This window comes from Arthrobacter tecti, from assembly GCF_054511355.1.
In genome coordinates this window covers 55,665-110,122 of the sequence record NZ_JBTNCT010000008.1, presented here as the reverse complement: position 1 = coordinate 110,122, position 54,458 = coordinate 55,665, and the positions used below count along the sequence as shown (strand labels likewise).

Annotated in this window: 59 protein-coding genes and 2 pseudogenes (2 of these 61 cut by a window edge); 21 read left to right on the top strand and 40 right to left on the bottom strand. The window is 64.4% G+C overall.

Annotated features, from left to right (window positions below; all coding sequences use genetic code 11):
• The 3 genes in view from ACX80C_RS11100 to ACX80C_RS11090 are tightly spaced (each overlapping or abutting the next) and all read left to right on the top strand, a layout consistent with a single transcriptional unit that may run on beyond the window.
• Positions 1-584 carry the 3' portion of a type III polyketide synthase gene (locus ACX80C_RS11100; protein WP_459326523.1) on the top strand. The gene continues 553 nt to the left of window position 1, outside the view, so the window shows 584 of its 1,137 coding nt (coding positions 554-1,137); its start codon lies beyond the left edge, outside the window; its stop codon occupies positions 582-584.
• Positions 575-1,267: a class I SAM-dependent methyltransferase gene (locus tag ACX80C_RS11095; protein ID WP_459326522.1), complete on the top strand. Its 693-nt coding sequence runs from the start codon at positions 575-577 to the stop codon at positions 1,265-1,267. Before ACX80C_RS11100 ends, ACX80C_RS11095 begins: the two co-directional genes overlap by 10 nt.
• Positions 1,260-2,381, top strand: coding sequence for an FAD-dependent oxidoreductase (locus ACX80C_RS11090; protein WP_459326521.1), 1,122 nt, complete (start codon positions 1,260-1,262; stop codon positions 2,379-2,381). The genes ACX80C_RS11095 and ACX80C_RS11090 overlap by 8 nt, the downstream gene beginning before the upstream one ends.
• A gap of 30 nt (positions 2,382-2,411) precedes the next feature.
• Here ACX80C_RS11090 and ACX80C_RS11085 read toward each other — a convergent pair whose 3' ends face one another.
• Together ACX80C_RS11085 and ACX80C_RS11080 are read right to left on the bottom strand one after the other, a co-directional pair.
• On the bottom strand, positions 2,412-3,038 hold the full coding sequence (locus ACX80C_RS11085) for an FMN reductase (protein WP_459326520.1): 627 nt from the start codon (positions 3,036-3,038) through the stop codon (positions 2,412-2,414).
• A 73-nt stretch (positions 3,039-3,111) separates the two neighbouring features.
• On the bottom strand, positions 3,112-3,315 hold the full coding sequence (locus tag ACX80C_RS11080) for a hypervirulence associated TUDOR domain-containing protein (RefSeq protein WP_459326519.1): 204 nt from the start codon (positions 3,313-3,315) through the stop codon (positions 3,112-3,114).
• 217 nt (positions 3,316-3,532) lie between these two features.
• Between ACX80C_RS11080 and ACX80C_RS11075 the strand changes: the two genes are divergently transcribed.
• The gene (locus tag ACX80C_RS11075) at positions 3,533-3,958 is read left to right on the top strand and encodes a nucleotidyltransferase family protein (RefSeq protein ID WP_459326518.1); all 426 of its coding nucleotides are present in this window, start codon (positions 3,533-3,535) and stop codon (positions 3,956-3,958) included.
• A 77-nt stretch (positions 3,959-4,035) separates the two neighbouring features.
• Here ACX80C_RS11075 and ACX80C_RS11070 read toward each other — a convergent pair whose 3' ends face one another.
• The 3 genes from ACX80C_RS11070 to speB form a co-directional block, all read right to left on the bottom strand.
• Positions 4,036-5,043, bottom strand: coding sequence for a nitronate monooxygenase (locus ACX80C_RS11070; protein ID WP_459326517.1), 1,008 nt, complete (start codon positions 5,041-5,043; stop codon positions 4,036-4,038).
• 127 nt (positions 5,044-5,170) lie between these two features.
• Positions 5,171-6,853 (bottom strand): thiamine pyrophosphate-binding protein, encoded by a 1,683-nt coding sequence (locus ACX80C_RS11065; RefSeq protein WP_459326516.1) that lies wholly within the window; start codon positions 6,851-6,853, stop codon positions 5,171-5,173.
• Complete coding sequence (speB, locus tag ACX80C_RS11060) at positions 6,853-7,836, bottom strand: agmatinase (RefSeq protein ID WP_459326515.1); 984 nt, start codon at positions 7,834-7,836, stop codon at positions 6,853-6,855. Before speB ends, ACX80C_RS11065 begins: the two co-directional genes overlap by 1 nt.
• 186 nt (positions 7,837-8,022) lie before the next feature.
• Between speB and ACX80C_RS11055 the strand changes: the two genes are divergently transcribed.
• Entirely contained in the window at positions 8,023-8,421 is a 399-nt protein-coding gene (locus ACX80C_RS11055) for a DUF1801 domain-containing protein (protein ID WP_459326514.1), read from the top strand.
• Here ACX80C_RS11055 and ACX80C_RS11050 read toward each other — a convergent pair.
• Positions 8,418-8,846 (bottom strand): VOC family protein, encoded by a 429-nt coding sequence (locus tag ACX80C_RS11050; RefSeq protein ID WP_459326513.1) that lies wholly within the window; start codon positions 8,844-8,846, stop codon positions 8,418-8,420. The genes ACX80C_RS11055 and ACX80C_RS11050 overlap by 4 nt on opposite strands.
• Positions 8,847-9,006: 160 nt before the next feature.
• Between ACX80C_RS11050 and ACX80C_RS11045 the strand changes: the two genes are divergently transcribed.
• From ACX80C_RS11045 to ACX80C_RS11035, 3 genes are read left to right on the top strand one after another with little or no spacing between them, the layout of a single operon-like run.
• Positions 9,007-9,966, top strand: a complete 960-nt coding sequence (locus ACX80C_RS11045; protein WP_459326512.1) for a carbohydrate ABC transporter permease — start codon at positions 9,007-9,009, stop codon at positions 9,964-9,966.
• Entirely contained in the window at positions 9,966-10,907 is a 942-nt protein-coding gene (locus ACX80C_RS11040) for a carbohydrate ABC transporter permease (protein ID WP_459326511.1), read from the top strand. Before ACX80C_RS11045 ends, ACX80C_RS11040 begins: the two co-directional genes overlap by 1 nt.
• Before the next feature lie 60 nt (positions 10,908-10,967).
• Positions 10,968-11,195 carry a hypothetical protein gene (locus tag ACX80C_RS11035; protein ID WP_459326510.1) on the top strand — a complete coding sequence of 76 codons (228 nt, stop codon included), beginning with the start codon at positions 10,968-10,970 and terminating at the stop codon, positions 11,193-11,195.
• A gap of 86 nt (positions 11,196-11,281) precedes the next feature.
• On the opposite strand, the gene ACX80C_RS11030 is transcribed toward ACX80C_RS11035, so the two are convergent.
• Both ACX80C_RS11030 and ACX80C_RS11025 read right to left on the bottom strand, forming a co-directional pair.
• Positions 11,282-12,667, bottom strand: coding sequence for an ABC transporter substrate-binding protein (locus ACX80C_RS11030; RefSeq protein WP_459326509.1), 1,386 nt, complete (start codon positions 12,665-12,667; stop codon positions 11,282-11,284).
• Between the two features lie 200 nt (positions 12,668-12,867).
• The gene (locus ACX80C_RS11025) at positions 12,868-13,446 is read right to left on the bottom strand and encodes a helix-turn-helix domain-containing protein (protein ID WP_459326508.1); all 579 of its coding nucleotides are present in this window, start codon (positions 13,444-13,446) and stop codon (positions 12,868-12,870) included.
• 149 nt (positions 13,447-13,595) lie between these two features.
• On the opposite strand from ACX80C_RS11025, the gene ACX80C_RS11020 reads away from it, so the two are divergent.
• Positions 13,596-15,128 (top strand): sodium:solute symporter family protein, encoded by a 1,533-nt coding sequence (locus ACX80C_RS11020; protein WP_459326507.1) that lies wholly within the window; start codon positions 13,596-13,598, stop codon positions 15,126-15,128.
• Positions 15,129-15,204: 76 nt separating this feature from the next.
• Here ACX80C_RS11020 and ACX80C_RS11015 read toward each other — a convergent pair whose 3' ends face one another.
• Genes ACX80C_RS11015 through ACX80C_RS11005 form a run of 3 tightly spaced genes read right to left on the bottom strand, consistent with a single transcriptional unit; the run spans position 15,205 to position 17,173 of the window.
• Positions 15,205-16,389, bottom strand: a complete 1,185-nt coding sequence (locus ACX80C_RS11015; protein WP_459326506.1) for an AI-2E family transporter — start codon at positions 16,387-16,389, stop codon at positions 15,205-15,207.
• Positions 16,390-16,446: 57 nt separating this feature from the next.
• Positions 16,447-16,773 (bottom strand): DUF202 domain-containing protein, encoded by a 327-nt coding sequence (locus ACX80C_RS11010; RefSeq protein WP_459326505.1) that lies wholly within the window; start codon positions 16,771-16,773, stop codon positions 16,447-16,449.
• A gap of 1 nt (position 16,774) precedes the next feature.
• Positions 16,775-17,173 (bottom strand): YidH family protein, encoded by a 399-nt coding sequence (locus ACX80C_RS11005; protein WP_459326504.1) that lies wholly within the window; start codon positions 17,171-17,173, stop codon positions 16,775-16,777.
• A gap of 218 nt (positions 17,174-17,391) precedes the next feature.
• On the opposite strand from ACX80C_RS11005, the gene ACX80C_RS11000 reads away from it, so the two are divergent.
• Complete coding sequence (locus ACX80C_RS11000; RefSeq protein WP_459326503.1) at positions 17,392-18,507, top strand: VIT1/CCC1 transporter family protein; 1,116 nt, start codon at positions 17,392-17,394, stop codon at positions 18,505-18,507.
• A gap of 1 nt (position 18,508) precedes the next feature.
• Here the strand turns inward: ACX80C_RS11000 and ACX80C_RS10995 are convergent, their stop codons facing one another.
• Positions 18,509-20,968, bottom strand: coding sequence for a beta-glucosidase family protein (locus ACX80C_RS10995; protein WP_459326502.1), 2,460 nt, complete (start codon positions 20,966-20,968; stop codon positions 18,509-18,511).
• Complete coding sequence (locus ACX80C_RS10990; protein WP_459326501.1) at positions 20,968-22,215, bottom strand: MFS transporter; 1,248 nt, start codon at positions 22,213-22,215, stop codon at positions 20,968-20,970. The genes ACX80C_RS10995 and ACX80C_RS10990 overlap by 1 nt, the downstream gene beginning before the upstream one ends.
• 109 nt (positions 22,216-22,324) lie before the next feature.
• Here ACX80C_RS10990 and ACX80C_RS10985 point away from each other — a divergent pair, with 109 nt between their 5' ends.
• The gene (locus tag ACX80C_RS10985) at positions 22,325-22,903 is read left to right on the top strand and encodes a TetR/AcrR family transcriptional regulator (protein ID WP_459326500.1); all 579 of its coding nucleotides are present in this window, start codon (positions 22,325-22,327) and stop codon (positions 22,901-22,903) included.
• A gap of 109 nt (positions 22,904-23,012) precedes the next feature.
• Here the strand turns inward: ACX80C_RS10985 and ACX80C_RS10980 are convergent, their stop codons facing one another.
• The 5 genes from ACX80C_RS10980 to ACX80C_RS10960 all read right to left on the bottom strand — a co-directional run bounded on the left by ACX80C_RS10980 (position 23,013) and on the right by ACX80C_RS10960 (position 28,110).
• Positions 23,013-23,879, bottom strand: a complete 867-nt coding sequence (locus ACX80C_RS10980; protein WP_459326499.1) for a glycosyltransferase family 2 protein — start codon at positions 23,877-23,879, stop codon at positions 23,013-23,015.
• On the bottom strand, positions 23,876-25,363 hold the full coding sequence (rfaE2, locus tag ACX80C_RS10975) for a D-glycero-beta-D-manno-heptose 1-phosphate adenylyltransferase (RefSeq protein ID WP_459326498.1): 1,488 nt from the start codon (positions 25,361-25,363) through the stop codon (positions 23,876-23,878). The genes ACX80C_RS10980 and rfaE2 overlap by 4 nt, the downstream gene beginning before the upstream one ends.
• Positions 25,360-26,763, bottom strand: a complete 1,404-nt coding sequence (locus ACX80C_RS10970; protein WP_459326497.1) for an aldehyde dehydrogenase family protein — start codon at positions 26,761-26,763, stop codon at positions 25,360-25,362. Before ACX80C_RS10970 ends, rfaE2 begins: the two co-directional genes overlap by 4 nt.
• Positions 26,764-26,931: 168 nt before the next feature.
• On the bottom strand, positions 26,932-27,849 hold the full coding sequence (locus ACX80C_RS10965; RefSeq protein WP_459326496.1) for a Rieske (2Fe-2S) protein: 918 nt from the start codon (positions 27,847-27,849) through the stop codon (positions 26,932-26,934).
• 30 nt (positions 27,850-27,879) lie between these two features.
• Entirely contained in the window at positions 27,880-28,110 is a 231-nt protein-coding gene (locus tag ACX80C_RS10960) for a hypothetical protein (RefSeq protein ID WP_459326495.1), read from the bottom strand.
• Positions 28,111-28,235: 125 nt separating this feature from the next.
• Here ACX80C_RS10960 and ACX80C_RS10955 point away from each other — a divergent pair, with 125 nt between their 5' ends.
• Both ACX80C_RS10955 and ACX80C_RS10950 read left to right on the top strand, forming a co-directional pair.
• Positions 28,236-28,442: a YegP family protein gene (locus ACX80C_RS10955; protein WP_459326494.1), complete on the top strand. Its 207-nt coding sequence runs from the start codon at positions 28,236-28,238 to the stop codon at positions 28,440-28,442.
• Between the two features lie 59 nt (positions 28,443-28,501).
• Positions 28,502-29,614 (top strand): glycosyltransferase family 9 protein, encoded by a 1,113-nt coding sequence (locus ACX80C_RS10950; protein WP_459326493.1) that lies wholly within the window; start codon positions 28,502-28,504, stop codon positions 29,612-29,614.
• 829 nt (positions 29,615-30,443) lie between these two features.
• Here the strand turns inward: ACX80C_RS10950 and ACX80C_RS10945 are convergent.
• Positions 30,444-31,043: a DJ-1/PfpI family protein gene (locus tag ACX80C_RS10945; RefSeq protein WP_459326492.1), complete on the bottom strand. Its 600-nt coding sequence runs from the start codon at positions 31,041-31,043 to the stop codon at positions 30,444-30,446.
• A 126-nt stretch (positions 31,044-31,169) separates the two neighbouring features.
• On the opposite strand from ACX80C_RS10945, the gene ACX80C_RS10940 reads away from it, so the two are divergent.
• Positions 31,170-31,529, top strand: coding sequence for a hypothetical protein (locus ACX80C_RS10940; protein WP_459326491.1), 360 nt, complete (start codon positions 31,170-31,172; stop codon positions 31,527-31,529).
• A 143-nt stretch (positions 31,530-31,672) separates the two neighbouring features.
• Here the strand turns inward: ACX80C_RS10940 and ACX80C_RS10935 are convergent, their stop codons facing one another.
• The 5 genes and pseudogenes from ACX80C_RS10935 to ACX80C_RS10915 form a co-directional block, all read right to left on the bottom strand.
• Positions 31,673-31,927: a hypothetical protein gene (locus ACX80C_RS10935; protein WP_459326490.1), complete on the bottom strand. Its 255-nt coding sequence runs from the start codon at positions 31,925-31,927 to the stop codon at positions 31,673-31,675.
• Between the two features lie 495 nt (positions 31,928-32,422).
• Positions 32,423-33,667, bottom strand: coding sequence for a type II toxin-antitoxin system HipA family toxin (locus ACX80C_RS10930; RefSeq protein ID WP_459326489.1), 1,245 nt, complete (start codon positions 33,665-33,667; stop codon positions 32,423-32,425).
• Entirely contained in the window at positions 33,651-33,995 is a 345-nt protein-coding gene (locus ACX80C_RS10925) for a helix-turn-helix transcriptional regulator (protein WP_459326488.1), read from the bottom strand. The genes ACX80C_RS10930 and ACX80C_RS10925 overlap by 17 nt, the downstream gene beginning before the upstream one ends.
• A gap of 349 nt (positions 33,996-34,344) precedes the next feature.
• On the bottom strand, positions 34,345-34,893 hold the full coding sequence (locus ACX80C_RS10920; protein WP_459326487.1) for a GNAT family N-acetyltransferase: 549 nt from the start codon (positions 34,891-34,893) through the stop codon (positions 34,345-34,347).
• Positions 34,894-35,440: 547 nt separating this feature from the next.
• Positions 35,441-35,562: pseudogene (locus ACX80C_RS10915) on the bottom strand (short-chain dehydrogenase); the annotation flags it as partial.
• Between the two features lie 32 nt (positions 35,563-35,594).
• Here ACX80C_RS10915 and ACX80C_RS10910 point away from each other — a divergent pair.
• Both ACX80C_RS10910 and ACX80C_RS10905 read left to right on the top strand, forming a co-directional pair.
• Positions 35,595-35,873, top strand: coding sequence for a hypothetical protein (locus ACX80C_RS10910; protein WP_459326486.1), 279 nt, complete (start codon positions 35,595-35,597; stop codon positions 35,871-35,873).
• A gap of 44 nt (positions 35,874-35,917) precedes the next feature.
• Positions 35,918-36,169, top strand: a pseudogene (locus ACX80C_RS10905) (glycosyltransferase family 9 protein); the annotation flags it as partial.
• 18 nt (positions 36,170-36,187) lie between these two features.
• Here the strand turns inward: ACX80C_RS10905 and ACX80C_RS10900 are convergent.
• Positions 36,188-36,658 carry an AAA family ATPase gene (locus ACX80C_RS10900; RefSeq protein WP_459326485.1) on the bottom strand — a complete coding sequence of 157 codons (471 nt, stop codon included), beginning with the start codon at positions 36,656-36,658 and terminating at the stop codon, positions 36,188-36,190.
• A gap of 80 nt (positions 36,659-36,738) precedes the next feature.
• Between ACX80C_RS10900 and ACX80C_RS10895 the strand changes: the two genes are divergently transcribed.
• From ACX80C_RS10895 to ACX80C_RS10885, 3 genes are read left to right on the top strand one after another with little or no spacing between them, the layout of a single operon-like run.
• On the top strand, positions 36,739-37,371 hold the full coding sequence (locus ACX80C_RS10895) for a nucleotidyltransferase domain-containing protein (protein WP_459326484.1): 633 nt from the start codon (positions 36,739-36,741) through the stop codon (positions 37,369-37,371).
• A 50-nt stretch (positions 37,372-37,421) separates the two neighbouring features.
• The gene (locus ACX80C_RS10890) at positions 37,422-37,619 is read left to right on the top strand and encodes a hypothetical protein (RefSeq protein WP_459326563.1); all 198 of its coding nucleotides are present in this window, start codon (positions 37,422-37,424) and stop codon (positions 37,617-37,619) included.
• Positions 37,541-37,975: an NUDIX domain-containing protein gene (locus tag ACX80C_RS10885; RefSeq protein WP_459326560.1), complete on the top strand. Its 435-nt coding sequence runs from the start codon at positions 37,541-37,543 to the stop codon at positions 37,973-37,975. Before ACX80C_RS10890 ends, ACX80C_RS10885 begins: the two co-directional genes overlap by 79 nt.
• Positions 37,976-38,124: 149 nt before the next feature.
• Here the strand turns inward: ACX80C_RS10885 and ACX80C_RS10880 are convergent, their stop codons facing one another.
• The 7 genes from ACX80C_RS10880 to ACX80C_RS10850 all read right to left on the bottom strand — a co-directional run bounded on the left by ACX80C_RS10880 (position 38,125) and on the right by ACX80C_RS10850 (position 44,856).
• A complete protein-coding gene (locus ACX80C_RS10880; protein WP_459326483.1) occupies positions 38,125-38,820 on the bottom strand; it encodes an SDR family oxidoreductase in 696 nt (231 codons plus the stop codon).
• 19 nt (positions 38,821-38,839) lie between these two features.
• Positions 38,840-40,267: a PfkB family carbohydrate kinase gene (locus ACX80C_RS10875; RefSeq protein WP_459326482.1), complete on the bottom strand. Its 1,428-nt coding sequence runs from the start codon at positions 40,265-40,267 to the stop codon at positions 38,840-38,842.
• Entirely contained in the window at positions 40,268-40,876 is a 609-nt protein-coding gene (locus ACX80C_RS10870; protein ID WP_459326559.1) for a D-sedoheptulose-7-phosphate isomerase, read from the bottom strand.
• A 77-nt stretch (positions 40,877-40,953) separates the two neighbouring features.
• Positions 40,954-42,264 (bottom strand): glycosyltransferase, encoded by a 1,311-nt coding sequence (locus tag ACX80C_RS10865; RefSeq protein WP_459326481.1) that lies wholly within the window; start codon positions 42,262-42,264, stop codon positions 40,954-40,956.
• The gene (locus ACX80C_RS10860) at positions 42,261-43,262 is read right to left on the bottom strand and encodes a glycosyltransferase (RefSeq protein WP_459326480.1); all 1,002 of its coding nucleotides are present in this window, start codon (positions 43,260-43,262) and stop codon (positions 42,261-42,263) included. Before ACX80C_RS10860 ends, ACX80C_RS10865 begins: the two co-directional genes overlap by 4 nt.
• Positions 43,259-44,329, bottom strand: coding sequence for a glycosyltransferase family 9 protein (locus ACX80C_RS10855; RefSeq protein WP_459326479.1), 1,071 nt, complete (start codon positions 44,327-44,329; stop codon positions 43,259-43,261). The genes ACX80C_RS10860 and ACX80C_RS10855 overlap by 4 nt, the downstream gene beginning before the upstream one ends.
• Positions 44,326-44,856, bottom strand: a complete 531-nt coding sequence (locus tag ACX80C_RS10850; RefSeq protein ID WP_459326478.1) for a D-glycero-alpha-D-manno-heptose-1,7-bisphosphate 7-phosphatase — start codon at positions 44,854-44,856, stop codon at positions 44,326-44,328. The genes ACX80C_RS10855 and ACX80C_RS10850 overlap by 4 nt, the downstream gene beginning before the upstream one ends.
• Before the next feature lie 75 nt (positions 44,857-44,931).
• Here ACX80C_RS10850 and ACX80C_RS10845 point away from each other — a divergent pair, with 75 nt between their 5' ends.
• Together ACX80C_RS10845 and mraY are read left to right on the top strand one after the other, a co-directional pair.
• Positions 44,932-45,894 (top strand): glycosyltransferase family 9 protein, encoded by a 963-nt coding sequence (locus tag ACX80C_RS10845; protein WP_459326477.1) that lies wholly within the window; start codon positions 44,932-44,934, stop codon positions 45,892-45,894.
• Positions 45,895-46,036: 142 nt separating this feature from the next.
• A complete protein-coding gene (gene mraY, locus ACX80C_RS10840) occupies positions 46,037-47,140 on the top strand; it encodes a phospho-N-acetylmuramoyl-pentapeptide-transferase (protein WP_459326476.1) in 1,104 nt (367 codons plus the stop codon).
• On the opposite strand, the gene ACX80C_RS10835 is transcribed toward mraY, so the two are convergent.
• From ACX80C_RS10835 to ACX80C_RS10800, 8 genes are all read right to left on the bottom strand, one after another.
• Complete coding sequence (locus ACX80C_RS10835; RefSeq protein ID WP_459326475.1) at positions 47,113-47,901, bottom strand: sigma-70 family RNA polymerase sigma factor; 789 nt, start codon at positions 47,899-47,901, stop codon at positions 47,113-47,115. The genes mraY and ACX80C_RS10835 overlap by 28 nt on opposite strands.
• 229 nt (positions 47,902-48,130) lie before the next feature.
• Entirely contained in the window at positions 48,131-48,571 is a 441-nt protein-coding gene (locus ACX80C_RS10830) for an SRPBCC family protein (RefSeq protein ID WP_459326474.1), read from the bottom strand.
• Positions 48,572-48,671: 100 nt separating this feature from the next.
• Entirely contained in the window at positions 48,672-50,240 is a 1,569-nt protein-coding gene (locus ACX80C_RS10825) for an MDR family MFS transporter (RefSeq protein WP_459326473.1), read from the bottom strand.
• Positions 50,237-50,860 (bottom strand): TetR/AcrR family transcriptional regulator, encoded by a 624-nt coding sequence (locus tag ACX80C_RS10820; protein WP_459326472.1) that lies wholly within the window; start codon positions 50,858-50,860, stop codon positions 50,237-50,239. The genes ACX80C_RS10825 and ACX80C_RS10820 overlap by 4 nt, the downstream gene beginning before the upstream one ends.
• Before the next feature lie 134 nt (positions 50,861-50,994).
• Entirely contained in the window at positions 50,995-51,969 is a 975-nt protein-coding gene (locus tag ACX80C_RS10815) for an acyl-CoA thioesterase (protein WP_459326471.1), read from the bottom strand.
• A gap of 186 nt (positions 51,970-52,155) precedes the next feature.
• Entirely contained in the window at positions 52,156-53,058 is a 903-nt protein-coding gene (sucD, locus tag ACX80C_RS10810; RefSeq protein ID WP_459326470.1) for a succinate--CoA ligase subunit alpha, read from the bottom strand.
• A gap of 32 nt (positions 53,059-53,090) precedes the next feature.
• A complete protein-coding gene (gene sucC / locus ACX80C_RS10805) occupies positions 53,091-54,260 on the bottom strand; it encodes an ADP-forming succinate--CoA ligase subunit beta (RefSeq protein WP_459326469.1) in 1,170 nt (389 codons plus the stop codon).
• Between the two features lie 136 nt (positions 54,261-54,396).
• Positions 54,397-54,458, bottom strand: partial view of a hypothetical protein gene (locus tag ACX80C_RS10800; RefSeq protein WP_459326468.1) — the end only. 670 nt of this gene lie beyond the right edge of the window; 62 of the gene's 732 nt are visible here — the last part of the coding sequence; its start codon lies off the right edge, out of view; its stop codon occupies positions 54,397-54,399.

Genomic DNA, 54,458 nt, shown 5'->3' with positions numbered 1-54,458 from the left:
AGCTGTGTTCGCTGCACGTGCGGTCCTCCAACAATCCGGACACCATTGTGGGTACGTCGCTCTTCGCCGACGGCGCCGCCGCCGCGATCATCAGCGCCCGCACAGACATTCCGCGTCCCGAGGGCAGCCTGCTGAGCCTGGACTTCTTCGAGACCACGCTCACACCGGTCGGCGAAGAGTCCATGGCGTGGAACATCGGCGACGAGGGTTTCGAGATGGTGCTCGGGACATACGTGCCGCACATCATCGACGAGCACATCGTCGAAGCCCTTCGCCCCCTGCTGGAGCGGGACGAGTCGCTGATCGGAAAGGAATACCGCGACATCGAGCACTGGGCCATCCACCCCGGCGGCCGCAGCATCCTCGACAAGGTACAGGCCAAACTGAAACTCAGCGACGACCAGTTGATCCCCGCCCGCGAAACCCTCCGCAACTACGGCAACATGAGCAGCGCCACCGTGATGTTCGTTCTGAAGCACATCCTCGAGCAGCCAACAGTGCAGGTCAACGAGCGTATCTGCTCCATGGCCTTCGGGCCGGGCCTCACCGTCGAAACCGCCCTGCTCACCAAGACATGTTCCTGAGCCACCGGGACCTTGACGCCGTCGAGGAGATGGACAAACCCGGCTGCGATCCCGCCGCGCTCGACCGCACGTACGCGCAGTTCAGCCTCGTCAACCGCTTCGTTGCAGGCTGGCGCCGCACGTGGGAACGAAAGGTGCGTCCGGTGCTCTCAACCACGCGCACCAACACACTGCTGGACATCGGCTCCGGGGGCGGCGACGTTCCGCGGGCCTTTGCCCGCTGGGCGTTGCGCGACGGCATCCGGCTCACCATCACGGCCATCGACCCGGACGAGCGAGCCTTCGCCTTCGCCAAACGTCGGCACGACAATGAGCCAGCGCCGGGACTCACCTTCCGGCGCGCGTTCAGTTCGGAGCTGGTGGCGAAGGGGGAACAGTACGACGTCGTCACCTCCAACCATGTGCTGCATCACCTCAGCCCCGACGAGCTGGGCGGCCTGCTTCGCGACTCCGAGCTGCTCAGCACACGACTTGCCCTGCACAGCGATATCGAGCGGACAAGGATCGGATACCCGCTCTTCTCACTCGCCACGCTTCCGTTTCTCGGATCCTATATCCGCGAAGACGGGCTGACGTCGATCCGGCGTAGCTACCTCGCGAGGGAACTGCGCGGCGTCGCACCGGAGGGTTGGCGCGTGGAACGGCAGTTCCCGTTCCGGAACCTGCTGGTGCGCCGTGCCTGACGTCGTCGTCGTTGGTGGTGGGCCCGTTGGGCTTTTCGCCGGGATCCTGCTGGCGCAGGCCGGGGTGGACGTGCAGGTACTGGAACGCCGGCTTTCACGGAGCAATCACTCCCGTGCGATCGGCATTCATCCGCCCGCACTGGGTGTGCTGGAAGCGGCCGGAGTTGCGGAGCAGCTGATCGCTGAAGGTGTCCGGATTCCGGGTGGCGTGGCGCGCAGCAGGGGACGGAAGATCGCGGAGTTGTCCTTCGACTGTGTTCCGGGAAGGCACCGCTATGTACTGGCAATTCCACAGGAGCAAACCGAACGGATCCTCGCCGGGCGGCTTGCCCAGCTCGCGCCGGATGCGCTGCAGCGCGGAGCGGGCGTGGAATCCGTGCACGACCTCGGGGGCGAAGCACTCACGCTCACTTCCGCCGGGACATACCGTTCACAGCTGGTGATCGGAGCCGACGGCGCGCGCAGCACCGTCCGCGGCGCCGCGGGGATCGGGGCACCCGTGCGGCCATACGCGGATGCCTATGTGATGGGTGATTTCGCGGACGCCACCTGCGACGGCAGCACCGCGGCGCTTTACCTTGAGCCGGACGGGATTGTGGAGTCGTTTCCGCTGCCCGGTTCGGTACGGCGCTGGGTAGTGCGGATGCCGGCGCTCGTGGACTCCCCCACCGCGGCTACCGTCGCTGACCTGGTGGCTCAACGGACAGGCGTTTCCGTGGATCCGGACGGCAACACGATGCTGAGCTCCTTCGAAGTGCGGCGCCGCATCGCGGACCGGTTCGTGCGGGGGCGCATCGCGTTGATCGGCGATGCCGCCCATGAGGTCTCACCGATCGGCGGCCAGGGCATGAATCTCGGCTGGCTCGACGCCGCACACCTGGTTCCGCTGATGGTCGCCTCGCTTGCCGGTCGCGACGTGGGCCTGGAGCTGCGCCGCTTCAACAGCGAACGACGCCGGGCAGCCGTTGTCGCGTCTCGCCAGGCCCACGTCAACATGCTGCTGGGACGGCCGATGCCGCCGTCGTTATTGTCCGCCCGCAACCGGATCCTGAGCCAGGTGGCAGGAATTCCGGCAGTACACGACGCCGTGGCACGCACGTTCACGATGCACTGAGGGGTTGTGCCCGGCTCCTCGACCGCCGACCTAGCGTCCCTGGACTTGCGCGAGCAGGTCCTCGAACGGGGCCGACGCCTGCAGACCGTCCGGGCGACGCGCCGTCGTCGTGCCCGCCACCATGCCGGCGAGCTCCGATGCGGCGCGGGTTACGCGCTGGTCGAGCGCCGGCGCGCCCTGCGTGCCGGATCCCCAGTCCTCCGGAGCGGCGTAGACGGCTGTCGGCGCCACGCGTGCGCGCAGGTAGCTGAAGAGGGGACGCATTGCGTGGTCGAGCATGAGCGAGTGGCGGATGCTGCCGCCGGTCGCGCCGATGAGGACGGGCATGCCTTCGAGGACGGTGTTGTCGAGGACGTCGAAGAAGGATTTGAGCAGCCCGCTGTAGGAGCCGGAAAAGACAGGACTGACCACAATGAGGGCGTCCGCATCCTTCACGGACTGCAGCGCGTCTGCGAGTGCGGGCGGGGCGAAACCGGTCACCATGTTGTTGGCGATGTCGACGGCCAGTTCGCGCAGTTCGATAGTGGTCACGTCTGCCCGCAGGTCCAGCCCGTCGAGCTCGCGGCGGGTTGCTTCCGCAAGCTGGTCAGCCAGCATCCTGCTCGACGACGGGGTGCCCATGCCACCGGACACCACTACTACTCGGCGCGTTTCCATTGCCGGTCCTCCAGTCCACTTTGTTCATGCGTTTGCATCTAGTTGAACCGTCGCGGTCCGGGAAACATTCCCGTTAGTGCTCCGACAGCGCGCTTTCCTTGTGAGCGGCCTGCTTGCCCGTCTTCTCACTTTCCACAACGTAGTAGGGCTCATCCTTGGAAGCATTGAACTTCTGCCCGTCGAAGGTGAACTCCTTGTCCTTCTTCTCGACCACCTTGCCGTGCGTTTTGCCCTGCGAGGTGTTCCAGCTGACCTTGGTTCCTTTGCTGAATGACATGGGTCCAGCCTTGCACCCCGGGGTGGCACGCGCCACCCCCAGTACTCACCGCTGAGTGTTGAGATAATGACGTTTTGCCAAGTGTGGACCCTGGGCCGGCTTGACCACGTCGTCCATGTAGGGGTAGATGGGGACCACTCCGGCATCGGTCGCGCCAGCTGCCTCAAGGCGATGACAAGACCGGCGTCGATCCCCTACGCCTGTTACCCTCCTAGCCATGACACCCAGGTTGAAGGGGCGACGGCGAGCTGTCGCGCAACTGCTGAAGGAAGTCGCTGCGTGGGCAAGCCGCAACGACGATGTGAAAGCTGTTGCGCTGGTTGGGTCGTATGCAAGAGGAGCTGAGCGTATGGCAAGTGACGTAGACATCGTCGTGCTTGGAGACGCTCCGAGCCTCCTCGATGATCCGTCGTGGTTCCAGCAGTTACGTCCGGGATCACGCCTTATTCGCACGGAGATCTGGGGGCCCGTTCGCGAACGTCGGTTCCGTCTGTCATCGGGGCTCATTGTGGAGCTGGGCATCGCCCCTTCGAGCTGGGCAGATGTCCCCCTGGATTCAGGTACGCGTCGCGTTCTCCACGACGGGCATCAGATTGTCTACGACACGGGCCTCCTGAAAGTAGCCTCGGCCGCTGTCCTGTAGGTGAGCGCTTCGATTTCATGCACCACCCTGTGCGTGGATCGACTCTCCAATAGGTGACCGTTAGAGCGGCGAAACGGTCACCTATTGGAGAGTCGATCGATGATCCTGGCCGCAGGCCCCGACTGAGCAGACGCAAACCCGGTACCCGCCCAGAAATGCGCTACATCGGCGTTCCCCTGCGCGACGGCGGCCTTCCGCAGCGGTGCTGTGACATGGTGCAGGTGCGGGTATCCAACCGGGGCATCCGGGTGGTCCAGAATGAACCTGTTCGTCAGGCCGCGGGCAACCCGCCCGGTGTACGCGCGCGTCAACGTGGTGGAGGAGAAGTCGGTCAGCGCCGCCCGGTGCAGCGGATTGGTGCCGGCCTCATCCGCCAGCAGCAGGGCGGTGCCGATCTGCACGGCGTCGGCTCCGAGACCAAGCAAGCGTACGACGTCGTCGGGCCCGCACACTCCCCCGCCCACCGCGAGCGGGACCCGGGTTACGGCCCGGATCGCGGCGAGGGTGTCTTCGAGCTTTTGCGTGGTTGGTTCATCCCGCTGGTCGAGCGTGCCGCGATGACCGCCGGCGTTCGGTCCCTGGACCGCCAGCGTCCACGTGCCGCGGGCGAGCGCTAACTCCGCCTCGGCCGCGGTGGTCACCGTCACGATTGGCAGGATTCCGGCGTCAGCGAAGGTGCCCAGGACCGCGGCATCCGGACAGCCGAACGTGAACGATACCGCAGCTGGCCGCAGGTCCAGAACGGCTTCGAGCTTCACGTGCCAATCGTCGTCGTCGCCCTTTGGCAGTGCGGGCTCCACCCCGAGCGCCGAAGCAACACCCGCCAGCGAGGAACGGTACGCGTCAAGCTCATCGGCAGCCGGCCGGAAGTCGTCCGGGACAAACAGGTTCACGCCCAGCGGCCCATTCGTCAGCTGCTGCGCCTGCTCAAACTGGCCCTCCAGGTCCTCCGCTGTGCGGTACCCGGCGGCGAGGAACCCGAGCCCGCCGGCGTTTGTGACGGCAGCTGCGAGTTCAGGCGTGGACGGCCCTCCCGCCATCGGTGCACCGACAATCGGGCGGTCGAGATCTCGCAGGTCAAACACGGCGCTCCTTCGGTTGGTCCTGTACGCGCCTCTCCCTGCTGAGTGCGGAGATAATGACCGTATAAGGCCGCTATTCCGTCATTATCTACTCAGTCAGCGTGTCAGGAACAACCCCCAGCCCATCAACCTACAGGTGCGTCGGCGCGAACAGCCTCAGCAGGGTCTCGACGACGACGACGTTCGGCCCCTCAGCTGCAAAGCTTGCCTCGAGTGCCTCCCGCACATCCTCCGGAGCTACCCGGACTGCGGGAACGCCGAATGACTCAGCGAGCTTCACGAAGTCGGGGCGGGTCAGCTCGGTGGCGGTTGCCTTGCCGAATGCACCCTCCATGTACTCGCGGAGGATGCCGTACCCGCCGTCGTCGACAATCAGCCAGGTCACGGGGAGGTTGTGCTGACGGGCTGTCGCGAGCTCGGCGATCGAGTACATCGCGGAGCCGTCGCCGGAGACGGCGAGCACCCGTGCGGGCTGCCCCTTGGACGCCAGGCCGACGGCTCCGCCGATCGCCCCGGGGAAGCCGTACCCCAACCCGCCGGCACCCTGCGCCGAGTGGAACTGCCCGTTCCGGGAGTCCCAGCAGCTCCACGCCCAGTAAGCGGCGATGGTCATGTCCCAGAAGGTCTGCATGTCCGACGGCGCAGCCTCGCGGATGTCGTCCATGAACTTACGTTCCTTGCCGAGATCCTGGGCGTCGAGCCGGGCCCGGACCTTGGCGAGCGTTTCGGCGACAAGCTTGCGGGGATCGTACTTCCCGGTCCGGGGCTCTACGGCGGTCAATGCGTCATCGAGCGAGGCAAGCGCCTGCCCGGCGTCGGCACGGATACCGAGCGCGGGCCGGTTGGATTCGAGAACGCGTGGTTCGGCGTCGATCTGGATGATCCGGCCGCGCGGTTCAAGGGTGAAGTAGTTGGAGGTGACTTCGCCGAGGGAGGATCCGATCACAAGGAGGACGTCCGCTTCCTCGAGCACCTCTGTCACGTAGCGGTCCTCAACCCAGGACTGCAGCGACAGCTCGTGGTTCCACGGGAATGCTCCGTTTCCGCCGGGCGAGCACAGCACCGGAGCGTCCAGCTTCTCGGCGATGGACAGGAGCCACTTCTCGGCACGCCCGCGGCGGGCGCCTCCGCCGGCCACAATCGCCGGCCGCTTGGACTCCGAAAGCCACTTGACTGCTTCGCGGACCAGTTCCACCCGGGGCGGGTTGTCGAAGGGTTCGGCGAGCGCATCCTCCACCTGCGGGACCACGATTGAATCCAGCAGCACGTTCTGCGGGACCTCGACCCACACCGGGCCCTGCGGCGAGGACACGGCTTCGGTCCAGGCGTCCTGAATGGCAGACGGGATACCGGAGGCGTGCTGGATCAACCGCTGGCTCTTTGTGACGTTCGCGGCGGAGGCCTTCTGGTCATCGAGCTGGTGCAGCATCCCCTTCCGGCGGGCGCCGAGGCCCTCGAGCGGGATCTGGCTGGCGATGACGACCATCGGCACACCAGTGGCGTAGGCCTCCTGAAGGCCGGCAAGGGAGGTCAGCGCACCCGGCCCGGTGGAAAGGAAGAGCACACCAACCTCACCGGTGGCACGGGAAAAACCGTCAGCCGCGAACGCGCTGTTGTTCTCCACGCGGCTCGACACGAACTCAAGGTCTGAGCGGGAGAGCGCGTCGAACAAGCCGAGCGCATGCTGGCCGGGGATGCCGAACACGGTGGTGGCGCCAAGCGCGCTGAGCGTCTCGACGACGAGATCGCCGCCGTTGCGCTGACCCGTGACCGGCTGAGGGGGTACTGTGGCGTCGCTGTCGGTGGACTGCATCAGCCGTCCTTTCGGGTGGAGATTTCGTCGGCCATGAGGCTGACCAGGTCATACGCTACGTGGGATGCGGCGACGCCGGTGATCTCGGCGTGGTCATAGGCGGGGGCAACTTCGACGACGTCGGCGCCCACCAGGTTCATGCCGCGCAGTCCGCGAAGAATCTCCAACAGTTCCCGGCTGGTGATTCCACCCGCTTCCGGGGTACCGGTGCCGGGGGCGTGTGCGGGGTCGAGAACATCGATATCAATGGACACGTAGAGCGGACGGTTCCCAATCCGGTCGCGCAGCTTGGCAACGGTCTCGTCCACGCCCTGCCGGAAGACGTCGGAGGAGGTGACGATGCCGAAGCCGAAGCGGCGGTCATCCTCAAGGTCCTTCACACCATAGAGCGGCCCGCGGGTTCCGACATGCGAGATCGCTTCGGTGTCGAGAATCCCCTCCTCCACAGCCCGGCGGAAAGGCGTGCCGTGCGTGTACTCAGCGCCGAAGTACGTGTCCCAGGTATCCAGGTGTGCGTCGAAGTGCAGCAATGCAACCGGCTCGCCCGCACGCTGGGATGCCGCGCGAAGCAAGGGAAGTGCGATCGTGTGGTCACCGCCGAGCGTGACCAGGCGGGCGCCGTCGTTCGTCAGGTCCAGCGCATTCTGCTGCACGGTCTCGATGGCCTCATTGATGTTGAAGGGGTTGACCGCCATGTCACCGGCGTCCGCGACCTGCACCCGTTCGAAGGGTGAGATGTCCAGCGCTGGGTTATAGGGGCGCAGCAGCCGGGAAGCCTCGCGTACGTGGTTGGAGCCGAACCGCGCGCCCGGGCGGTAGGACACCCCCGAGTCAAAAGGCACACCGACGACGGCGATATCCGCGCGCTCCACCTGGTCGATACGCGGGAGCCGGGCAAAAGTGGCTGCACCGGCGTAGCGAGGAATGCGGGACGAATCGATCGGGCCCAGGTGCCCACCGGCGGTTACGCGCAGTTCTTCCATGTACTTCTTCTCCCTTGACTCCCCGAAACCGCGAGCTCTGTTCGGCGCACGGAGTTGCCTAATAGGCATCAACTGTTTTGCGTAAGGCTAATTTGTGGCGAGGGTCTCAGTCAAGGCGGATACAGCGCGTGCCTTCCGCAGCCGAGGCGTGCACAATTACTCCCACGATGCCTTCAAGGAGCGCACATGACCTACGTTCGAGATCCGCGAGTCGACACCTACATAAACGGCCTGCCCGAGTGGCAGCAGGCCGTGTGCCGCGAGGTCCGCGATCTGGTCCACGCGGCCGATCCTGAGGTAGAGGAAACAATCAAACGTACAGTTCAGCCCTACTTCGTCCTCCAGGGCAACATTTGTGCTTTCCTCACCACGAAGGACCACCTCAACGTCTTCCTGTACGACGGCGCGATGGTGCCTGATCCTGAAGGGATCATCACCGCGGGTCACGAGAACAAGACCGCGCGGACAGTCGCCTTCTACGAAGGAGACGAGGTGAACGCGCCGGCGCTCCTTGCGATGTTCAAGCAGATTATTGCGAACAACCGGGCCGGCGGCTGGCGCAAACTGAAAGGATCGGGCAACTAAGCCTGTTTGCCGATACGCGCCCCAGCCGGGATGAGCGGCTTGTCCGCGCGCGCCCTGATCTGCTGCACTGCCCAGGAATTGCCGTCCGGATCGTCGAATCCAAAGAAAGTGCCGCCGTCGCGCTCGTCAAAGACCGTGATGTCGCTGACTTTCACACCCTTGCCGTGCAGTTCCTCCCTCGCTGCGTGCGCATCAGCAACCACAAGCTGCAGACCTTTCAGTGTTCCGGGCTTCATCGCGTCCATCCCCGGACCATTGCCGAAGACGATCGAGCAGCCGGACCCCGGGGGAGTCAGTTGCGTGAAGTGCATGCCGCCGGCTTCGGTCTCATGGTCCATGTGGAAGCCGAGCTTGTCACGGTAGAACTCGATCGAGCGTTTGATGTCGCTGACCGGAACAACCACTACCTCAAGCGTCCAATCCATCCCTGCTCCTCCTCGTTGAGAATGTCCGGTCAGGGTACCGCGGCGGGCTCGAATGCGTATAGCCGATCGCTTCCCGGATTGGAAGATCAGCGCGGCATACAAAGCATGCTTATGGCTTACTCTTGTTCCAAGCGAACCTGCAACTGCAAGGAGGTGCAGCATGGCCACCGCGTTGGAGCCTCGCGGGAAGAGGCGTATCAAGCGTCCCCGCTGGATCAAGGAGCCGTTCAACCGGGAAGCGCGGGCAGGCTATCTGTTCATCCTCCCCTGGGTCATCGGGTTCCTTATCTTCACCCTCGGTGCCATGATCTACAGCCTGGTCATCTCCTTCACCAACTATGATTTGTCAACAAATACGGCAGCCCCCGTGGGCTTCAGCAACTATGAGCGCCTCCTGGAAGACCCCAAAGTGATGACCTCACTGGGCAACACCCTGTACTACGCTGTCCTGTCAGTCCCACTCGAGATCTGCTTCGCGCTCCTGCTCGCCTACCTGCTGCATCGGATCCCCGACCGCGGAGCCGGCGTTTTCCGGGTCATCTACTACCTTCCTAAAATGACCCCTTCAGTTGCGGCCGCTTCCATTTTCCTGCTGCTCCTGAACGGCAACTCGGGAGCAATCAACACTTTCCTGGGCTGGTTCGGCATTGATGGGCCGCAATGGCTGATCGACCCAACCTGGATGAAGCCCTCGATCATCCTCATCGGCTTGTGGAGCGTGAGCGGGACCATGCTCATCCTGTTGGCGGCGCTCAAGAACGTCCCGAAAGATCTGTATGAAGCAGCAGCGCTCGACGGCGCGGGAGCAGTGCGGCAGTTCTTCAGCGTGACCGTGCCGATGATCTCGAACGCACTGTTCTTCTGCACCATTGTGCTGACCATTGCGGCGCTGCAGATCTTTGACCAGGCCTTCCTGCTGTTCTACCGCGACACTACCAACGCCGCCCCCGACGCCGCCCTCTTTGTCGGCGTCTACCTGTTCCAGCAGGCGTTCCAGCAATTCAACATGGGCTTCGCCGCGGCAATAGCCTGGCTGCTCTTCGTGATCATCCTCCTAGTCACGGTCGTCCAGGTTCGATTCGGGAACAAGCTCGTCTACTACGAAGGGGGTAGGAGCTGATGGCATCCGTCGTCGATTCGCAGCCGCAGGCGCTCGCAGAGTCCAACCCGGACAACAGGTCCGCCGCCGCGAAATCCCGCCCCTCCCCCTGGTACAAACCACGCGGCGTCATTGGGCAGATAGTGCTCTGGGCCCTCCTCATCGGGTTCTCCATCCTCTTCCTGTACCCCTTCGTCTGGCTGCTCTCAGCCACGTTCAAACCGCGGGAAGACGTCTTTGACAACCGCCTGATCCCCGAAACCTGGGTCTTCGACAACTACGTGCAGGTCTGGGAGCAACTCCCGCTGCTCTCCTGGCTGGGCAACAGTTTCACCATCGCGCTGCTGGCCGCCGGCCTGGTGACCATCTCGAGCTCGATCGTGGCATTCGGCTTCGCGTACTTCCGGTTCCCGTTCCGCAACCTCCTGTTCGGGCTGGTGCTTGGCACCATGATGTTGCCCGGAGCCGTGACGCTCATTCCCCAGTACCTGATCTGGAAGGACCTGGGCTTCCTCGGCACCAATGTTCCGCTCTGGGGCGCAAACCTGTTTGGGTCAGCCTTCTACATCTTCCTTCAGCGCCAGTTCTTCCTCGGGCTGCCGCGGGACATCTTCGAGGCCGCCCGCATTGACGGCTGCAGTTACTTCGGACTGTTTCGGCGCATTGCACTGCCGCTGTCCATACCGTCATTCATCATCGTGTTCGTCTTCGAGTTCCAGGCCAGCTGGACCAACCTGCAGGCGCCGCTGGTGTACCTGAATTTCGGACAGCCCTCTGAGTACACGGTCCCGCTCGGTATTTCCTATGCAATGTCCCTGTTCAGTCCGACGTCGGGCGGAGAAGCGGATTACCAGTATGTGATGACGGCGGCACTGCTGGTCACGCTGCCGATGCTGATCCTGTTCGCGATCGGGCAGCGCTACTTCATCGAGGGGCTCGCGGGGCAGGGGCGCAAGGGCTGATCGCCCCACACGCTGCGCGACCGATGGAACCCCGGCGTTGCCCATTTCGACGGCGGCAACTTGAATTTTCAGCCAGAAATCACCCAGGGAGGTCCAACTCCGTCGCCGGTTGGTGATCTCAAAGCGTTCAAGGATGTTAGCGCGGGAAACGTCGTGGACCGGTCCGGCGAGGGCTCACGCACCCTGCACAGGACGTGGAAGGTGCTTGAGCTGAGCACTCAGAACGGAACCATGCATCTCGCAGCTCGCGAGGCCGCCCTGGATCTCATCCGCACCGGATCCGCGTAGCGCGCCCAAGCCCCACCGAAGGCGCCGTCGTCGTCGTTAGATGTGGAAAGCGGGCCGGCGAAAGCCAGCCCGCTTACCCGTAGAAGCTACTGCGCGGCAGCTGTTGCCTGTTCGTAGACCAGCATCGCCGCGGCCTGGGCGTCACCGAGTGCTTGCTCGATGGTCTTGTCACCGGACATCGCCGGGGCAATCGCATTCTGCAGCTCCGTCTGGATTTCGAGGCCCGCCGGTGACGAACCCAGCGAGACGCCGTTCTCCAGCCCCTGGTAGTACGAGTCGATCAACTCATCAAAGCCTTCGAGACCCGTGGGCTCCAGGAACTCCTCCTGAATCATCCGGTCCGCGGTCTGCGAGCCAGTGAAGATTCCTGTGAAGACCTTCCCGGGCGTTTCCTCGATCGATTGCATCCGGGCTTCTGCGGCTGCCCTCCACGCCTCGTCGGAGGTGTTCGCTACCGCCCACTTGCAGGCCGCGGCCTTGTTCTTGGCCCCGGCGGGAATCACGTAGGACTGGCCACTGGCCGCAGCCATCGGCTCGCCGTCCTGGTTCCGCAACGGCACACCGGAAATTTCGAGCTCGTTCGCGAAATCAGCAAGCACGTTGGGGTACCACTGGGCGTACAACCCGGCACCCACCTGGTCTGTGACGAATTGATTGTCCGCGCCGAAGAAATCCCAGGTCTGGCCGAAGCTGTAGGCAGCCTCATAGCCGCCCTGCGCGTCGTAGATTTCCTTCAGCCAGGTCAGCGCTTCGATGTTCGCCGGATTATCCAGCGTGGGCTTCCCCTCCTCGTCCATGATCGCGCCGCCGAATGCCAGGAACCAGATGTGCGCCTGGGCCGGCAACTGCGGATCGAAGCCCAGGCGGGTCGGGTTCTCGCCGTCGGACTCATACATGGCTTTCGCAGCCTCGAGGACGGCTTCCGGATTGGAGGTGTCGAGGTCTTCGGGCGTGACGCCTGCCTCTTCCATGACGCGGGTGTTCATGATGATGGCCCACGGCTGCCAGAACTGGGGGATGCCGTAAATCTGCCCGTCATATGTGACGTCGCCGAGCACCGCCGGGTAGTAGTGCTCCTCGGCATTCACACCCTGCGCGGTGAAGCACTCGTCCACGGGTTCGATCAGTCCCTTGGCCGCATAGGTTGCAACAAATTGCCGGTCCATCAGCGTCAAGTCCGGGAGCGTGCCGCTGGCAGCCTGGGCAGCGAAGCGCTGCGGGTCAAAGTCGCTTTCGTTGATCGTGACTTCCACACCGTCTTCTTCGAGGGCAGCTGTCGCGAAGTCCGCACGGGAGGTGGCAACCTCGTCTCCGAGGGTGAAGCCGCCGGCCGACAAGGCGCCTGTGATCTCTGCCCCGTAGTCCACTTCTTCACCGGAGTCGGCTGGGCCGCCGCCTCCACCGCACGCGGTCGCGGTCAAGGCAATGACCGTAGCAGCGGCAAGTGACGCCGCAGTCCGAGAAGTCTTCATAGCTTCAGTCCCTTCACAAGCTCTTCCGCCGACACAGGCGCGCGGATCGTTGAGGCGTGGAGGCTTTCAGCGGACTTTCGACGCCGGCCGGGAACCTTTTCGATCGCACCGGACGCCGGTCCCTGTATAGACCGACGTCTTCGATCAGTATTCCATAAGCCAGCTTGGTATCCCGGTAACGATTAGAGCGTCAAACCGCGTCAGCCCCCGGACGCTGCCGGGACCAGCGTCCACAGGACCACCGCTTCCTCACCCGATGGGTTAACCCAGGTGTGCGGCTCCCGTCCGGGGAAAGTGACGGTATCCCCCGCCTCCATCTGGTACCGCGCGTTCGAGAAGATCAATTCAAAGCGGCCCGCAACAATATGCAGCGTCTCCACTTCGCAGTCCACGGAGTACAGCTCAGCTTCACCCCGGCCGTAGGGTTCGACGACGGCGCGGATCATCTGGAGCCGGCGTTCGGACCGCGCGGTCATGAGCCGTTCGTTGATCCCCTCCCCGCCGAGGCTGATCTTCGGCGCCTCGCCAAGCCGGGTGAGGTGCGTTTCAGGGACGGTGAAGAGGTCACCGATGGAGATGGAGAGGACCTGGCACAGGGTCACGAGGGAAGCTACGGAGGGCGAGGTCAGGTCCCGCTCCACCCTGCTGAGGAATCCTTTGGTCAGCCCGGTGGAGTCCGCCACCTGCTCGATCGTCATGCGCTGCGCCTGACGGGCAGAACGAATCCGCGAACCTATCGCAACGGGTGCGTTGCTTGGTTCGACTGGCAGAGCCTTCATCTTTGGTCCTTCCGGAGGCTGAATCACGAGCATACCGACGTGCTCCCAAGACTCACACTTGACCTGTTAGTTCCATCACAACTAGCCTACAGGGAAACATCTGTTGCCTATAGGTGAATCTTCCTCAATGCAGAAATAGCAGGAGAACCATGGAATTCCTCAATATCGCCATCGTGGCGCTGTACCTCGCCTCGATGCTGGCGTTCGGCTGGTGGGGAAAGTCCCGCACCAAGAACACCAGCGACTACCTGGTGGCGGGCCGGCGCCTCGGTCCGTTCCTCTACACAGGCACCATGGCCGCCGTCGTCCTGGGAGGCGCTTCCACCGTGGGAGGCGTGGGGCTTGGGTACCAGTTCGGCATTTCCGGGATGTGGCTCGTGGTCGCAATCGGCACCGGCGTGCTCGTGCTCAGTCTCTTCTTCGCACCGACCATCCAGCGCCTGAAGATCTACACGGTCTCCCAGATGCTCACCCTCCGCTACGGCCACGAGGCAACCAAGGTGGCCGGCATCGTCATGCTCGCCTACACGGTGGTGCTGTGCGCAACGTCCACCGGCGCCTACGCGACCATCTTCGTGGTGCTGTTCGGACTGGAGCGCTGGGTGGCCATCGCGCTCGGCGGCATCATCGTTTTGATCTACTCGACCGTGGGCGGCATGTGGTCCATCACCCTGGCTGACATGGCCCAGTTCATCATCAAGACCATCGGGGTCTTCGCCCTCATGCTTCCCTTCGCACTCTCCGCAGCCGGCGGTTTCGATGGAATCCGGGAACGCGCGGGCGAGGAGTTCTTCAGCATCACCGGTATCGGTGCGCAGTCGATCATCACCTACTTCGTTGTCTACACGCTCGGACTGCTCATCGGCCAGGACATCTGGCAGCGCGTGTTCACCTCGAAGACTCCCGGCGTGGCCCGTTGGGGCGGCACCACGGCCGGTATCTACTGCATCCTTTACGGCGTGGCCGGCGCGATGATCGGCATGGCCGCCAGCGTCCTCCTGCCCGTCCTCGAGAACACCGACGACGTCTACGCGCAGGTTGCGATCGAGATTCTTCCCATCGACATCGGCGGACTGGTCCTCGCCGCAGCCGTCGCGGCGATGATGTCCACCGCCTCCGGTGCGCTCATCGCGGCAGCAACAGTGGCGAGCGCCGACGTCGTTCCCTTCGTGCGCAGCTGGCGCCGCCACGGGCTCCGCGGCGGCACTGCGGTGGCAGCCCAGGGAAGCAAGGAGGAAAACCCCGGGCACGACGTCGCGGGCAACCGTCTCTGGGTGCTCGGTCTTGGCCTGCTCGCGGTGGCGGTCGCGATCGTGCTGAACGACGTCGTCGTTGCCCTCACCATCGCCTACGACATCCTGGTGGGCGGCCTGCTGGTCGCCATTCTCGGCGGACTCGTGTGGAAGCGCGGAACCGGGCCGGGCGCCGCGGTGTCCATGATCGCGGGTTCGGTTGTGACCCTCGGGACGCTGGCGGTCTACGCGGGCTTCAGCATTGGTGACGGTCTGTACGCCAACGAGCCGATCTACTTCGGACTGATCGCTTCCGCCCTCTCCTACGTGATCGTCTCGCTGTCCACGAAACCCACGGATTCAGTGGTGATGGCGGCGTGGAACCGGCGCGTTGCAGGCCAGGTCGAGGAGGAAATGCCTGTCGAAGGCCCCACGACGCCGGTCCGGTAGCGGGTTTTTCACAGAAACTGCCCGGAGGTTCAGGGCTGCCGGTTCGAACCGGCAGTTTTGGACCTCCGGGCAGTTTCTAGGATTGTGGTTCCTGCGACGGCGACCGCGACGGCCTGTCCACGTCGTCTGACTCTGCAGCGTTGCCCGCGCCCGGCTCCTCGGCGGCGGGATCCTGCTCAGGATCAGGATCAGCCGAAGGCTCCTCCGTATTCCACGCCTTGATCGCTGCCCAGGTCACGGCGGCCAGCGGAACCGAGAGAATTGCACCGACAATCCCGGCCAGGATGGTGCCCGCGGTGAGGGCCAGCAGGATCACCAGCGCGTGGATGTTGAGCGAGCGCCCCATCACCACCGGCTGCAGGAAATTCCCTTCCAGCTGGTTTACGACGACGACGACGATAATCACCATCAGCGCCACGAACGGCCCGTTGGCCACGAGTGCAACCAGCGCGGCAAGAGTCCCGGCAACAGTGGCGCCCACCAGCGGCACGAAGGACCCGATGAACACGATCACGGCCAGCGGCAGCGCCAGCGGAACGCCCAGGACAAACAGTGCAATGCCAATGAACAGCGAATCCACCAACGCGATGATCGCCGTCCCGCGCACGTAACCGCCGAGGACCTCAAGGCTCTTGTGTCCGACGCGCTGCGCCCGGGCCAACCGCTCCCCACGGAAAGCACGCAGCATGAACGCCCAGATGCTGTCGCCATCCTTGAGGAAGAAGAAGAGGATGACCAGCATCAGCGCAAGACCGGTGAGAAACTCGCCGGCCGCCGTCAGCCCGGTGAGCGCTGTGTTGCCAAAGGTGGAGCTGGTGACGAAGTCGATGAGCGATTGGCGGGCACTCTCAATCTGCTCGGCATCGATGGGAATGGGGCCGGTTTGGATGAAGTCGTAGACCTGCTGGAAACCCTCGTTGGCGCGCTGCGTCAGCTCGTCCAACTGGCTGCGCACCGCAAACACGATGCCGGTGATGACGCCGCCCAGCACAACCAGCAGCAGCAGGAACGAGAACGCGGTGGCCAGGGCACTCGGCCAACCCCTGCGGCGAAGCATGTTGACCAGCGGACTGATCGCCGCGGCGAGGATCAGGGCCAGCAGCAGCGGGATGACCACCAACCGGATCTGGATCAGCCCGAAGATGGACACCACCAGCACGGTGATGAGCAGAAGTATCTGGGCGCTGCGGATGCTCGCCCTTCCCAAGCCGTCTTTCCAGGGGCTGTTCGGCGCGGCCTTGGTGTCGCTTCGGTACTCCACGGGCACGATTCCTTGCTGTCTGTTGGGGCAGGTCAGTTCCTACCCTACGTGCAGAGACTACAAAGGCAGGAACAAAACGGTGTAGATGCCAAGCCCGCCGAGCGCCAGAACCGCACCCGAGGTGCACAGAACCGCCGCTACGTCGGCTTCCACACGGCCGCGGGTCACACCGGCCACGCTCCGCGCATACCGCATCCGTTGGCTCAGGTAGATCCCGAGCGCGGCGGCGAGCGCCGTGAAGACCAGCGTTCCTGCAAACCAGCCGTGAGCCGGAACCCAGCGCAGGAAGAGCAGGCTCGCGCCGACCAGCGCCGTCATGGTCCGCCCCCAGGCCAGCGACGTGCGCTCGGGCTGCAGCCCCGCATCGCGGTTGGTGGTCGTCATTTCAGGCGGCCCGCACCAGCACAAACACAATAACGACGGCGGCAACCACAGTTCCGCCGAGAGCCAGCAGCGGCGCCAGGAACGGCAGAGGGAGCGGCGACCCGTGGCGCATCGCCCGCTCGACGTTGAGCCACCTGAAACATGCGACCGCGGCGATGATCATGGCGAGCAGGAGCAGCAGGACGGCCAGCGTGGTCCGCAGCGCGGGCACGAAGATGTCAGCTGTAAAGGCTTCGACGGCGATGCCTACCGCCATGAGCGCAAGGGAGGTGCGGATCCAGGCGAGGAAGGTGCGCTCGTTGGCGAGGGTGAACCGTGGGTCAGGTTCGCTGCCGCCGCGCAGAAGGCGCCGTGCGAGGGCGCTGCGTCCGCCGTCGTCGTCGTTCGGTGTTGATTCCACAGTCAACAGCGTAGCGCCGGGAGTTCAGCGGCCGGGCACCCCTGACCGATCCGGTAGGATGGGCATTTGCGAAGGGGAGTAGCTCCGGGGCGTGACGCTCCGAGGCCTGTCGACATACTGGCACTCAGCGATGAGGCCCGGCAGTCCACCGCGTAGGCGGCGAGCGAGACCTTCGGCCATGCATTCGTTAATGGCCGGAGCCCCAAGACGCCCTGGCCATGGAAGATCAGGAGCCGTCCGTGACGCCCCAGGAAACCCGCACCCCCGCTGACATCAGGCGTTGGCGGCAGTATCTGGCCGATGAGCGCGCTGAAGCCGCGACCTACCGCTACCTTGCGCGCAAACGGACCGGCGAAGAGCACGAGATTCTCCTTGCACTCGCACAGGCTGAGGGCCGGCACGAGCAGCACTGGCTGAAGCTGCTGGGCGATGACGCCGGTAAGCCTGCCCGCCCGTCGCTCCGCAATCGGGTCCTCGGGTTCCTTGCCCGCCGCTTCGGATCGGTCTTTGTGCTTGCGCTTGCCCAGCGCGCGGAGGGCCGCTCCCCCTACGCGGCGGATCCGTTTGCCACCAACGCCATGGCCGCCGATGAGCAGATCCACGAGGAAGTGGTCCGCGGGCTCGCCACGAGGGGCCGCAACCGTCTCTCCGGGAATTTCCGTGCGGCGGTGTTCGGCGCGAATGACGGCCTGGTGAGCAACCTGGCCCTGGTCATGGGCATCGGTGCCACCGGCGTTTCGAGCGCGTTCGTCCTGTTCAGCGGCCTCGCCGGGCTGCTTGCCGGAGCGCTGTCGATGGGCGCCGGCGAGTACGTGTCGGTGTGGTCGCAGCGGGAGCTGCTCGCGGCGTCGCGCCCCACCCAGGTCACGCTCACCGCGGCCAAGGAACTGGACATCGACGCCAACGAGTTGGTGCTCGTTTATCGGGCGCGGGGTATGTCCCTCGAGGCTGCCGAACACCGCGCCGCCGAACGGATGGGCCGGTTCACCTGTGACTGCGATCCGAGCCTTTCCCTCCAACCCGAGCGCATGGAACAGCAGGATGATCACGAAACCGTCGGAAACGCAGTGGGAGCAGCCGGAGCGAGCTTCTGCTTCTTCGCCTCCGGGGCGCTGATCCCTGTGCTCCCGTACCTGTTCGGCCTGACCGGCGTGGCCGCCGTCGTCGTCGCCTGCACCCTGGTGGGCCTGGCACTGTTGGGGACGGGCGCCGTCGTCGGGCTTCTCTCCGGTGCGTCGCCGCTCAAGCGGGCGCTGCGGCAGCTGGCCATCGGGCTCGGAGCTGCCGCAGCGACCTACCTGCTGGGACTGGTGTTCGGGGTGTCCGTCGCGTAGCTCAGGCGCTGACCTTTACGTCCAGTGTCTGGAACTCGTCCTGCACATGCCGGCCCACCAGCACCCGGAAGGTTCCGCTTTCTGTCTGCCAGCCGTCGTCGTAATGGGCGAAGGAGCGTGCGGGAATTGAAACGGACGCGGTGCCTGTGTTCCCGGCGTCGAGGGTAATATCCGCCCATCCGGCCAGCCAACGCACCGGACGCTCGATCGCGGAATCGGTCCGCGACAGGTATACCTGCACCACTTCCCGGCCCGTGCGGGAACCGGTGTTCGTTACCGGCACGCGAACGACGACGTCGTCCCCCGCCTTGGCCGTTGCGGGCGCCTCGGGAGCTCCCAGGGTGAAGGACGTGTAACCCAGGCCGTAACCGAACGGGAAGGCAAGCTGCACGCCGGACCGCAGCCAGGCGCGGTAGCCGATGTGGAGCCCCTCGCTGTACTCGACCTTGCCGTCAACCGGGGTGGTGTTCAGCACCGGTACGTCCTCGATCGCGGCCGGCCAGGACGTGGGCAGGCGGCCGCCCGGTTCCTGCACGCCGAGGAGAATGTCGGCAACGGCAGATCCGAATTCCTGCCCTCCGAACCAACCGAGCAGGATGGCGTCGACCGAATCGCGCCAGGGCATTAGTACCGGTGAGCCAGAGTTGACCACAACGACCGTGCGGGGATTGACCGCCGCCACGGCTTCAACGAGCCGGTTCTGGTGGCCGGGCAGGTCAAGGTTCTCGCGGTCGAATCCTTCGGACTCGATCGCTGAGTTCGTACCGACCACCACGACGGCGGCGTCAGCGTTTCGCGCAACTTCCACCGCTTCTGCGATCTCCACCTCCGGATCCGGCACCACCGCTTCCTCACCGAAAAGGAGTGCCGTGAGGAGGATCCCGCCAGTCTTCTCGAGTCGGTACTCCACCTCGATGACAAGCTGCTGCCCGGCTGCGGTTTCCACGGGGAAGGCAAGCGACGGCGGGGCGAAGAAGGCGGCGCCCAAAACACCGAGGTCGTCCCGCAGAGTGTCGTTGTACAGCTCCGTTCCGTCAACGGAGAACTTCACCTCACCTACAGTTGCAAAGCCAAGGTGATGAGTTCCGGCGGAGGGCGCTGTCCAAACAGTCTGGACCTTCAGCGACGCAGTTCCCGCGGGCATGCCCGATCCCAGCCAGATGAACTGGGACGCCAGCCGGTCCTCGGCGGTGATCTCTGCCTCTTGTTCATCGAAGTACGTGATGCGGACGCCCTGCGCCCCGCTGACCGGGTTGCGCAGTTCGTCTCGCGGGAAGGCCTGGATCCCCTCTGCGACCTTCGCTCCACGGACATACGTGACCTCGGCGTCGGGAAGTGCAGCCTGCAATCCCTCGACCGGAGACACGGTGCGCCTGGGCAGAACCATGGCGCTGCCCCCGCCCTGCGTGCGGGCTTCCTGTGCGTTATGCCCGACGACTGCGACACGCTTCAGCGTTGTCTTCTCGAGCGGAAGGAGATGGTTGTCGTTCTTGACGAGAACAGAACCCTGGACGGCCACTTCGCGGGCGAAGGCGGCGCCGTCGATCTCCGTGGGCTGATCCGCTGCTTCGCCCTCGTACCCTTCGAGCACCCCAACACGCGCAGCAAGGCGGAGGATGCGGACCACTTTTCCGCGGATGGTCTCGGCACTGACATGTCCTTCACGAACCGCCGCGACGAGTTTCTCTCCCCACGGTCCTATTGGCCCGGGCATGGCGAGGTCCTGGTGGGCGTTGGCAGCAGCTTCCGTGGAGCGGACCCCAGTCCAGTCGGAGACTACAACACCGTCGAAGCCCCACTCGGTGGACAGCGGAGTCTCGAGGAGGTCGTTCTCGCTGGCCGTGGTGCCGTTGATGGAGTTATACGAGCTCATGATCAGCCAGGCCTGCGCGTCCGTAACGGCTTCCTCGAATGCGGCGAGGTAGAGCTCACGGAGAGGACGTTCGGCGACCACGCTGTCCGCGGTAAGGCGGTCCGTCTCGGCGTCATTGGCGATGTAGTGCTTGGGTGTGGCGCCGACGTTCATGGACTGGACGCCGGTCACATAAGCCGCCGCGAGGGAAGCCGTGAGGCGGGGATCCTCGCTCATGCACTCGAAGTGGCGGCCGCCCAACGGTGAGCGGTGCAGGTTGATGGTGGGGCCGAGCACCACGTGCACACCTTTGCGGCGGGCCTCCTGGCCAAGAACCTGACCATATCGACGTGAGGTTTCGGCGCTCCAGGTGGCGGCTAACGCTGTGGAGGAGGGGAGCGAGATGGAATGGTCGCGTTCGTCGAAGTCCTCCCCGCGAACGCCTGAAGGACCATCACTGAGCACCATGCGGCCGAGGCCGATTTCCTCGATGGGTACCGTGGACCACATGTCCGCACCGGTGAGCAGTTGGACCTGCTGTTCGAGGGTGAGTTTGTCGGCAAGGTCGGTGATACGGGTATCTACATCTACGTCAGGGGCGATGGTCATTATTGGACTCCTTTGATTCGGGTGACGAGGGCTGCACCGATAAGGCCGATCACGGCACCGGTGATGAACAGGGCGGGATAGCCGCCGAGGGTGATGATGGGCACGGCGACTACGGGGATAAGAGACTGCGGAAGGGCCTGAGCGATGTTGAAGACGCCGAAGGTCTTGGCATTCTCGGTCTGGTCCCGCGGCAGCAGGTCGGTGATGAGCGCAACGTCAACGGCAGTGAAGCACCCCATTCCAAGGCCGACGACGGTCTGTCCGAGGAGGACCTGCCCGGTGGTCGAGGAGGTGGCGATGATGATCAGCCCCGCCATCATGACAACTGCGGAAAGGATCACGAGCACCTTCCGCTTGCCGATGCGGTCGCTGATCCAGCCGCCGGCAACGCTGGTGATGGCGGTGCCCACGGTAGCGAAGAGCGTGGACTGGAAGACCAGGTTGGGCACATCCGCTTCCGCAACACCAAGGTGGCCGGAGAAGTAGTAGGGCAGGTAGAGCAGCGCGAAGCAGTAGCCGACGTAGACCAGGAACTTGGTGAACCAGGCCCAGCCGAGACCGGGGTGCAGTGCGGGATTGAAGTAGAAGGAGCCGAGGAACTCCTTGAAGTTCAGCCGGGACGCAGGCTTCGCGGTGCGGACGCGGTCCTTGAAGGTGAAGGCGAAGCCGATGCTCAGCACGGTGCCGATGATGCCGGGGACAAGGGCCATCTGCAGCGCGTTGTCGAAAAGCTGCGCAAAGAAGGTCGCGGCGACGAGCCCGATGGGGACCGTCATACCAATCAGGCCGGATAGCTTGCCGCGCTGACCGGGACCCGCCTGGTCAGGGAGCGTTGCCACCAATGCAGCAATCGCCGCGTTGAAGCTGAGCTGGGCGATGATCCATCCGATCATCACGCCGCCAACGCTGGTGGCCGAACCCAGGAGCCACAGTGCGGCCAGTCCAACCAGTGAGCCGCCGACAATCCAGGGCTTCCGCATCCCGAAGCGTGAAGTGGTTCGATCCGACAGTCGGCCGAACAGTGGATTCGCAACCAGGGCAGTGATGGCACCCGCCCCTGCAACCAGGCTGAGGGCGCCCGCTTGCCCACCCGGCGTCGTAATCTCACTGATCTTGATGGCGAGCACAACTACGGCCGGTGCCATGACCGACATCCAGAGTCCGGCGTTTGCGATGGGAACGCCGATCACATAGGCGCGCGATGCATGCTGTGTGTTTGTTGCTGTGGGTAGTGCTGTGGTGGCCACACTGCCTCCTTGACTGATTCAAGGCCCATCTTTGGGCTTAGGCGTTAACAGTACGCGCTAAAACCGAGTTTGACTAGGTTTTAGAATTCATCACCTAGGCTTGGTGCTTGTGGAGACCAGAAAACCGCGCGGACCATATGCCAAAGGTGCCGAACGCCGTGAGCAGATCATCAAGACCGCGACCGATGTTTTCGCGAGTGAGGGGTTCGACGGCGCCGCCATGAAGCGCGTTGCCGAACTGGTGGGAGTTCGCGAAGCCACGCTCTTCCACTACTTCAGCAGCAAGCAGGAGCTATTGACCGCGGTTCTCGCCGAGCGGGACGAGCGCGTGAGTGAATTGGCCGGTTCCGGGGGTTTGGGCCTCGACATGCTTCCGGCGGTGGCCAAGCGTAACGAGCAGCAAGCCGGACTCACCACGCTGTACGCGGTGGCTTCCGCCACCGCGAATGACCCCGAGCACGATTCCCACGAGTACTTCAGGAATCGGTATGAGGAGCTGGTCGGCACCCTCGCAGAGGAGATCACCGAGCTACAGAAGGCCGGACGGGTGCGCTTGGACTTACCGGCCCGGGAGGCCGCCCGGCTTGTCATTGCAGTCTTCGATGGCGTGCAGCTGCAATGGCTCTACAACAAGAGTGTAGACATGCCGGAGCACCTTCGTCTCATCACGAACCTGCTGAGGCCCTGAGCGCGCTCTGCAAGTAAGCAACGGAACCGTTTACTCGCGGCTCCCGGGGCTGCTTTGATGCCACGTCCGATGCGCGAAGGCAACGGAACCGTTGGTCGCGTGCAACCGGTCATTCTCCCGAAGTCCCATGCACGACGTCGGCCGCATCTGTTGAGCGGTCCACCACGGTGGTCGGTGCCTCCAGGTGCACGGCGCCGGACGGCAGGATTCCCGCGCCACCATACCGCTCGAGCACGCGCCACTGCGCCGCGACGTCTTCACCCGCGTGGTTGGACGGCAGCTCGTCCCAGAAATCGAAGCCGCCGCATTCATTGAGCGCCGCACAGTCGAAAATGACGCAGCCGCCCACCCACGCGATCTTGTACAGCCGCCAACCCGAGCTCGGAATGTCCATGCCTGCGGCCGCGTGGGTCACGTTGGCCGCATTGTGCAGCTGCCAACGCTCGAATGCAGGCTCCTCCTGGCGGATACGTTCGGGTTCCACACTCCCTTCCCACAGTTCGAGCGGCTCCAATTCGTGTTCCCGATAATCATCAAGGTAGGACAGCCCCTGTACGGCCGCTCCCACAAACCCGCAGCCGGCTGACGTCAGCGCCTCGGACATCCGGCGCAGCATGTCCGGCTCCAGCCAGACGTCGCTGTCGAGGAAAAGCACCTGCTGCGTCTGGGAGCGTTCCAGCAGGAACTGACGTTGCTGCGCCATTCCACGCCGGGGCAGGTTACGTTCACGCTGAACTTCACGGCCCTGCGCCTGCAGCACCCGCACCATCGCCGCCACCGAGGCCGATTCCCACACTGGCGCATCGTCAGTCTGGTCGCTGATGACCACGCGGAACGGCGGCGAATCCTGGCCCGCAAGTCCGGCCAGGGTAACGGCGAGCTCCGCAGGCCTGCCGAAGGTCGGTATCAGCACGTCCACATCCGCATCGAGAGGAGGATCCGGCCGCCCCCACTGCCCGGACCATCGACGGCTCATGACGCTGCGGAAGGAAGCGTCCGGATCTTCTCGACGACCGCCGTCGTCGAATGTTCGGGCACGTAATCGAGGATGCGCACCACTCCCCCGCACCGCTCAACCACCGGCGCCTCCTCGAGCATCTGCGAGGAGTAGTCCCCACCCTTGGCGTAGATGTCCGGCCGTAGCGCTTCAATCAGTGGAACTGGTGTATCGGTGTCGAAGACGGTCACGAAATCCACGCAGCTCAGGGACGCGATGACGCCGGCGCGGTCGGCGATGCCGTTAATCGGCCGGTCCGCGCCCTTGAGTCGCCGCACGGATTCGTCGCCGTTCAGTGCCACCACAAGGATGTCACCCAACTGCTTCGCCTGGGTCAGGTAGCGGGTGTGCCCGCGGTGCAGTACGTCGAAGCACCCGTTGGTCAGCACGATCCGGCGGCCCTGGTCGCGGTGCTCGGCAACCCGCCGCAGCAGTTCGTCAAGCGACAGCGCCGCCGCTGAGAGCCCGCCGAGGTACTCCGTGAGGTCCGCGGTTGAGCAGACGGAGGTGCCCGGGCGCCCAACGACGACGTCCGCCGCCGCCTGCGCCAGGTCCAGCGACGTGGTCATCGGCATACCCGCCGCCCGCGCCGCGGTCAGGCAGGCCACGAATGTGTCACCAGCCCCCGAGGCCTGCTTCTCCGATGCCGGCCGTGCCCAGGTCCGGTGCCCCTGGCCGTCTGCCGAGAGCAGGACGGTCCCGTCCCGGTCCAGGGTAACGACGACGGCGCCAGCCCCTGTTGCGCCGAAAAGTTCGCCGCGACGCTCGGTGACCAGTGCGCTTCTGTCCTTGACGCCACTGAAACCGGCGCCCAGTAGGCGGGCGGCTTCCTGCGCGTTCGGGGTCACAATGTCCGGGGAAAGTTCTGCCCACGGCCGCGGATCGTGTGCGTCCACCACCGTGAGCGCTTCACCGATGTGCATCGCGAGCGCTTTCCGCACGCTCTCCTCCAGCGCACCGGAGCCGTAATCACAGACAACGACGGCGGCACTGGCCGTAAGCGCGTCCGGCACCGCCGCTGCCAGCGCGGCGATCGCGGCCGCGGTCGGTGTGCCGTCGCGGTCATCGAGGCGCAGCATCACCTGGTCGCCCCCAATGATGCGGTACTTGGTGGTGGTGCGGATGCCGTCCGTGGCGAGGAGCGCGGAGGTGTCCACCCCGGCGTCGTCCAGCAGGCTGCGGAGGCGGGTGCCGGCGTCGTCGTTGCCCACCAGCCCTACCAGCCGCACCCGGGCGCCCAAGGCGGCGAGGTTCATGGCAGTGTTCGCGGCGCCTCCCGGCGCATACTCCCGGCGCTGAACGTCGACCACGGGAGCGGGCGCCTCACGACAGAAACGTTCAATGCTTCCACTCCACCAACCGTCAAGGATCACGTCGCCCACAACGGTGACAACGGGGGCGGACTCCGCCAGCGCGACGGGCACCCACTCGGCCAGACCGCGCGCCTCACTCAACTCACTCATGGGGCAGCCCGTCCGGGTGCCTGGAGGTGCACGACCTTCACCCGTGTGAACTCGTCCAGTAGCTCTGGGCCGTAGCCGAATCCCTGGCCGCTCTCCCTGCTGGGCTGTGCTGAGCCGCCGGGAGCGCCGCCGAAGACCGCGTTGACCTTGACCGTCCCGACCTGAAGCGCCGCGATAGCTTGCTGGGCGTGTCCGATGTTCGCGGTGAGGACGTTCGCGGCCAGGCCGTACTTGCCGGAGGCGGCCAGTTTGAGGCCCTCATCAAAACCGCCCACACGGGTTACCGGCGCCACCGGCCCGAAGGTTTCCTCGGCCATGATCTCCATCTGCCCCGTGCAGCCCAGCAGGACTGTGGCCGGGTAATACGCGCCGGGCCCGTCCGGAACGGAGCCGCCTTCAGCGGCTTCTGCACCCATGCGGATAGCGCCGTAGACCTGACTTGCGACCGCCTCGCGCATCCGGCGGTCCACCAGAGGCGGGAACGTCCCGGAGGCGTTTCGCTGCCGTGCCTCGCGGATGAGCGCTTCGCAGAAGTCATCGGCGATTGCCTCGTGCACGTAGATCCGTTCGACGGCCGTGCAGATCTGCCCGACGTTGCTGAAGGCCCCGATAGCCGCCTGTTCCGCTGCCCAGGCCGGGTCGACGTCGTCGTCAATCAGCAGCGGATCATTGCCGCCGTTCTCCCTGAGCACGTGCGCGCCGGTAAGCACGGCTGCCCGCGCGATCCGCGCGCCCGTTGCGCTGGAACCGACGTGTGCGTACACGTCGATGCCGGCCTCCATGGTGATCATGGTGCCAACCTCCGGGCCTCCCGTGAGCGTGGTCAGCACCCCCGGTGGGAAACACGGCGAAAGCAGTTCGCCCAGGAGCCGCCCGACGTGAGGGCAGCGTTCGCTGGGCTTGTGGAGGACGGTGTTGCCGGTGACCAGTGCCGCGCCAAGCAGGCCCGCCGCCACAGCCACCGGATCGTTCCAGGGTGTAAGGACGGCAGCCACTCCGCGGGCTTCGGCCACGGTGTAATCGGCGGCGAGAGCCGAGCCGCGCAGACTGTGGCCGCGATGCAGTGGGCCTAGTTCGGCGTACTGCTCCAGCGTCGCCGCGCCGGCTTCGATCCCGGCGAGCGCTTCATCAACGGGTCGTCCGGTTTCCCGGCTGTTCAGGTCGGCGAGCCTATCAGCGCCGTCGCGAAGCGCACCCGCGGCAGCGCGAACGGAAGCTGCCCGTTCCGCGGGGTCAACCGCGGCCCACTGTTCCTGCACACCCCTGGCAAGCTGCACTGCCAGGGCAACCTGCTCCCGGCTGGCGGACTCGACCGTGCCAACCTCACTGCCATCCCGGGGATCAACGATGGTGAAGGTGGCTTCGTCTGCTGGGGCGATCGTGTGGGGCTCGCTTGTCATTGCGCTCCTTGTAACTTGCGGGTGTAACCTCCGTGCCAGAGAAGTACCCACTCGCTGCGCCTTTTACACATCGGCGGCACGGATTCGCCTTTCTCGTCGTCGATTCCGTGCAGAAATTAGTCCTGCACGGCTTCGAGGACGAGCGGGCGGCGCAAGTTCGCCTCGGCGTTACCGACGGGCACCTGCTCCGGTGACAGGCTCGCTGCGCAAACTGCCGGGATCATCGCTCGGCCGGATTTCGATGCGGCCGTCAACGGTGCGAACCTCGAAGGTGCGTTGCGGGCGGGTCGCCGGCCCCCTTGCGACCTGGCCGTCCGTCAACTGGAACCGGCTGCCGTGCCAGGGGCAGACCACGCAACCGTCCTCGATGGCGCCCTCATGCAGGGGGCCTCCGCGGTGGGTGCAGCGGTCCGACAGGGCACGGATCTCGCCGTTCTCACGGATGAGCAGCACGGCCACACCACCTGCGTCAACGCCGATGGGTTTGTCACTGACCTCGTCCTCGCCCGCCACGTCGGTCCAGTCAACCGGTGGTACCTCGAACGCCGTCGTGTCCGTTCCAACCCCGCGGGCGTAGGCAAGGTGACCACCCAGCCACCCGGAAGCGGACACTGCGGCCATCCCAAGTGCTGCCGTGACCACGCCGGTGCGGCGGGCGCTCCCGCTGCGCGCTATCGAGCTGCCCGTGAACAGTGCAATCGCGGTGAGGTTCAACGCTGCATGCACTAGCCCAACCCGGCGTTCAGCGCCCTGTGTGTCGGCCCATTCGCTTAGCCCGGTGAGTACGGTGGGCACCGCCGTGAGGTTCCCCAGGTTGATCAGCCGGCGCGCGGCTGTGCCATCGGAATTGGGCGCCGCTACGTCAAGGTAGAACGCCGATGCCCATGAGCCCAACGGAAGCAGCACGATGATCGGGTGCGCGGGATGGCCCGTTCCCGTCCCGCTGAGCACGTCCTTGATTGGTCCGGGTTTCAGCCACTTGCCCACCAGTCCTGCGACCTTGTCAGCCGGCCCGTCCAGGAACTCCGCGCGCTCCACGCGGTCGATCACGCTTTCAACCACGGTGTTGATGGTGGCAAGTGACATAGCAGCACTCCTTCTTTGAGGTTTGTATGGCTAGCTGGAGACGTCGTTCTCTATTTCGTCGGCCATGTCGTCAACCTTCTCCGGCCGCAGGTGCACTCCGGCTTCGTCGAGTCGTTCCTCCAGAACGTGCGTGACGTCGTCTTCCACGTGTCCGAGGCGGATTTCCGCGCGCACGTCCTCTGCAACGTCATTGACGGTGGCCTCTTCGTCCGCCTGCGATATGTCGTCATTCACGGTTTCGGGATTCTCCTGCGCGGCCATGGCTGTCTCCTTCACTCAGTGGACCTGCAACGTCCATCACACCGGATAGATAAACAGTAAGCTTAGTAACTGGCCCTGTCGACAGCAGGTCGAGGCAGGGCGTGTACCGGACGAAGGAGACTCACATGGCCGGCAGGTTTGAAATTTATGTGGATGACAACAGCCAACTGAGGTTCCGGCTCACCGGCGACGACGGCGCCACCCTCATGACCAGCGAACCCTACGCAGACAAGCAGACGGCGGTGGACGGCATCGATGGCATCCGCAATTGCGCTTCGACCGCGTTCATCACCGATCTGACGGAATCGGAAAAATCCCCATCCAGTCAGTAAAAATGACTTGAAATTCGCGAAACTTCAGTCATTTCTACTGACTCGATGAGGGGATGAGGATGTCCAACGGTGTTGGTCCGGTGCTGGAGAAGTTTCCGGATATCCGCCGGATCGCAGTGCTGCGCGGCGGGGGTCTTGGGGATCTCCTGTTCGCGTATCCGGCCCTGGACGCCCTGGCCTCGGCTTATCCAAGCGCTGACATCACGCTTCTCGGTACACCTCTGCATGCCGAGCTTCTACGGAACCGGCCGGGGCCCGTACAACACGTCGAGGTACTCCCCCACGCTCCAGGCGTGCGTCCGGGTGAGGAAGATCCCGTAGCCACGGCCAAGTTCGTCGAACGTATGCGTGCACAGACTTTCGATCTCGCCGTCCAGATCCACGGAGGCGGCCGCAACTCGAACCCGTTCCTGCTTGCCCTGGGCGCACGCCACACGGTCGGAACCCGGACCTCCGACGCGCCGGCCCTCGAACGCAACCTACCCTACATCTACTACCAGAACGAGTTCCTGCGCTCGCTCGAGGTGGTTGGTCTTGCGGGCGCCGCTCCGGTTTCCCTTGAGCCGCGCTTCACCGTCATTGAAGAGGAGAAGGCCGCGGGATACCGCCTGGCAGGACCGGGCAACCGTCCTCTGGTGGTGATCCATCCGGGCGCAACGGATCCGCGGCGACGGTGGCCGGCGTCGTCGTTCGCTGCAGTGGCCGCCATGGCGGCCCGGGACGGCAACGACGTCGTTGTTGTGGGCGACGACGGCGACGTCCCCACCGCGCGGGCCATCGTGCAGAGTGCTGGGGAGCGGGGCGGTGACGAGAGGATCCGCTCGCTGGCGGGTCAGTTGTCCCTCTCGGAACTGGCTGGCTTGCTGTCGGTAGCATCCGTCGTCGTCGGGAATGACAGCGGTCCGCGGCATCTCGCCCAGGCCGTTGGCGCGCCGACGGTCGGGATCTTCTGGGCGGGCAACGTCATCAGCGCCGGCACAATGGGCCGCATGCTGCACCGGGTTCATATCGCGTGGGTGATCGAGTGTCCGGTGTGCGGCGTGGACGTTACCCAGGTGGGCTGGACCGCTGAACGGTGCGAGCATGACGAATCGTTCGTTCAGCAAATCCAGTCCGAAGCCGTCTACGCGGATGTGCGCGAGCTCGCGTCACGTCAGGGGCATCCCGCGTAGGCGCTCGAGTCAGGCGACAGACGGCTGCCGAAGGTTCGAAGCAGTGTCGTGAGCTGCCAAGGTCTTGGGGAGTCTCGCAGCGAACTCGGCTACACCTCCAAGCCGCGGCCACGAGTAGCTGTGGCGGCGTTCGAGTTGGGGCAGGACTGGACTCCGGAGCAAATCTCCTAGTGGCTGCGCCGGACATATTTGGAGGACAGGCCGATGATGTGCGTCCCGTAAGCCGATCCCTGAGCGGACGTTCGCCTTCGTTTAGTGGGCCGAAGGAGGGAGAAGTGGGACGATAACGACCATGGCAACCTTTTCACGGGACAGGCTCGAGTTGACGGAGCCTCCCACGCCGGCCTTCGTCGTGGACCTGCGTCGAATGCTCAATTCCGCTGTTTCGCGTAAATGCTGCTGCTGTTACAGCAGAGCACGCCTACACGGGATGGGAAGCGGGGCACGAAACGGTCAATGGCTGGAGTACTAAAATCGCTAGGCGAACAGAGCCGGACAAGGTGATGGAAGTTTGGTACGACGCACTTGACGAAGACGTTTGTATCTATGGGACTGCGGAATAGAGAGAGTGGAAGCGGGAACCAGGTGACGACGCGGCAGCTCGTGACTGCTTGGACGAACTTGACCAACTGGTCGACGCATTCGCCAACAACTAGCCCCAGTAAAACCTCCGGGTTGGGCTCGTCAAGGTTTAGTTATTCTCCTAACCGTCTTGTCGCTGCAATCGGATTCGCTCTGGAGTGGAGACGAGCCAAAAGATCTGCCAATACAGAAGCCTAAAGTTCGCTCGACGATCCTCCTACGGGCGCTAACTCGATTGGTGAAAATTCTAAACGGGAGGGGAAGGGTCGTACTGGATGCCTTTTCGTACCTCTCGTGCACGATCGAGGCCAGCCAATCTCTTGACCAGATGCAGCGCCATATCGATCCCGGCTGAGACGCCGGCCGACGTAATGACGTCACCATCATCAATGAAACGCTCCTTGGTGCGAACATCGATGGTCGGATCGAGTTCCGTGAGCTTATCCAACGAAGCCCAATGAGTTGTTGCAGGTCGGTTCTGGAGCAATCCGGCTGCGGCGTAAACGAGCGAGCCAGTGCACACGCTCGTCATCAATGGCACCTCCGCGCGCTGGCGTCGCACCCAGTCCAACTGAACATCGTCGTGTAGTTGGGGTCGTGTTCCTGCACCTCCTGGGTAAAGCAGGACGTCTAACGGTGGAGCATCAGCATAAGAGTGATGAGCTCGCACCTCGAGTCCCTTGGCGCATTGAACCATCCCTCCAAGACGCGACAGGCATGAGATGGCGTAACCGTCCTCCGGGAAGATGCGCGCCCACCACGACAACACTTCCCAGGGTCCGATCGCGTCTAGTTCTTCTACGTCTGGAAAGAGCACGATTCCTATGTGCTTTGTCTCGCTGGTCACCGACCAACCTTATTCCTTCCGCATCACCGCCCTACCATCACACGCTGCAGGATCCTTCACCGGGACATTCGGATCCTGAAACTCGCTTCCATTTACAGGTACCCTGGTTTGGTTCATAGTCGAGGCATGAGAGCGGTTGGCATTCTCCCCGAGGACGCCCCCGATCCACGTGCCGAATGGGTCGAGAACCTGAAACTCATGCCTATTCCGGTGCTGGGGCTCGTGCCCCAACCGTCGCTGGAGGACACGGGCTCCGTCGGTCTGGGCTACGGCCTGGATGATCGTGGGTACAGCGAAATGACGGCGAGCATCACCTACACGCTCTGGCGAAACCCGGATGACCGCTCAGACCCCGTTAACCTCGCGGATCTCGACGAGGCCAGATGGTCAACGGCCAGGCCAGGACCGTCATCAACGGAATCGGTGTGCCCGGTGCGGAGGTCGATACGGACCCGTTCGTATACGGATTTGGAGCCCAACTGGTAGGAGGCGGCGTCATGACCGCAGTGCTTCCACGCGCTGAGATCAGGCGCATCCAGGTCCAGTTCACCACCCGGAGCTAACGGCTACACCCGCAGCGTCTGTAAGCCGATCCCTCTGCGAGATAGCACGACACGCACCGCTCGCCACTACCGTTCGGGCTCGATGGAGCCATACGACGAGGTGGACTGGCCAAGACGCCACTCGCACCCGTCCACTTCAACCCTCAATATTGAGAGCTCGCCTCGACGAAACAGGCGCCTCCGCTTTGCTATCTGCCCTCGCCCTTGAAGGTAGGCGCGCATCACGAGGCAGAGCTTTCGGAGTACGGCTTCTTTTTCCTCCTCGACGTCGTTGTAATCGAAGAGGATCGCACCCGACGTCCAGCTCGGGTATGGAAACACTCGCCCACTCGTAGCTGGCTCTGATCCTTGCTGTGCGGTCGTTCCCGAATCCGCTCACATGAACGCTGTGCGTCCAGGGATCGGCTTCAGAGGTGATTGTAAGCGGCCATGAAGAACTGCCCGTAGGCGGCCACGAAAGTGCCCACGGACGGCCAGTAAAACTGCCCACCGGTGGCCATGAGATCTGCCCACTTCCTTACTGTCCCTGCCGCGTCTTAAGCGGTGCGGAGCCTCTTCCCGCGTTTGGTTCGTACGCGTAGCTGCGGACCGTCGCGTTGTTCACCGATGACGGGTAGCCGTGGTTCCGGCCCATGTCGATGACGTCCACCCGACTGCGCTCGTCAGCCCACGCGCGCGGATGTAAGACTTGGTCATCATGTGCGCGGGGCGCACCTCTTCTTGAGCCATGCTTGCACCCTATATCTGCAGCCGTTCTCAGCTACGGCGATCAGAAACGATCGGTCATCGCATGGCGATTTTGCCCATGGTCGAACTTCACCGTTTGCGGAAACCGTAGAGGGTGCCGGGATTGAGAAACTGCCGCCCCCACAGGAGGCGCCTGTCGGCGCTGGTCAGCATTCCGAAGTCCGCAGCCTCCACCCAGTACTTACGAATAGCGTCTTCGATTCGGGCAACGATGTTGTTGGCCTCGTCTCTGGTCAGGTCATAGAGACTACGGGCCGCGATGAGGTCAGATAAGTTGTTCCGCCTTGTCCCATTCCTGTCATATGCGATGGCCTGCGAAGCCGTCTCTCCGCTACGCCGCATGGGCGAAAGGTCATAGGCGGGGCTGAGTATCGCTACAGATCCGTCCCAGAGTGCCGCGTGGTTCCGAAGGTGGTCGTCGGAGTTGGAGATTGACATGCTGAATGCGATGCGTGCGAAGAGCTCGGAGGCAGTACCCTCGGGCGCGCCGTTGTTGCGAAGAGCGTCCAGAAACTCGACATAGCTGCCGCTGCGCGCCTGCAGCTCGTCTAAGCCGGTCAGGGTCAGGGCGCTCGTCGCAAGAATGCGCCCGCCGTCGCTCGTTCGGTCGAATCGCTCAACCAGCAGGACACCCCGACCGAGGACGCTCTCGACGCGAGTTCGAGCGACATTCAGCCCCGCCTTCTCGGCGAGAAACATGCTCGCTGCCTCTGCCCCGACTACAGGGAAGTGGTCATTGGACGCGGTGAACTTCGCGATGTACTCGCGACCAGAGTCGTGGATGACGGACTTCGGGCGCGCCCCACCCATCGCTGTACCGCTCAGGAGAGCTCGCTCGAGTTCGAACGGCAGATCACCTCCGGCTTCAACGAGGTCTGCGGCGTTCAGGAGAGTTTCCAGCGGGGCGGGCGCCGCAGAACGCGGGACGTAGTCGGTGACTGACCTCTGGAAATCGATAGCGCCGAAGCGGTTGGAGCCGGAGTTCAGGAGATATGTGCGTTCGTCAAGGTCACCCGTGTCGGCGTCGTCACCTCGGTCACCGGTGACTTGGTACTGAACGACGCGCCGCCCCCATGCATCTGGTGAAGCGTCGCGCAGAGCACCAGGTAGCCCCATTGACCCAGTGGGTCCGAACGTTCGCTCGGATAGCGGGAGGGTTGGAGCTAGGGAGATGGCGTTGCCGCGCTCCAGGTACCGGCGACCGTAGTCGAAGGAGAACTGGCCGGGCGCACCCTCCCGAAGACGGCCAGCGGGCACCGGTGCGGTCGCCTCGGGCAGCCAAGCCCACACATAGATGTCAGAAGTCGAGGCCATCGTCGTTGTCCTTTCGCTTCTTGTCGACACGTGCGGGAAGCAGTGCGAGTCGTTCCTCGCCTCGTCGGCGGAGCGCGATGAGTTCACTGGGGTCGTCGACCCCGAACAGGGGGACACCAACGATCGACGCAACGTTGAAGACGTTGCCGATACTGCTAGCGGCGCTTCCGTGCTCGATGGCCGCCAAGGTTTTCCGCGTGATTCCGGCTGTGCCAGCGAGATGCTCGGCGGTCATCCCTCGCGCAACGCGCGCCATACGAATTTGCTGCCCGAGCACGACAATCGCGTCCTCGGCAGCGCGGGTTAGACCAAGTTCTCGACGTCCCATGGATAATAGTTTACCCCTAACGCCCACTTATGTATAAACTATTACCCGTTCGACTTCCATGCAAGGTGTTATCCTCGATGAGCGCGTCGTCGTCGCGACGACGGATCCAGTTGCCTTGGGTTTGCCGATTCCTGTAAGACCTGCCCGAGATAATGCCCGGTCAAGGCACCCTAACCGCTACAGGTCCGAAGTTGCGCGCTCCACCAAGTACCGAGTAATCGGACGAGCCAGCATGCCAGCACGCTGAAGCTGGCAGTCGTGAACAACATCGTGCGCATACAGGGATCGGTGCGTTCTTCGGTTGGAACCGCCCCCCTTTCCGGTGGCGGCCAAGCCTTCCCGGCGGCGGTTACACGGTGAGGTCTTCCCAGGTGAAGGTCGTTGTTTGCCCTGTTTCCCAGTCGCGCCGAAGGATGGCGTACGCAACCGAAGCGAGCAGCGTGCCATTTTCACCGGGCCAGCTTTCGCGGTAGTGGGCCTCTTTGAGCCAACCGCAGCGGAGGAAAATCTTACGCATGGCGACGTTGTCCTCTCTCGTCTGCCCCTCGAATCGGTTGATTGTCGGCATTGTCGTGAAGACATGGTGTGTGGCCGCCCGCAAAATCTCTGCTCCGAGGGCACGGTTGCGGAAGGGACCGTCAAGGCGAAGGTCGAACAACGGGCTACCCTCACTGAGGTCCTCCAACCGGAAGAAGCCAATACGTCCATGCTCGCTGTGGTCAATCCAGAACGAGTCGTTGTCTTCATCGCGAAAGCGCCCTTCAGCGATGGAGGTTTCCACCCGCTCGCGGGTGAGGTGAGAATGAACATGGAAAGGGAATTCGTTGCGCATCATGAAGCTGATGAGCGCTTCATGATCGTCTCCGACAGGATCAATACGCGTAAAGGTAACCGACATAGTGCCTCACCCTACTGTGTGCCAGCGGACCTGGTGTTCGAGAGCCTCGCCTAACCCGCACGGCGCGTCCAGCCAGGTGCTCAGCGTCGGTTGACCCAGAAAAACCCGAAACCCTGGCATCCAGGTGGGATAGTCGCTTCCTCCGGTGCGCCCCCTTGTGCCCGGCCGCCACCCAGCATCACCGTATCTCCAACTTCGGCGCTAAGGACATCCGCGGCGGCACCCTGAAATACGAGTTCATCGTTCTCCCATAGTGCCGTGTCGTTAGGAAAGATCGGTACCCATCGGTCACCTTGGGGGTCTTCAAGGAAGGTACAGCCGTTCTCGCGATGCAGCACGCCTTGCAACCCCGAGGAATCGCCGCCTCGTTCCTCCCGTTGAATGAAGGCCAGGCTGGATGTGTCTCCCTCAGCCGCAGGCGCACATCCGTTCGTGAACAACGCGCTTCCAGTCAGGAACGCGAGGGCACCAAGAGAACGGATCGTTCGCACGGCTGACCTCCTTCAAAGGAGTGTAAGACGTGCGCGAGCTTACGGCCATGAACCCTCATCATCGTGGTCACTCCAACCTCCCCGGCCTCTCGGGCGCGAGGGCATGACTGAACCCGGCAACGCCGAACTTCGACGCACAGTAGGCGGTCGCATCGCCGACCGCCCGGATCCTGAGCGTAAACGTGATCGATCCACGGCGGCGGCCGCAATTTGAACCCGTTCCTGCTTTCCCTCGGCGCACACCACACCGGCGGAACCCGGACTCCGGACGCACCGGCCCTCGACCGTAACCTGCGCTACATCTACTACCAGAACGAGTTCCTGCGCGCCCTCGAAGTGGTTGGCCTTGCGGGTGCCGCTCCGGTTGCCCTTGAGCCGCGGTTCACCGTCACCGAACAGGAGAAGGCTGCAGGAATACTCCTGATGGGGCAGCGCAGCCGACCACTCGTGGTGATTCACCCAGGCGCAACGGATCCGCGGCGTCCGTAGCGTCGGTCGTCGTCGGGAATGACAGCGGTCCGCGGCATCTCGCCCAGGCCGTTGGCGCGCCGACGGTCGGGATCTTCTGGGCGGGCAACGTCATCAGCGCCGGTGCAATGGGCCGTATGCTGCATCGGGTTCATATCGCGTGGGTGATCGAGTGTCCGGTGTGCGGCGTGGACGTTACCCAGGTGGGCTGGACCGCTGAACGGTGTGAGCATGACGAATCGTTCGTTCAGCAAATCCAGTCCGAAGCCGTCTACACGGATGTGCGCGAGTTTACGGGTCAGGTGCATCCGGCGTAGCCGCTCGAGCCAAGCGTGCTAGCGAATGATGTGCAGCGGGCCCTCTTCCGCGGTCGGAGGCTCGAACGCGTCAAAGTATTCGGCCGCTGTTTCCTCGCTCAGCTTTACCTCGTTCGGGGCAGTGCCGCTCCTAGCCCGCATGCGCTCAAGAACTACGTTTCGCGGAGTCGCAAGGTACACCGTCACCGGTGTGACTCCCAACCGGGTTAGAAGGCGCCGGTAGTCGTTCCGCATCGCTCGCGACCAGAACGAGAAGTCGAGGACAACGTCCCTGCCTGCGTTCACATAACTGACCAAGTGGTTTCGGAGGTGGTCCTCAATCGCTCGGGCAATGGAGGCTGAAAGCGGATGACTCTTGTGGCCGCGGATCCACGCCTCTTCATCGATCGACAGCCTGATAAAGCCCTCGTCCTCCAGTCGTCGGGCCCACGTTGACTTGCCAGACCCCGCCGGACCACACATGAACACCACACGACTCACGTTCTTCATGATAGTGACGCAAGGAAACAGGGGCCGTGAGCCGATCGCTTCTCAGCAGGGCACAATGATGAGCTGTCTAGACTTGGAGAGTGCTCAACGCCGAGGAGATCGTTCGACTGTACGGACCCTGGCGTCATCGCGTACCGGCTGATGCGGTCGAGTTGTTCAGCGGCTACCCCGGACGGTGGTGGATCGCCGGCGGGTGGGCAATCGAAGCCTTCACCGGGATACACCGATCACATGGCGACTTGGACGTCAGCATCCCGCGGTCAGACGTCGCCCTCCTGCGACGGTACCTCGGCACCCGTTTGGATGTGTGGGCTGCTGATAGAGGAACCCTTCGCCCCTTGATCGATGAAGTCAACGAACCGATTCCATCAGCGTGCAGCAACCTTTGGTTGCGTGCGGGTGGAGCCGAGCCGTGGGAATACGACGTCGTTCTCATGGACACAACCGATTCGATGTGGACCTACAAACGGGATGGACGTGTAGGTCGCGCAACCGGGGAGATTCTTTGGAACCTCGATGGAGTCGACTATCTGAGGCCCGAAGTCCAACTGTTACACAAAGCACCCGGATTACGGCCCAAGGACCAAGCGGACTTCGAATCGTGCCTACCCTTGCTGGACGATTTGGACCGACTCTGGCTCAGGTCAGCGTTGCAAGTCGCCCATCCGGATCACCCATGGCTCACCGAGCTTCAGGCCTTCCCATCTATGTAGGCGCAGAACCGTCTAGGCAGCATCAATGATGAAGGCCATATGCTGACCTAATGAGTTCTTCCAGCGCCCCACATGCGCCCGGTTCCGATGAGTGGTGGGACGTCACCGATGGACACGGGCATCCGACCGGGCAGGAGACCCTGACTGGCCTTCCGGCCGCTTCCACCTCATCGTTGCAACGTGTATTTACCGACATGATGGTGCAGTTCTTCTTACGCAACGATCAGCCACCAAGGAATTCCCCCTAACCTGGGAGTTCCCCGGCGGAAGTGCGTTCTCCGGGGAATCAAGCAAAGATGCCGCTCGGCGGGAGCTTCGTGAAGAAACCGGCCAACAGATTCCCTCCAACGGTTTGATCTTCGTGGAGCGCTTTCGCGAGACCTCGGCACTGATGGACTTCTACACGGCGCCTGCCGGACAAGGAATCGAACTGACACTCTGCCCGGACGAGGTGGCCGCCGCCGAATGGGTGTCATTGGACGAGCTGCAATTCAGGCTTCAGGCGGGCAAAATGGCACTGCCCTGGAAGGCTCGGTTGGAGAAGCTCTGGACCCCACTCGTCGACGTACTCCGGAAGACGCCTTCTCCTGCCAGGACCACTTAACGGTGGTTCCAGCATGGACGGCGCAGACTGACCGAGCCGCAAGGAAACTGCCCGTCCGTTCAGATGCGCCGGTTCGAACCGGCAGTCCTGAACGTCCGGGCAGTTTTTGTGTCCAACGACGGGAGACGCCTTCTGCTGCCGGCACTACGTTAGGGCCATGACCCCTCTTCCTCGTGGCAGATGAGCATCTGGCGCACTTCGCACCCACGCGGCTGCGACAGGGCAAACAGGATTGCTTCGGCCACCCGCGCCGGATCGTTGAGCCGTGAGTTGTCCTGCGGCTTGTACTTCTCGTCGCGGTCGTCGAAGAACTTGGTCTCCATGCCCCCGGGAATCATCGTGGTCACTCCAACCTCCCCGGCCATCTCGGCAGCGAGAGCATGACTGAACCCGACAACGCCGAACTTCGACGCACAGTATGCCGTCGCATCCCCCACCGCCCGGATTCCGAGCGTCGAAGCGATCGTGATGACCCGACCATGCGAGCCCTTCAGATACGGCAACGCGGCACGCACGGTGGAAACCGTACCCAACAGGTTGACCGCGAGCACCTTCTCCCACTGATCCGCCGGCACGTCCTCCAGGCGTCCGCACCGGTCGATCCCAGCGGCGGTGACGACGGCGTCAAGACCGTCGAGCGTCTCCGCCGCCTCCTGCACCGCGCGGGTCACGGCCTCGCGGTCGGCGACATCCACCTCGAGCGCCTTCACGCCCGAGGTCCCGCTGATGTCACGGTCCAGCACCACAGGGGTGCCGCCGGACTCAAGAACGCGCGCCACAACCGCTGCGCCGAGTCCTGAGGCACCGCCGGTGACGAGTACGCGTCCGGGGTTGAAAGTAGACATGTAAGTCCTTTCTCCTGAGTTACCCAACCTCGGCGAGCGCCGCGGCCAGGGAAGTGGTTGATCGGGCAGGTATATAGGGGACGGTGACGGTCTGGCCACCCCAGGAGCGTAGAAGCGCCGCTTCCGGCAGGTCCGCCGCCGAGTAGTCGCCGCCCTTGACCCAGATGTCGGGCCGCAGAGTGGCCAGGGCTTCCTCGGGTGTGTCTTCGCCGAAGATGTACACGGCATCAACGCATTCCAGGGCCGCGAGGAGCTCGGCGCGGTCTTCTTCGCCCATAATCGGCCGCTCGGAACCTTTGAGCCTGCGCACTGACTCGTCCGAGTTCAGGCACACGATCAGGCAGTCGCCCAACCGGCGCGCCGCGGCGAGGGTTCGGGCGTGGCCCGCGTGGAGCAGGTCGAAGCACCCACCCGTGGCAACCACGGTTCCGCCCGCCTCCCGCGTGGTGTGGGCAACCTGGAGCGCGTCGACGGCGGGACCCCGCAGCGCGGTGGGCATCGGGTCCACAGTCAGGGACGAAACCCCGCCGGCTGCGAGGAACTCCGCAGCATCCCGAACCGCGTCCTGGGCAGCATCAGCAAGGTCAGCGCCCGCCCCGAGCCGCAGGGCAAGGCTCGCGCAGAACCGGTCCCCCGCCCCGCACGGATCGTCCACCTGGACTACCGGAGCGGGCACCAGATGCGGCAGCTCACCGTTCTCGCCCTCACGATGGATCAGCGCGCCGCGGTTCCCCAGCGTGACGATAACCGCCCGGCTCCTCCACCGCTGCTGCAGGGCGTGGGCGGCATCGGCGGCGCCGCGCACGACGTCGGCCCCTCCCCCCGTGCCCGACTGTCCCGACGGTCCCGACGGTCCCGACGCCCCGGACGCCTTCAGCGCCTCGGCGAGGTTCGGCGTCACCGCCGCAACACCGGGAACGGGGTCAGCGCCGGACGGGTGCGGATCCCAGATCACCGGCACCCGAACGGCCATTCGCTCCAGCAGTCCGCGCAGCTCAGGGTTGGCCGTTAGCCCGCGCCCGTAATCAGAGACGACGACGACGTCGGCCGACTCCACCAAGCCCAGCATTTCCGCACTGACGCCGGGGGTGGGGGCAGCACCGCATCCCTCGTCGAAGCGCACCACCGCCTGATCGCCGGCGCGGACACGCGTCTTGACCGGGGTGGGCGCGCCGGAGGGACCCCAGGTGAGCGGAATGTCGCCGAGCTCTTCGCGGAGGCGCCAGGCGGCGTCGTCGTCGGACAGGACGGTGACCAGTTGCAGGCGGGAACCGGACCGGGCGTGCAAGTCCCGGTGCAGCATGCTTGCCACCAGCCCCGCACCACCTGCCCGTCGCCGGGCGTTCGATACATCGACCACGGGAACCGGCGCATCCGGGCACAGCCGCCCGGCGTCTCCGGAGAGGTCCACGTCGAGGAGCACGTCCCCGACCACAACAATGTTCATCTAGGCCTCCCGTCCGCGGCAGCGTGCCACTTCGGCATCGAATGCCCGGCACAGCGCGTGCAGGGCGATCAGGTGGCCCTCCTGGGCGTTGGCGGACCGCGCGTCCACTGCCACATGCTCGTCGCAGACGTCGGTCAGGGGGTTGGGACCCGGACCGGTCAGCGCCCAGCTGGTGACACCGGTTTCGCGTGCGGCTTCGGCGGCACGCAGCAGGTTCGGGCTCTTACCGCTGGTGCTCAGGAGCATGAGGACGTCGCCGTTCCGCCCGTGGGCACGCACCTGGCGGGCGAACATGTTCTCGTACCCGTAGTCGTTCGCGATTGCGGTGACCGCGGAGGACTCCGCGTGCAGGGAAATCGCGGAGAACGGTTCCCGTTCGCCGTCGAACCTGCCCACGAGCTCCGCCGTCAGGTGCTGTGCCTCAGCCGCCGACCCACCGTTTCCGGCAGCGAGCAGACGCTGGCCCCCAAGAAGGCGCCCGGCCAGCTCCACGCCCCAGTCGGCCAGAAGAGCGGCCGAGGACATGAGGGATTCGACGGCGGGAAGCACCTGCTGCAGGTGGCCCAGCACAGCCTCCAGTGCCGCGGCGCCGGCGTCGTCGTCAGTCAGCGGAACCGGCGGGGGCGGGGGCACCGGAGCCAGTGGTTGCCGGCGTCCGGGGCGGAACAGTGCAAGGCGTTCGGCGCTCACTGGGCGCTCCTTCCAGAGGCCTGCAGACCCGCGGTCCGCAGGACGCGCCCGGATGGTGCGCCGCGCCGTCGTCGTGCTCCGGAAGTTCCGCTCGCCTGGTTGAGGGTCAGTTGGTACACCTTCTCTGTATCCAGTGCTATCCGGTCCCAGGAGTACCGTGCGTGAACGCGCGCATGGCCGGCGCGGCCGAATTCGCGTGCGGCGTCCGGATCGGCAATCACCTGTCCGATCGCGTCCGCGAGCGCTTCGGAGTCCCGCGGGGGTACGTGCAGGCCGGTCTGGCCGTCAACCACCGAATCGATCAGGCCGCCCACCGCCGCCGCAATCACCGGGACGCCGCAGGCCATCGCCTCGAGCGGCACTATGCCGAAGGGCTCGTACCACGGCGCGCAGATCACGGCGTCGGCGCTGCGCAGCAGGGTCGGGATGCGCTCGCGCGGCACCTGTCCCAGCATGACCACGCGGTCCGCCACGTTCAGATCCTGCGCCAACGCCCGCAGCCGGCGCGCCTCAGGGTCCTCGTCCAACCTGGAGGCCTCACCGGCTCCGCCCACGATCACGAGTTCGACGTCGTTCATTCCCCTGTCCGCCAGCTCCCGCAAAGCACGGATCACCAGGTCCACGCCCTTGCGCGGGACAAGCCTGCCGATCGTGACGAGACGATGTTTCCGCCCGCGCTCCTCCACCGGGCCGTCAAGGCCGAACAGGCCGAGGTCGACGCCGCACGGCGCCACCGAGACGCGGGTCCCGTCCACGCCCATCGCCTTGAGTTCGAACACCTCGTCCGAGCAGGTTGCAATCACCCGGTCCGCGTTCCTGCCCACTGACGGCTCGAGCCATTCGCGTTCCTTGGGGCTGGTGTCCGCACGGCCCTGGTGGCGCCGTTTGACGGTCCCGAGGGCGTGGAAGGTCTGCAGTACCGCGATGGAGTGCCCAAACTGTTCCCTGCCGGCCGCGTCCAGGGCCGCCAGTCCCGACATCCAGAAGTGACCGTGCACCACATCAGGAGGGGCGAGGTCCCAGTCGGCGGCCATGCCTTCCGCGAGCGCACCCATGTAGGGCAGCAGCTGATCCTTCGGCACTACCTCCGGCGGACCGGCATCAACGTGGACCACTTCCAATCCGGGGCTGACCTGCACCCGCTCCGGGAGGTCGGTACTGTCCCGGCGTGTGTACACGCTCACACTGTGGCCGCGCCGGGCCAGGGCGCTGGAGAGCGCCGCGACGTGGACATTCTGCCCGCCCGCGTCGACGCCTCCCAGTGCAGCCAGCGGGCTTGCGTGCTCCGACACCATGGATATTCTCACTGTGCTCTCCTCTCAGGAACTGCAAGTTTGCGGGTACGTTCCGCGGTTCGTGCCAGGACCCCGTTCCAGGCCTCGAGGAACGCATCGAGGCCGTAGCGTTTAAGCGCTACCTGCCGCGCCGCCGTTCCTCTGGCGCGGGCTTCGTCGGGATCCTCCATCAACAGCCGAACCATGGCGCACAATTCGTCGACATCCGTGGAGATGGCACCGGCCTCCGGCGGAACGGCCCGAGCGGCCTCGGTGGTGGCCAGCGCGACGACGGGAAGCCCCAGGTGCATCGCCTCCAGCAGGGACAGCCCCAGCGAGGTCCAGCGCATCGGGTGCACGTAGGCACGTCGGCGCGCGAGTTCTGCGTGCAGCGAAGGAGTCGGAAGGTCCCCGCACACGGTGAGCTCGTCCGGCCCGAGGCCGAGGGCTGCCGGCAGTTTCCCAGTGCCCATGCCGAACACATCCAGGTGCGCAGCCCGGGCAAACCGGGGAAGGAGATCCGTTCCCGTGACCCTTCCACGCCGGACGGGCTCGTTGACCACGGCTGCCAGATGGTCCAGCTCTCCGGTGTAGCGGTGGCCGGGATCCACGATGCCGTGTTCCACCACCATGGTGGGCGCTATCCCGCAGTCCCAGAAAACGTCATTGAAGTGGGTGACGTGGACAACCGGAATCTCCGCCTGGCCGGCCAGCGGGTGCCTGGTCGAGGGTATGTCTGACTTGGGCGTGTTGTGCTCCAGGAAAACTGCCGGAATATCCCGGCCCGGGCGTCGTCCGAGGAGCAGCTCACACTCGGTGAGCTCCTCGGTGCGCTGCAGCACCACCACGTCGAAGTCCTGGTCCCGCAGATCCTCGGGAGCCACCTCGATCACGGATTCCGGCCAGTCGCGCCCGGCGCGCCCCAGCCCCCACGGACCGCCGTCGGGCGTTGTTGGAAGCACGTACTGGTGCGGGCCGCGGACGAAGGCATCCGTCCAGCCGCCGTGTACATGCCACAACAGGATTTTCATGCGTGCCTCGTTTCTTTTCTCGCCGCTTGTCTGCTGGCCAGGGACGACACACCGGCGACCAGCCGCTCCACCGCGGCGAAGGCTTCCTCCGGGGTCACCTTCGTCAGGCACGGGTGGCCGGGGACGGGGCAGGTGCGCGCACGCGTCTGCCTGCACGGCGCCTGCTGGTCGCCGAGAAGTTCCAGCGGCACCCGATATGGAGCCCACCGGATGGCGGGGACCACCGGGGAGAAGAGGCTTACCACCGGGGTGCCCACGGCGGCCGCCAGGTGCGCTGGTCCTGTGTTGCCGGTGACGACGGCGGACGCTCCCGCCAGTACGCCGGCCATCGTCCGCAGATCGGTCCGGCCGCCGAGGTCCACGCCGTCGGGTCCGGCAACCGTGGCGGTCAACTCCCGCTCACCGCGTCCGCCGGTGACGACCACGCGATACCCGGCTCCAATGAGCAGCTCCGCGAGCGCTGCGTGGTGCAGGGCGGGCCACGCACGGGCCGGAACTGCCGCTCCGGGGTGCAGGACGACGTAGGGTTCCTCCCCCGTCAGCCCGGCGGTGTCCGGGACGTCATGCACGTGGAGGCGGCCGTCGTCGTCGTTGGGCAGGCGGTAACCCGCAGCGGCTGCGATGCCGAGGGCGCGTTCAGCTTCGGGCTGGTCCTCGGGAAAGTCTTCTCCGGGCTTCAGCCGGATGTCCAGAAGGCTCCCGGGATAGTCGATGGACGCTCCCGTGATCCGCTCCACCCCGGCCAACCGCAGCAGCATCGCCAGCGGCAGCGGGGACTGGTGGAACGAGGTCAGGATAACGGCGTCGGCAATGTGCGCGTCCTGGATGGCGTCGACGAGGGTATCCAGATGCTCGCGCGTCACCTCCGGCGCCGGGGCGGTGATCCAGGGGCAGTTCCAGACGACGACGTCGGACACTCCCGGAAGAAGCTCGGCCGCCGGCGCGCCCTGCGGCCCGCACAACATAACGACGCCGGCGCTGTTCGCCGCGACAGCCCTGACGGCCGGGCCGGAGAGCAGCACATCACCGACGCTGTCCAGCCTTGCCACAAGCACCCGGCCGCTCATCTGCGCCCCTCCCCCGTCAGAAGGCTCACCGCAGAGGCGAGGTCCGCGGCAACCAGCGGCGCGGCGTCGATCTCCTCCTGCCGTGTTACGGAGGTGGGCACCAGCACGCCGATCGCTCCGGCGGCGACGGCGGCCTCAACGTCCGTGCCGATGTCGCCGATGAAAGCCACCTCCGAGGGGTCCAGACCCAACTGTTCGCAGGCGTTGAGAATCATTCCGGGTGCAGGCTTCCGGCATGCGCAGCCGGAATCCGGTCCGTGCGGGCACAGTTCCCAGAGGTCGAAGGGGCCAAGCAGTTCATCGACCCGCGCGTTCACGGCGTCCACCTGCTCACGGGTAATGAGTCCGCGCGCAATGCCGGACTGGTTGGTCACAACGCCGAGGGGCAGTCCCGCAGCACGGAGATCGTCCAGCACGCCAGCCACGCCCGGGATGGCTTCGACCCGCCCGGGATCGCCGTTGTATGGCACGTCGACCACCAGGGTGCCGTCGCGATCCAGGAGGACGGCCTTCGGTGTGCAACTCATACCCGCACTGTTCCCGAACTCGCCGGCGCCTAAACACTTCCGGCAGAAGAAGTTGATTTCTGGCAGGATCCGTATATGCAGCCAGAAGCAGCCGGAGAGTTCCTGGAACCGGACGGACGCCCGGAAGTACTGGTCTTGCGCGCCCTGAAACTGGGTGACCTGCTGGTCGCGGTCCCTGCCCTGCGGGGGCTGCGACGGGCATTCCCCGACCACCGGATCCTCTACGCCGCCCAGCGTTGGCTGGAGCCGCTCGTCCTGCTGACCGGTTGCGTCGATGCTCTGTTGCCCACCCACGGCCTGGATGAACCGCTGGCGCTGCCTCCCGGGCGGATCGACGTCGCGGTCAACCTCCATGGCAGCGGCCCGCAAAGCCGCGGACGGCTCGAAGCCCTCGCACCTGCACGCCGGATCGGCCACGCGGCCCCCGGGTGGGGCGGGCCCGCCTGGCTGGACGGCCTGCATGAGCGCGACCGCTGGACGCGCCTGCTGACGGCGCACGGGGTGGAGGCGGACCCGCTCGACTACCGGCTTGCTTCCCCTGCGGTGGAGGCGGCAGCCGCGGGCGCCGTCGTCGTCCACGCCGGTGCTGCGTACGGTAGCCGGCTGTGGCCGGTCGAGCGCTTCGCCGACGTCGCGCGGAAGCTCTCCGATGCCGGCCACCGCGTGCTGTTGACGGGCAGTGCAAGCGAGCGTCCGCGCGCCGTCGCCGTCCAGGAGGCCGCCGGGCTGCCCGCGGAAGCCGTGGTCGCCGGGAGCCTGGGCCTGCTCGAGTTCGCGGCGGTGGTTGCCGAAGCCGCGCTTGTGATCTCAGCCGATACCGGTGCGGCGCATCTGGCCTCGGCGTACGCGCGGCCGTCCGTCGTGCTGTTCGGGCCCGCGCCTGAGAGCGAATGGGGACCGCCGCCGGGTCCGCATGTTGTGCTGACGGATGAGTCCAGGCGGCTCGGCCGGACCTTCGCTGAGGAGCCGGACCCGGCGCTGCTTGCCGTGAGTGTCGCGGATGTACTGGACGCCGCAAGAAACCTGGGTGTGCTGTAGGCGGCCTGTCCGGCGCTAACGCCTGAAGGTGATCCGATAGTATCGGCGTCAAGCGAACCGGCGGCGGCGCCGGACGGTCAACCTCAGTTGCAGACCGAAGCTGGCGGACTCAGTCCGGGGAACTGAAGGGGGCACCTTTTTCGTGATTGCGCTGCTGATTGCTGCTGCTCTGGCCCTGATCCTGACGCTGCTCGGCACACCGGTGCTGGCTCGCTTCCTGGTCAGGAAGAACTACGGCCAGTTCATCCGGGATGACGGCCCCACCTCACATCACACCAAGCGCGGTACCCCCACCATGGGCGGGGTGTGGATCATCGGCTCCGTGGTCATCGCCTACTTTGCAACGCACGGAATCATGCTGCTCTCCGGCGAATCGAACGGTCCAACGGCTTCTGGCCTGCTGCTGCTTCTGGTCACGGTTGGCATGGGCGTGGTGGGCTTCTTTGACGACTACATCAAGGTTTCCAGGCAGCGCAGCCTCGGCCTTACCGGCCCGGGAAAGATCATCGGCCAGATTCTTGTCGGGGTAGCGTTCGCCATCCTCGCGCTCAACTTTCCCGACGAAAACGGGCGCACACCAGCCTCCACCGCTATTTCGTTTGTCCGGGATACGGCCATTGACCTGGCCTTCGCCGGCCCGCTGATCGGTGCGATCCTCTTCATCCTGTGGTCCACGTTCATCCTGACCGCTACATCCAACGCCGTGAATGTTGCCGATGGGCTGGACGGCCTTGCTACTGGCGCCTCGATCTTCGTTTTCGGCGCGTTTATGCTGATGGGCATCTGGCAGTTCAACCAGCGATGCACTGATCCGAGCGTCCCCGCGAACATCTGCTACGAAGTGCGTGATCCGCTGGACCTGGCCCTGATCGCCGCCGCCTTATGCGGTTCACTCGTTGGATTCCTCTGGTGGAACACTTCGCCGGCGAAGATCATCATGGGCGACACCGGGTCACTCGCTCTCGGTGGCGCAATTGCCGGCTTTGCGATCCTGTCCCGCACCCAACTCCTCCTGGTCATCCTGGCGGGCCTGTTTGTCATGATCACACTGTCCGTCATCATTCAGGTGACCTACTTCAAACTCTCCGGAGGTAAACGCGTCTTCCGGATGACCCCGCTGCATCACCACTTCGAGTTGAAGGGCTGGGAGCAGGTCACCGTGGTGGCCCGCTTCTGGATCATCGCCGGCTTGTTCGTAGCTGTCGGCCTCGTCATCTTCTACGCCGAGTGGGTTGTACTGCTGTAACCGGCTCCCGGAGGAACCTGCGCGAGCAGCCGTTTCTGCAGCTTGACCAGGGTGCGCGCGAGCAGCCGCGAAACCTGCATCTGGGTCATGCCCAGGCGCTGGCCTATGCGTTCCTGGCTTTCCTCGTGAAAGTAACGCCGGAAGAGCAACTCTTTCTCCTTTTCGGAGAGCTCCCGAACTGCAGCGCGCAGCGAGAGGACCTCGTCGCTGCGGGCGAAGTCGTCGCCCTCCGCCTCGAGGGTGTCCGCCCAGGTAAATGCGCCTGGGGAGGCATCGATAGACTCCGGACGCTGGCATCCGGCACACGCGAGCGCTTCGACGACGACGGCGGGACTCCGGTCCAGCTCTTCGGCTAGCTCTGCGATGGATGGCTCCCTGCCGAGCCGCTGTGCGAGGGTTTGCGAAGCTTTCATGGCCTCAGACTTGAGATCCTGCAGTTCGCGTGGCGGACGAATGATCCAGCTGCAGTCCCGCAGGTAGCGTTTCACCTCCCCGCGGATGGTCGGCACCGCATAGGCGCAGAACTCCACACCGATGGTCGGATCGAAACGTTGCGCGGCCTTCACAAGTCCCATGTACGCCACTTGCCGGATGTCAGCGGCGTCGTAGCTGAAAGCGGAAAAACCCCGCGCAATGGTATCGGCGACGTGCAGATGGTCCAGCGCCATCTCTTCGTGAATCGCGGCACGGAGCCGCCCGTCGCTGCGCTGGGCACGTGAATGGGTGCTCGGGGAATCCGATAGATTTTCGGCTGTGCGCATGCTTTCACCTCTTGCGTGGGACGGAGGCCGGAAGTTCCATCCCAGAAGAACATAAGCATGCTGACTATCGCAACGGATTTATAGAATCGTTACCTAAAAAATCTTTTCATCGTTTCTCGGCTGAGGTATTGACTACTTCTCCTTGATCTACTAAGGATGCTTACTTCCTCATGGTCGATCAGTCGGGTCATGCCGGCTGGCCTTTGTCCTGGCCACCGCCCCAAACCGCTCAGCGTTTGGTCACATATTCGTCGAGCTTTTCGAGGGTCCGCTCGATCGACGCCGGGTGTTTCCTGGTGAAGCCGAGAACCTTGAGGATCGGCTTCCAGGGCACCTCAGTTGCGTCCCATTCCTCGGTGACCGTGGTGCCGCCGTCGTTCTGTTCAAGCGTGTAGCGCCAGACGTGGCGGGAGAAATGCCGCCAGGCGATCCGGCGGTCTTCCTCGAACTCGACCACGGTGTTGAGGATCTTGTATGGTGCGCCGATCTTCATGTCCATGCCGAACTTGGCTCCCTTGGACAGACGCTCCGGCCCGTTGGGCTGCTCCCCCGTCACCGTACCTGAGCCATCGATGACGCTGTGCAGCGCCGGGGTAGCCAGCACCTCGAAGATGGCGCTGGCGGGGGCGGCGATGAATCGTTCGCGGCGTATGAAATATGGGGATGTCATGGGTACATTCTCCATCGAGCGGGCGCTAACAACGGGATCTCAGCGCGAGAACGGTAATCAGCGCCCGCTCGATGCAGGGGTTTGAGCGGGCCGCAGGAGCTCAGCGCGCGGCGGGCTGCGCGGGCACAATACCTGCATCCCGCTCGACCTTGGTGTCCCGTTCAATCACGGTGGACAGTTCCTTCTCTTGCACGAAGGAGAGTAGGATCGCCGCAATCACGCCAAGCGGCGCCATGTAGAGGAAGAGCGGAGTCAGCGCATCGTTGTAGGACTGGATGATCGGTGACTGCAGTGCATCCGGCAGGGAGTTCACCACGGCCGGCGTCAGGGAGTTGGCCCCACCGTCGAGGGCGGAACCGGCGGCGGGGAGCCGCTCCAGCAGGAGTTCGCTCACGCGCGCCGTGAAGAGGCTGCCCACAATGGCCGAGCCAAGGGTTGCACCGATCTGCCGGAAGTAGTTGTTCGACGCCGTTGCTGTCCCGACCACACGGTTGGGGAAGGTGTTCTGCACGATCAGCACGAGGATTTGCATGCTCAGGCCCAGCCCGGCACCCATGATGGCAATGTACACACAGATGATCCATACCGGCGTCGTCGGGGTGATGGTTGAGAGCAGGAGCAGCGCAACGGTGACCGCCAGCGAACCCGCGATGGGCATCCACTTGTAACGGCCGGTTTTACTGACCAGGACTCCGGACCCGGTGGAGGTCAGGATCAGGGCACCCATCATCGGGATCATGAGCAACCCGGCGTTGGTCGCGCTTGCCCCGGTCACCATCTGCAGGTAGGTGGGCAGGTACCCGATCGCGCCGAACATGGTGACGCCGATCATCAGCCCGCCCGCGGTGGTGAGGACGAAGTTCCGTTCCCGGAAGAGGCTCATCGGGAGGATAGGTTCCTTCGCCCGACGCTCGGCGAGTACAAACAGCACGGCACTGCCGACGGCGACGGCAAACAGGCCGAGGATCTGGATGGAGAGCCACTCGTATTCAGTACCGCCCCAGGTGCCCACGAGGACAATGGAGGTTGTCGCGATCGCCAGCAGCACCATTCCCGTGACGTCAATATGCGGATGCGAACGCTCACGGGCAGGCAGATGCAGGAAGAACAGCACCACTACGATCGCCAGCACCCCCAGCGGCATGTTGATCCAGAACATCCAGCGCCAGCCGGGACCCTCCGTGAACCAGCCGCCCAGCAGCGGGCCGGCCACCGAGGCGAACGCGAACACGCCACCCATGGCGCCCATGTACTTTCCGCGCTCACGGGCGGGAACGACGTCGGCAATGATGGCCTGCGAGAGAATCATCAGCCCGCCGCCGCCGAGCCCCTGGAACGCGCGGCCCGCAATCAGCCACTCCATGTTCGGCGCGAGCCCACCCACAACTGAGCCGGCCATGAAGATGACGATCGCCAGCAGCAGGAGGTTCTTCCGGCCGATCAGGTCGCCGAGCTTCCCATAGATCGGCATGACGATCGTCGCGGCGAGAATGTACGCCGTGATGACCCACAGCATCTGGTCAACGCCGCTGAGCTCGCCGACGATGGTGGGCAGCGCCGTGCTGAGGATCATCTGGTTCAGTGCGGCCAGCAGCATGGAAAGCATCAGGCCGACGAACAGCAGGAGCAATCCGGATTCTTTGCGTTGTGCGGTAGCAGTACTTGTCATCGAATTTCCTCAAGGACCTCTCGGAGAAGTGCGGTGGCTCCGTCAAGGGCCTGGAACTGGTTGTGGATTGTGGGCGAGTCAGCCGCCTGCTGCATCGCGTAGCGCATCGGGGCTCCCGCCACGAGGACAATCATCCGCGCGACGTCCTCCGCCGAGTGCCGGCTGAGTGCCGCCTGCCACCGCCCGGTCGCCGCGATCTGCTCCGCGACCACCTCACGGACCAACTGCTCGACCTGCAGGAAGTAGGCGAATCGGCGCTGGCGCAGGTACGGATACGCGGTGATTACCTCGAGCCGCAGGCTCGCTTCCGGCTCGCCGCCCTCGGTGGAGTGCACGACGGCGATGAGCAGCCGGGAGACCTGCTCAAGAAGGTCATGGTCAGCCGAGAACTCCTCAAGGAGTTGCTCATCGATGCTTGGCTCCTGCAGGCCAAGAATCGCGTCTTCCTTGGTACCGAAATAGTTGAAGAAGGTGCGCGGCGAGACGTTGGCGAGCGTGGCGATCTGCTCCACGGTGACGCTGTCCGGGCCCTTTTCGAGCGTCAGCCGGGCCGCGGCGTCGTGCAGTGCTGTCCAGGTTTCATTGCGCTTGCGCGTGCGAAGGGAAACTAGTTGACTCACCGAATGATTGTCTCACGCAACCATATTGTTGCACAAGTGCAAGGTTGCAGAACTGCAAGAAAGGAACGACGACGACGGCGGCGGGTGGCACCGCCGTCGTCGTTCTTCCAGAGCGCGTCCTGCGCGAGCGGGCGCTACCGGCTCCGGCCGCTCCCGTGATACGTGCGTTCGACGGCGAACCGCAGCGGCGCCAGCTCCGCACGACGGCGCGCCAGGTCGAGGGCGTGGGCGTCGAGTCGGCGGTCCTCGTCGCTGTGAAGCGGCAGCTGCGGAACGTCGGCGGCGCCGCCCGTCTCATCGCGGGTGACGAAGATGGTCATGCACAGGGTGGTGCGCCGCCACTGCGCGCCGCGCGGGTCACGGGCGCGGGTGTGGACCGCGATGTGCATGCTGTGCGGGCCGGTATGGATGAGCCGGGCCTCGAGTTCAACGAGGTCGCCGATGTGGATGGGATTCAGGAAGTGGATGCCGCCGGAGTAGACCGCCACGGAGTCCCGTCCGCACCACGACATCGCACAGGCACGCGCCACTTCGTCGATCCAGCGCATCACAATCCCGCCGTGTGCGTTCCCGCCCCAGTTCACGTCCGACGGCGCAGCCAGGAATCGGAACTGCTCACGCGGGGTTGTGCCGGCGTCCGTGTAGGCCTGGGCGTGCATGGCGTCGCGGATCTCGTTCCGCGCCGCGATCCTGCCTGCGGCTCCCTCCGCGAGCTGGGAAGACTCCTCATCCGTAGGCGACCACGGCGGTATCTGCTTCGGGCGGCGGTCCTCATCCATCGCGACGAACACGAGGACACAGTCCATTGCGGGCCGGAACACCCGATCCCGGACGTCGGCGGCATCGACCGTGACCACCACCTGCATACTCGATCGCCCCGTGTGAACGATCCGGGCATCGACTTCAATGAGGTCACCGTTCCGGATGGGCCTCGTGAAGTGTACGTTGCCGACGTACGCGGTGACACAGTAGCCGCCGCTGTACCCGGTGGCGCAGGCATAGCCCGCCTTGTCGATCCATTCGAGAACCCGACCCGCCTGCACGGTGGTGCCGTCCTCCGAGACGTCCGTGGGTGAGGCGAGGAAACGCAGCGTGATTCGGTCATTCATTGGCGGGCAGTCCTCCCTTGCCGTCGTCGCGTCGGCAACAGGTAATCATCAAACCATGGGTGTGGTCCGTCCAGGTTTGTTACGCCGTGCGGGGTCAGTAGGCCATTAGATGCCTACAACAAAACGACGACGACGGCCGCCACCTTCGCTTGGAAGGTGACGGCCGCCGTCGTCGTTCGTGGAGTGTTAGAGCCCTGCGTAGACTTCGCGCAGCAGGCGGGCGGTCTCGGACGGCGTCTTGCCGACCTTCACGCCGGCGGCTTCGAGCGCTTCCTTCTTGGCCTGTGCGGTACCGGCCGAGCCGGACACGATGGCACCTGCGTGGCCCATGGTCTTGCCCTCGGGAGCAGTGAAGCCTGCAACGTAGCCGACAACCGGCTTGGTTACGTTTGCCTTGATGAACTCGGCTGCGCGCTCTTCAGCGTCACCGCCGATTTCGCCGATCATGACGATCGCCTTGGTCTCGGGATCCGCTTCGAACGCCTCGAGGGCGTCGATGTGGGTGGTTCCGATAACCGGGTCGCCGCCGATGCCGATGGCGGTGGAGAAGCCGAGGTCACGCAGTTCGTACATCATCTGGTAGGTCAGGGTGCCGGACTTCGACACGAGGCCCACGCCGCCCTTCCCGGTGATGTTCGCGGGGGTGATGCCTACCAGCGCCTCGTCCGGGGTGATGATGCCGGGGCAGTTGGGGCCGATGATGCGGGTGATCTGCTTGCCGTTGGCATCAACGCGGGACTTGGCCAGGGCCCAGAACTCGGCGGAGTCCTGTACCGGCACGCCTTCGGTGATGATGACCACGAGGCCGATCTCAGCGTCGATTGCTTCGACAACGGCGTCCTTGGTGAACGCCGGCGGGACGAAGATGATCGAGACGTCGGCGCCGGTTTCCGCGATGGCTTCCTTGACGGTGCCGAACACCGGGAGTGTGACCTCGCCGTGTGTGACGGTGGTTCCGGCCTTGCGTGCGTTGACGCCGCCGACAACCTGCGTGCCTGCCTTCAGCATCAGAGCGGTGTGCTTGGTGCCCTCGCCGCCGGTGATGCCCTGGACGATCACCTTGGAATCTTTATTCAGAAAGATTGACATGTCTGTTCCTTAATCCTTTGGTCCCGAAGGGCTTAGCGGCCAGCGTGCGCCAGCTCAGCGGCCTTGTCGGCACCTTCATCCATGGTGTCGGCGAGGGTGACCATCGGATGGTTGGCCTCGGCGAGGATACGGCGACCCTCTTCGACGTTGTTGCCGTCAAGACGCACAACCAGCGGCTTGTTCTCTTTGTCGCCGAGGATCTCCAACGCCTTGACGATGCCGTTTGCAACTGCATCACAGGCGGTGATTCCACCGAAGACGTTCACGAAGACGCTCTTGACCTGGCTGTCATTCAGGATGACGTCCAGTCCGGCTGCCATGACCGCAGCCGACGCTCCACCGCCGATGTCGAGGAAGTTGGCGGGCTTCACGTCGCCGTGCTTCTCGCCTGCGTAGGCAACGACGTCGAGCGTGGACATGACCAGGCCGGCACCGTTGCCGATGATGCCCACTTCGCCGTCGAGCTTGACGTAGTTGAGGTCGTTTTCCTTCGCCTTGGCCTCAAGGGGATCCGTGGCGTCCTTGTCCTCGAGGGCAGCGTGCCCCTTCTGACGGAAGTCAGCGTTCTCATCGAGGGTGACCTTGCCGTCCAGCGCAAGGATGTCACCGGCGCCGGTCTTCACCAGCGGGTTGACCTCAACGAGGGTGGCGTCTTCCTTCACGAAGACGTCCCACAGCTTCAGGATGGTGTTGGCGACGCCCTCGCGCAGCTCGGGAGCGAACCCGGCGGCCTCTATAATTTCGTCTGCCTTCGCCCTGTCGATTCCGACGGAAGGATCAATGGCGATCCGCGCAAGAGCATCGGGGCGCTCGACCGCGAGCTGCTCGATTTCCACGCCGCCCTCAACCGAGCACATTGCGAGGTAGTTGCGGTTGGCGCGGTCCAGCAGCACTGAGAAGTAGTACTCTTCGGCGATGTCCGCGCCCTGGGCGATCATGACCTTGTGGACTGTGTGGCCCTTGATGTCCATGCCGAGGATCGCGGAGGCATACTCGTGGGCCTCATCCGGGGTCTTGGCAACCTTCACGCCGCCGGCCTTGCCGCGGCCGCCAACTTTGACCTGCGCCTTGACGACAACAACGCCGCCAATTTTCTCGGCTGCTGCTTTTGCTTCTTCGGGGGTCTGCGCCACGATACCGGCAAGCACGGGAACGCCGTGAGCCTCAAATAGATCGCGCGCCTGATATTCAAACAGGTCCACTTATCTAGTGTCCTTCTACGTCGAAGTAGGTTTACACAGGGAACTCTAGCCCCTTGGCTCGAAACGCCTTCCCCAGAGTACCTGTTTCGTGAGTAAGCACACAGTTCTATGAGTTGTAGAAAAGTAACCCTTTCGGTTACCGTTCCGCAGCCTCTTCGGAGGCGCTTTCCGGCGCTTCCTCCGGCGTGAAGATTTCGT

Excerpts from the sequence above, each read along its gene's own strand:
- ACX80C_RS11095 (WP_459326522.1), top strand. The coding sequence starts at position 575 with ATGTTCCTGAGCCACCGGGACCTTGACGCCGTCGAGGAGATGGACAAA.
- ACX80C_RS11085 (WP_459326520.1), bottom strand. The coding sequence starts at position 3,038 with ATGGAAACGCGCCGAGTAGTAGTGGTGTCCGGTGGCATGGGCACCCCG.
- ACX80C_RS11080 (WP_459326519.1), bottom strand. The coding sequence starts at position 3,315 with ATGTCATTCAGCAAAGGAACCAAGGTCAGCTGGAACACCTCGCAGGGC.
- ACX80C_RS11075 (WP_459326518.1), top strand. The coding sequence starts at position 3,533 with ATGACACCCAGGTTGAAGGGGCGACGGCGAGCTGTCGCGCAACTGCTG.
- ACX80C_RS11065 (WP_459326516.1), bottom strand. The coding sequence starts at position 6,853 with ATGCAGTCCACCGACAGCGACGCCACAGTACCCCCTCAGCCGGTCACG.
- speB (WP_459326515.1), bottom strand. The coding sequence starts at position 7,836 with ATGGAAGAACTGCGCGTAACCGCCGGTGGGCACCTGGGCCCGATCGAT.
- ACX80C_RS11055 (WP_459326514.1), top strand. The coding sequence starts at position 8,023 with ATGACCTACGTTCGAGATCCGCGAGTCGACACCTACATAAACGGCCTG.
- ACX80C_RS11050 (WP_459326513.1), bottom strand. The coding sequence starts at position 8,846 with ATGGATTGGACGCTTGAGGTAGTGGTTGTTCCGGTCAGCGACATCAAA.
- ACX80C_RS11045 (WP_459326512.1), top strand. The coding sequence starts at position 9,007 with ATGGCCACCGCGTTGGAGCCTCGCGGGAAGAGGCGTATCAAGCGTCCC.
- ACX80C_RS11040 (WP_459326511.1), top strand. The coding sequence starts at position 9,966 with ATGGCATCCGTCGTCGATTCGCAGCCGCAGGCGCTCGCAGAGTCCAAC.
- ACX80C_RS11030 (WP_459326509.1), bottom strand. The coding sequence starts at position 12,667 with ATGAAGACTTCTCGGACTGCGGCGTCACTTGCCGCTGCTACGGTCATT.
- ACX80C_RS11025 (WP_459326508.1), bottom strand. The coding sequence starts at position 13,446 with ATGAAGGCTCTGCCAGTCGAACCAAGCAACGCACCCGTTGCGATAGGT.
- ACX80C_RS11020 (WP_459326507.1), top strand. The coding sequence starts at position 13,596 with ATGGAATTCCTCAATATCGCCATCGTGGCGCTGTACCTCGCCTCGATG.
- ACX80C_RS11010 (WP_459326505.1), bottom strand. The coding sequence starts at position 16,773 with ATGACGACCACCAACCGCGATGCGGGGCTGCAGCCCGAGCGCACGTCG.
- ACX80C_RS11000 (WP_459326503.1), top strand. The coding sequence starts at position 17,392 with ATGGAAGATCAGGAGCCGTCCGTGACGCCCCAGGAAACCCGCACCCCC.
- ACX80C_RS10995 (WP_459326502.1), bottom strand. The coding sequence starts at position 20,968 with ATGACCATCGCCCCTGACGTAGATGTAGATACCCGTATCACCGACCTT.
- ACX80C_RS10980 (WP_459326499.1), bottom strand. The coding sequence starts at position 23,879 with ATGAGCCGTCGATGGTCCGGGCAGTGGGGGCGGCCGGATCCTCCTCTC.
- rfaE2 (WP_459326498.1), bottom strand. The coding sequence starts at position 25,363 with ATGAGTGAGTTGAGTGAGGCGCGCGGTCTGGCCGAGTGGGTGCCCGTC.
- ACX80C_RS10970 (WP_459326497.1), bottom strand. The coding sequence starts at position 26,763 with ATGACAAGCGAGCCCCACACGATCGCCCCAGCAGACGAAGCCACCTTC.
- ACX80C_RS10965 (WP_459326496.1), bottom strand. The coding sequence starts at position 27,849 with ATGTCACTTGCCACCATCAACACCGTGGTTGAAAGCGTGATCGACCGC.
- ACX80C_RS10960 (WP_459326495.1), bottom strand. The coding sequence starts at position 28,110 with ATGGCCGCGCAGGAGAATCCCGAAACCGTGAATGACGACATATCGCAG.
- ACX80C_RS10955 (WP_459326494.1), top strand. The coding sequence starts at position 28,236 with ATGGCCGGCAGGTTTGAAATTTATGTGGATGACAACAGCCAACTGAGG.
- ACX80C_RS10950 (WP_459326493.1), top strand. The coding sequence starts at position 28,502 with ATGTCCAACGGTGTTGGTCCGGTGCTGGAGAAGTTTCCGGATATCCGC.
- ACX80C_RS10940 (WP_459326491.1), top strand. The coding sequence starts at position 31,170 with ATGAGAGCGGTTGGCATTCTCCCCGAGGACGCCCCCGATCCACGTGCC.
- ACX80C_RS10930 (WP_459326489.1), bottom strand. The coding sequence starts at position 33,667 with ATGGCCTCGACTTCTGACATCTATGTGTGGGCTTGGCTGCCCGAGGCG.
- ACX80C_RS10925 (WP_459326488.1), bottom strand. The coding sequence starts at position 33,995 with ATGGGACGTCGAGAACTTGGTCTAACCCGCGCTGCCGAGGACGCGATT.
- ACX80C_RS10920 (WP_459326487.1), bottom strand. The coding sequence starts at position 34,893 with ATGTCGGTTACCTTTACGCGTATTGATCCTGTCGGAGACGATCATGAA.
- ACX80C_RS10900 (WP_459326485.1), bottom strand. The coding sequence starts at position 36,658 with ATGAAGAACGTGAGTCGTGTGGTGTTCATGTGTGGTCCGGCGGGGTCT.
- ACX80C_RS10890 (WP_459326563.1), top strand. The coding sequence starts at position 37,422 with ATGAGTTCTTCCAGCGCCCCACATGCGCCCGGTTCCGATGAGTGGTGG.
- ACX80C_RS10880 (WP_459326483.1), bottom strand. The coding sequence starts at position 38,820 with ATGTCTACTTTCAACCCCGGACGCGTACTCGTCACCGGCGGTGCCTCA.
- ACX80C_RS10875 (WP_459326482.1), bottom strand. The coding sequence starts at position 40,267 with ATGAACATTGTTGTGGTCGGGGACGTGCTCCTCGACGTGGACCTCTCC.
- ACX80C_RS10860 (WP_459326480.1), bottom strand. The coding sequence starts at position 43,262 with ATGAAAATCCTGTTGTGGCATGTACACGGCGGCTGGACGGATGCCTTC.
- ACX80C_RS10855 (WP_459326479.1), bottom strand. The coding sequence starts at position 44,329 with ATGAGCGGCCGGGTGCTTGTGGCAAGGCTGGACAGCGTCGGTGATGTG.
- ACX80C_RS10850 (WP_459326478.1), bottom strand. The coding sequence starts at position 44,856 with ATGAGTTGCACACCGAAGGCCGTCCTCCTGGATCGCGACGGCACCCTG.
- ACX80C_RS10845 (WP_459326477.1), top strand. The coding sequence starts at position 44,932 with ATGCAGCCAGAAGCAGCCGGAGAGTTCCTGGAACCGGACGGACGCCCG.
- ACX80C_RS10835 (WP_459326475.1), bottom strand. The coding sequence starts at position 47,901 with ATGCGCACAGCCGAAAATCTATCGGATTCCCCGAGCACCCATTCACGT.
- ACX80C_RS10830 (WP_459326474.1), bottom strand. The coding sequence starts at position 48,571 with ATGACATCCCCATATTTCATACGCCGCGAACGATTCATCGCCGCCCCC.
- ACX80C_RS10825 (WP_459326473.1), bottom strand. The coding sequence starts at position 50,240 with ATGACAAGTACTGCTACCGCACAACGCAAAGAATCCGGATTGCTCCTG.
- ACX80C_RS10815 (WP_459326471.1), bottom strand. The coding sequence starts at position 51,969 with ATGAATGACCGAATCACGCTGCGTTTCCTCGCCTCACCCACGGACGTC.
- sucD (WP_459326470.1), bottom strand. The coding sequence starts at position 53,058 with ATGTCAATCTTTCTGAATAAAGATTCCAAGGTGATCGTCCAGGGCATC.